General features: G+C 65.0%; 51 protein-coding genes, 4 tRNA genes and 1 pseudogene. 50 read left to right on the top strand and 6 right to left on the bottom strand.

Features of this window, described 5'->3' with window-relative positions; all coding sequences use genetic code 11:
* Positions 1-121 precede the first annotated feature (121 nt).
* The 46 genes from J5F18_RS20405 (at position 122) to rplQ (ending at position 33155) form a co-directional block, all read left to right on the top strand.
* Positions 122-1105, top strand: coding sequence for a biotin--[acetyl-CoA-carboxylase] ligase (locus J5F18_RS20405; protein WP_346300313.1), 984 nt, complete (start codon positions 122-124; stop codon positions 1103-1105).
* Positions 1102-1941, top strand: coding sequence for a type III pantothenate kinase (locus J5F18_RS20400; RefSeq protein ID WP_346300312.1), 840 nt, complete (start codon positions 1102-1104; stop codon positions 1939-1941). The genes J5F18_RS20405 and J5F18_RS20400 overlap by 4 nt, the downstream gene beginning before the upstream one ends.
* Positions 1942-2061: 120 nt before the next feature.
* Positions 2062-2145 (top strand) — tRNA-Tyr (locus J5F18_RS20395).
* A gap of 49 nt (positions 2146-2194) precedes the next feature.
* Positions 2195-2268: transfer RNA gene (locus tag J5F18_RS20390), tRNA-Gly, on the top strand.
* 23 nt (positions 2269-2291) lie between these two features.
* Positions 2292-2366: transfer RNA gene (locus tag J5F18_RS20385), tRNA-Thr, on the top strand.
* Positions 2367-2511: 145 nt separating this feature from the next.
* A tRNA-Trp gene (locus tag J5F18_RS20380) sits at positions 2512-2587 on the top strand.
* A 71-nt stretch (positions 2588-2658) separates the two neighbouring features.
* Positions 2659-3027, top strand: coding sequence for a preprotein translocase subunit SecE (gene secE / locus J5F18_RS20375; protein ID WP_346300311.1), 369 nt, complete (start codon positions 2659-2661; stop codon positions 3025-3027).
* An 8-nt stretch (positions 3028-3035) separates the two neighbouring features.
* Positions 3036-3569, top strand: a complete 534-nt coding sequence (gene nusG, locus J5F18_RS20370; RefSeq protein WP_346300310.1) for a transcription termination/antitermination protein NusG — start codon at positions 3036-3038, stop codon at positions 3567-3569.
* Between the two features lie 90 nt (positions 3570-3659).
* Positions 3660-4091 (top strand): 50S ribosomal protein L11, encoded by a 432-nt coding sequence (gene rplK, locus J5F18_RS20365; protein WP_016419070.1) that lies wholly within the window; start codon positions 3660-3662, stop codon positions 4089-4091.
* Positions 4092-4093: 2 nt separating this feature from the next.
* Positions 4094-4786 (top strand): 50S ribosomal protein L1, encoded by a 693-nt coding sequence (gene rplA / locus J5F18_RS20360; RefSeq protein WP_346300309.1) that lies wholly within the window; start codon positions 4094-4096, stop codon positions 4784-4786.
* Between the two features lie 281 nt (positions 4787-5067).
* Positions 5068-5571, top strand: coding sequence for a 50S ribosomal protein L10 (rplJ, locus tag J5F18_RS20355; RefSeq protein WP_346302277.1), 504 nt, complete (start codon positions 5068-5070; stop codon positions 5569-5571).
* An 89-nt stretch (positions 5572-5660) separates the two neighbouring features.
* On the top strand, positions 5661-6032 hold the full coding sequence (rplL, locus tag J5F18_RS20350) for a 50S ribosomal protein L7/L12 (protein WP_346300308.1): 372 nt from the start codon (positions 5661-5663) through the stop codon (positions 6030-6032).
* Between the two features lie 235 nt (positions 6033-6267).
* Positions 6268-10347, top strand: coding sequence for a DNA-directed RNA polymerase subunit beta (gene rpoB / locus J5F18_RS20345; RefSeq protein ID WP_346300307.1), 4080 nt, complete (start codon positions 6268-6270; stop codon positions 10345-10347).
* 82 nt (positions 10348-10429) lie between these two features.
* Positions 10430-14650: a DNA-directed RNA polymerase subunit beta' gene (rpoC, locus tag J5F18_RS20340; RefSeq protein WP_346300306.1), complete on the top strand. Its 4221-nt coding sequence runs from the start codon at positions 10430-10432 to the stop codon at positions 14648-14650.
* A 189-nt stretch (positions 14651-14839) separates the two neighbouring features.
* Positions 14840-15214, top strand: a complete 375-nt coding sequence (rpsL, locus tag J5F18_RS20335; RefSeq protein ID WP_346300305.1) for a 30S ribosomal protein S12 — start codon at positions 14840-14842, stop codon at positions 15212-15214.
* Positions 15215-15345: 131 nt separating this feature from the next.
* The gene (rpsG, locus tag J5F18_RS20330; protein ID WP_110070665.1) at positions 15346-15816 is read left to right on the top strand and encodes a 30S ribosomal protein S7; all 471 of its coding nucleotides are present in this window, start codon (positions 15346-15348) and stop codon (positions 15814-15816) included.
* A 48-nt stretch (positions 15817-15864) separates the two neighbouring features.
* Positions 15865-17985: an elongation factor G gene (gene fusA / locus J5F18_RS20325; protein WP_346300304.1), complete on the top strand. Its 2121-nt coding sequence runs from the start codon at positions 15865-15867 to the stop codon at positions 17983-17985.
* A gap of 29 nt (positions 17986-18014) precedes the next feature.
* Positions 18015-19208 carry an elongation factor Tu gene (gene tuf / locus J5F18_RS20320; RefSeq protein WP_346300303.1) on the top strand — a complete coding sequence of 398 codons (1194 nt, stop codon included), beginning with the start codon at positions 18015-18017 and terminating at the stop codon, positions 19206-19208.
* Positions 19209-19368: 160 nt separating this feature from the next.
* Positions 19369-19680: a 30S ribosomal protein S10 gene (rpsJ, locus tag J5F18_RS20315; protein ID WP_021819602.1), complete on the top strand. Its 312-nt coding sequence runs from the start codon at positions 19369-19371 to the stop codon at positions 19678-19680.
* Positions 19681-19842: 162 nt separating this feature from the next.
* Positions 19843-20481 (top strand): 50S ribosomal protein L3, encoded by a 639-nt coding sequence (rplC, locus tag J5F18_RS20310; RefSeq protein ID WP_346300302.1) that lies wholly within the window; start codon positions 19843-19845, stop codon positions 20479-20481.
* A gap of 14 nt (positions 20482-20495) precedes the next feature.
* Entirely contained in the window at positions 20496-21101 is a 606-nt protein-coding gene (gene rplD, locus J5F18_RS20305; protein WP_346300301.1) for a 50S ribosomal protein L4, read from the top strand.
* Positions 21098-21394: a 50S ribosomal protein L23 gene (rplW, locus tag J5F18_RS20300; protein WP_346300300.1), complete on the top strand. Its 297-nt coding sequence runs from the start codon at positions 21098-21100 to the stop codon at positions 21392-21394. Before rplD ends, rplW begins: the two co-directional genes overlap by 4 nt.
* Positions 21395-21411: 17 nt before the next feature.
* The gene (gene rplB, locus J5F18_RS20295) at positions 21412-22239 is read left to right on the top strand and encodes a 50S ribosomal protein L2 (protein WP_346300299.1); all 828 of its coding nucleotides are present in this window, start codon (positions 21412-21414) and stop codon (positions 22237-22239) included.
* Between the two features lie 22 nt (positions 22240-22261).
* Positions 22262-22537: a 30S ribosomal protein S19 gene (gene rpsS, locus J5F18_RS20290; RefSeq protein ID WP_346300298.1), complete on the top strand. Its 276-nt coding sequence runs from the start codon at positions 22262-22264 to the stop codon at positions 22535-22537.
* A gap of 18 nt (positions 22538-22555) precedes the next feature.
* Positions 22556-22888: a 50S ribosomal protein L22 gene (gene rplV / locus J5F18_RS20285; protein WP_010626471.1), complete on the top strand. Its 333-nt coding sequence runs from the start codon at positions 22556-22558 to the stop codon at positions 22886-22888.
* Between the two features lie 11 nt (positions 22889-22899).
* Entirely contained in the window at positions 22900-23598 is a 699-nt protein-coding gene (rpsC, locus tag J5F18_RS20280; RefSeq protein WP_346300297.1) for a 30S ribosomal protein S3, read from the top strand.
* Positions 23599-23613: 15 nt separating this feature from the next.
* Positions 23614-24027, top strand: coding sequence for a 50S ribosomal protein L16 (rplP, locus tag J5F18_RS20275; RefSeq protein WP_110070673.1), 414 nt, complete (start codon positions 23614-23616; stop codon positions 24025-24027).
* Positions 24027-24218, top strand: coding sequence for a 50S ribosomal protein L29 (gene rpmC / locus J5F18_RS20270; protein WP_346300296.1), 192 nt, complete (start codon positions 24027-24029; stop codon positions 24216-24218). The genes rplP and rpmC overlap by 1 nt, the downstream gene beginning before the upstream one ends.
* Position 24219: 1 nt before the next feature.
* The gene (rpsQ, locus tag J5F18_RS20265) at positions 24220-24480 is read left to right on the top strand and encodes a 30S ribosomal protein S17 (RefSeq protein ID WP_346300295.1); all 261 of its coding nucleotides are present in this window, start codon (positions 24220-24222) and stop codon (positions 24478-24480) included.
* Positions 24481-24532: 52 nt separating this feature from the next.
* Positions 24533-24904 (top strand): 50S ribosomal protein L14, encoded by a 372-nt coding sequence (gene rplN / locus J5F18_RS20260; protein WP_183332926.1) that lies wholly within the window; start codon positions 24533-24535, stop codon positions 24902-24904.
* 14 nt (positions 24905-24918) lie between these two features.
* Positions 24919-25236, top strand: coding sequence for a 50S ribosomal protein L24 (gene rplX / locus J5F18_RS20255; RefSeq protein ID WP_346300294.1), 318 nt, complete (start codon positions 24919-24921; stop codon positions 25234-25236).
* Positions 25237-25254: 18 nt separating this feature from the next.
* Positions 25255-25794 carry a 50S ribosomal protein L5 gene (gene rplE, locus J5F18_RS20250; RefSeq protein WP_346300293.1) on the top strand — a complete coding sequence of 180 codons (540 nt, stop codon included), beginning with the start codon at positions 25255-25257 and terminating at the stop codon, positions 25792-25794.
* Positions 25795-25804: 10 nt separating this feature from the next.
* Positions 25805-26110 carry a 30S ribosomal protein S14 gene (rpsN, locus tag J5F18_RS20245; protein WP_346300292.1) on the top strand — a complete coding sequence of 102 codons (306 nt, stop codon included), beginning with the start codon at positions 25805-25807 and terminating at the stop codon, positions 26108-26110.
* Between the two features lie 32 nt (positions 26111-26142).
* Positions 26143-26535 carry a 30S ribosomal protein S8 gene (gene rpsH / locus J5F18_RS20240; RefSeq protein ID WP_346300291.1) on the top strand — a complete coding sequence of 131 codons (393 nt, stop codon included), beginning with the start codon at positions 26143-26145 and terminating at the stop codon, positions 26533-26535.
* 9 nt (positions 26536-26544) lie between these two features.
* A complete protein-coding gene (gene rplF / locus J5F18_RS20235) occupies positions 26545-27075 on the top strand; it encodes a 50S ribosomal protein L6 (protein WP_346300290.1) in 531 nt (176 codons plus the stop codon).
* Positions 27076-27084: 9 nt separating this feature from the next.
* A complete protein-coding gene (gene rplR / locus J5F18_RS20230; protein WP_102626746.1) occupies positions 27085-27435 on the top strand; it encodes a 50S ribosomal protein L18 in 351 nt (116 codons plus the stop codon).
* Positions 27436-27446: 11 nt separating this feature from the next.
* Positions 27447-27947: a 30S ribosomal protein S5 gene (rpsE, locus tag J5F18_RS20225; protein ID WP_346300289.1), complete on the top strand. Its 501-nt coding sequence runs from the start codon at positions 27447-27449 to the stop codon at positions 27945-27947.
* A gap of 5 nt (positions 27948-27952) precedes the next feature.
* On the top strand, positions 27953-28135 hold the full coding sequence (gene rpmD, locus J5F18_RS20220; protein ID WP_346300288.1) for a 50S ribosomal protein L30: 183 nt from the start codon (positions 27953-27955) through the stop codon (positions 28133-28135).
* Between the two features lie 3 nt (positions 28136-28138).
* A complete protein-coding gene (rplO, locus tag J5F18_RS20215; protein WP_346300287.1) occupies positions 28139-28573 on the top strand; it encodes a 50S ribosomal protein L15 in 435 nt (144 codons plus the stop codon).
* A complete protein-coding gene (gene secY, locus J5F18_RS20210; protein WP_346300286.1) occupies positions 28574-29905 on the top strand; it encodes a preprotein translocase subunit SecY in 1332 nt (443 codons plus the stop codon).
* 54 nt (positions 29906-29959) lie between these two features.
* Complete coding sequence (gene rpmJ / locus J5F18_RS20205; RefSeq protein ID WP_008959154.1) at positions 29960-30073, top strand: 50S ribosomal protein L36; 114 nt, start codon at positions 29960-29962, stop codon at positions 30071-30073.
* Between the two features lie 154 nt (positions 30074-30227).
* The gene (gene rpsM / locus J5F18_RS20200; protein WP_346300285.1) at positions 30228-30584 is read left to right on the top strand and encodes a 30S ribosomal protein S13; all 357 of its coding nucleotides are present in this window, start codon (positions 30228-30230) and stop codon (positions 30582-30584) included.
* Between the two features lie 39 nt (positions 30585-30623).
* On the top strand, positions 30624-31010 hold the full coding sequence (gene rpsK, locus J5F18_RS20195; protein WP_013331014.1) for a 30S ribosomal protein S11: 387 nt from the start codon (positions 30624-30626) through the stop codon (positions 31008-31010).
* 12 nt (positions 31011-31022) lie between these two features.
* Entirely contained in the window at positions 31023-31643 is a 621-nt protein-coding gene (rpsD, locus tag J5F18_RS20190) for a 30S ribosomal protein S4 (protein WP_346300284.1), read from the top strand.
* 81 nt (positions 31644-31724) lie between these two features.
* Entirely contained in the window at positions 31725-32723 is a 999-nt protein-coding gene (rpoA, locus tag J5F18_RS20185; RefSeq protein WP_346300283.1) for a DNA-directed RNA polymerase subunit alpha, read from the top strand.
* 39 nt (positions 32724-32762) lie between these two features.
* Positions 32763-33155 (top strand): 50S ribosomal protein L17, encoded by a 393-nt coding sequence (gene rplQ / locus J5F18_RS20180; RefSeq protein ID WP_346300282.1) that lies wholly within the window; start codon positions 32763-32765, stop codon positions 33153-33155.
* 139 nt (positions 33156-33294) lie between these two features.
* On the opposite strand, the gene uvrA is transcribed toward rplQ, so the two are convergent.
* A complete protein-coding gene (gene uvrA / locus J5F18_RS20175; RefSeq protein ID WP_346300281.1) occupies positions 33295-36159 on the bottom strand; it encodes an excinuclease ABC subunit UvrA in 2865 nt (954 codons plus the stop codon).
* Between the two features lie 161 nt (positions 36160-36320).
* Here uvrA and J5F18_RS20170 point away from each other — a divergent pair, with 161 nt between their 5' ends.
* From J5F18_RS20170 to J5F18_RS20155, 4 genes are all read left to right on the top strand, one after another.
* Positions 36321-37721: an MFS transporter gene (locus J5F18_RS20170; RefSeq protein WP_346300280.1), complete on the top strand. Its 1401-nt coding sequence runs from the start codon at positions 36321-36323 to the stop codon at positions 37719-37721.
* Between the two features lie 85 nt (positions 37722-37806).
* Positions 37807-38451 (top strand): single-stranded DNA-binding protein, encoded by a 645-nt coding sequence (gene ssb / locus J5F18_RS20165; protein ID WP_346300279.1) that lies wholly within the window; start codon positions 37807-37809, stop codon positions 38449-38451.
* Positions 38452-38491: 40 nt separating this feature from the next.
* Positions 38492-39385 (top strand): sugar nucleotide-binding protein, encoded by an 894-nt coding sequence (locus J5F18_RS20160; RefSeq protein ID WP_346300278.1) that lies wholly within the window; start codon positions 38492-38494, stop codon positions 39383-39385.
* Complete coding sequence (locus tag J5F18_RS20155; RefSeq protein WP_346300277.1) at positions 39382-40131, top strand: lysophospholipid acyltransferase family protein; 750 nt, start codon at positions 39382-39384, stop codon at positions 40129-40131. The genes J5F18_RS20160 and J5F18_RS20155 overlap by 4 nt, the downstream gene beginning before the upstream one ends.
* A gap of 84 nt (positions 40132-40215) precedes the next feature.
* On the opposite strand, the gene fabB is transcribed toward J5F18_RS20155, so the two are convergent.
* From fabB to J5F18_RS20130, 5 genes and pseudogenes are all read right to left on the bottom strand, one after another.
* Positions 40216-41433: a beta-ketoacyl-ACP synthase I gene (gene fabB, locus J5F18_RS20150; protein WP_346300276.1), complete on the bottom strand. Its 1218-nt coding sequence runs from the start codon at positions 41431-41433 to the stop codon at positions 40216-40218.
* Positions 41434-41447: 14 nt separating this feature from the next.
* Positions 41448-41963 carry a 3-hydroxyacyl-[acyl-carrier-protein] dehydratase FabA gene (gene fabA / locus J5F18_RS20145; RefSeq protein WP_346300275.1) on the bottom strand — a complete coding sequence of 172 codons (516 nt, stop codon included), beginning with the start codon at positions 41961-41963 and terminating at the stop codon, positions 41448-41450.
* Between the two features lie 130 nt (positions 41964-42093).
* Complete coding sequence (locus J5F18_RS20140) at positions 42094-43365, bottom strand: cyclopropane-fatty-acyl-phospholipid synthase family protein (protein WP_346300274.1); 1272 nt, start codon at positions 43363-43365, stop codon at positions 42094-42096.
* Positions 43362-44165: a DUF1365 domain-containing protein gene (locus J5F18_RS20135; protein ID WP_346300273.1), complete on the bottom strand. Its 804-nt coding sequence runs from the start codon at positions 44163-44165 to the stop codon at positions 43362-43364. Before J5F18_RS20135 ends, J5F18_RS20140 begins: the two co-directional genes overlap by 4 nt.
* A pseudogene (locus J5F18_RS20130) lies at positions 44162-44506 on the bottom strand (FAD-dependent oxidoreductase); the annotation flags it as partial. The pseudogene J5F18_RS20130 and the gene J5F18_RS20135, both read right to left, overlap by 4 nt.

The following is a 44506-nucleotide window of genomic DNA, read 5'->3' as shown; positions in this document are numbered from 1 at the left end:
CGTCAGGCACTTCTTCAGAAACCCCGGCCAACTGGTCGGGGTTTCGTCGTTTCTGTCCGCAGCGTTTCCGGGGATGCATCCCATCCGCTAGAATGGGCACTTTCCCGTCAGAGAGTGACGCATGACCATCGGAGATCTGATTCGCCTGCTCAGCGATGGCGAGTTTCACTCCGGCGAGCAACTCGGCGAACGTCTCGGCGTGTCGCGGGCGGCCGTCTGGAAGCAGCTTCGTAAGCTCGATGCGCTCGGGATCGCCATGGAGGCCGTGAAGGGGCAGGGTTACCGACTCGCCGAGCCGCTGGAGCTGCTGGACGGCGGGCGCGTCGTGGCGGGCCTCTCCCGGGAGGCGCGGACCTATCTTTCGCGGCTCTTCGTGGAGGAGACGCTTGCATCCTCCAATGCGTTCTTGCGTGAGCGCTTCGAGCAGGGCGCCGGGCATGGCGAAGTGTGTCTGGTGGAACAGCAGAGTGCCGGTCGCGGTCGTCGTGGTCGCGTCTGGACCACGCCCTGGGGGCGCAGCCTGATGCTTTCGCTGGGCTGGCGAGTGGAGTCGGGGGTGGCTGCTCTGGAGGGTCTGAGTCTGGCCGTGGGCGTGGCGCTGGCCCAGGTGCTGGAGCGTCATGGAGTGGCGCCGTGGCTCAAGTGGCCCAACGATGTGTTGCTCGAGATGCCGGGCAGCCAGTTCGGCAAACTGGCCGGTATCCTGGTGGAGGTGGCCGGCGATACCGCAGGTCCCTGTGAAGTGGTCATCGGCATGGGAATCAACGTCAGCCTGCCGCCGTCCTTCCGGGAGGGGCTCGATCAGCCGGCTGCGGCCGTCCATGATCAGGCCCCCGATGTCTCCCGCAATGCGCTTGCCCTGGAGCTGATCGAGGCGCTCCTGCCTCTGGTGGCGCACTTCGAGGAAGGTGGCTTTTCGGCCTGGCAGGAGGCGTGGAATACCCGTCACGCCTTCGCTGGCAGTGAAGTGGAGATCCTGCGGGGGACGCGCCGTGAGCTCGCCGTCGCGGAGTCCGTTGATGCGTCAGGTAACCTGCTGGTGCGCCAGGAGGGCCGTCTGGTTCGCCTGGCGGGCGGCGAAATTAGCGTGCGGGCCCGGCCATGATCCTCGACCTGGATATCGGCAACACCCTCTCCAAGTGGCGGTTGAAGGACGCCGACAGCAGCGAGATCCGCTCCCGTGGCGCTGTCTGGACCCGTGAGGAGTGGCGTCCCGGCGCCGATATCCCCGATCTGGATGTGGTCGAGGCGGTGCGAATCTCCAGCGTCGCTCGCCGGGCGGTGCTGGAGGAGACCGTGGCGTTGCTGAGGCGACGGGTGGGGCATGTCCAGGTGGCGCGCTCGACTGCGGAGGCGCTCGGGGTCACCAACGGCTATGAGGAGCCCGAGCGGCTCGGCGTGGATCGCTGGATGGGCGCGCTGGCCGGCTACCAGCTAGCCGGAGGCTGCTGCGCCGTGGACTGCGGCAGTGCCATCACCATCGACTTCGTGCTGCCGGGTGGTCGCCATCTGGGGGGGTATATCCTGCCGGGCCTGAGGCTGATGAAGGAGAGCCTCAAGCTCGGCACGCGCAACGTCGCCATCGATCCGGACAGCGAGGCCGAGGAGCTCCTGATCCCCGGGCGGCGGACGGTCGAGGCGGTCAACCACGGCATCTACATGGCGGCGGTCAGCGCCATCAATCGCGTCTATGCCGAGGTGTGCGACATGGAGGGCGTGGCGCTGCCCTTGCTGCTGACCGGAGGGGATGCCCGGGTGGTCTCGCGAGGTCTCCAGGTGCCCCATGCGGTCTGGCCGGACATGGTCTACGGCGGCCTTGAGGTCTGCTTTCCGATGACCGCGGCCGAGCGGGCCGGGCGCATGTCCGGCGCGCCTCGGGTGCCGGGGCCGGTGTCGCTGGAAAAGATTCGTGCGGGGCTTGCATTCTCCATGCTGCTTTGACACAATGCGCCGCGTTCCAAGGCAAGCCGGTGGTCTCGCGTCACGGGTTTTGCTGTCGAGAAGACTGATAAAACAGTATCTTGACAACGGGATGGAAGGTGGTAGGATGTGCCACCAGTTGGAGGGGTTCCCGAGTGGCCAAAGGGAGCAGACTGTAAATCTGCCGCGAAAGCTTCGAAGGTTCGAATCCTTCCCCCTCCACCAGAATTACGCCGGCACCCAGACGCTGGGTGAGGGCAGCAAGAATGGGTAGGCGGGCATAGTTCAATGGTAGAACCTCAGCCTTCCAAGCTGATGGTGCGGGTTCGATTCCCGCTGCCCGCTCCAGCATCTCAGGATGCAAGGGTTTTGCTCATGTAGCTCAGGGGTAGAGCACACCCTTGGTAAGGGTGAGGTCGACGGTTCAAATCCGTCCATGAGCTCCACATTGAAAAGGCGGGCGCAGGCTCGCCTTTTCTCTTTCCGTCCTCGGCAGGGCGGTGGAAGGGGGTTGTCAGGCGGAGTTGTATCCGCTAAAATGGCGCCCGCTGTTGTCGGGCCGCTTGCAAAGGGTGGTCAAGAGGCAGAAACAGGCCAGTAGCTCAATTGGCAGAGCAGCGGTCTCCAAAACCGCAGGTTGGGGGTTCGATTCCCTCCTGGCCTGCCAGTCTTCCCCAGGCTGGCGAGTTCCCTGAAGATTTCACGTTTCGATTGCCGCGCCTGAGGAGTCCCGTTTTCATGAAGCATAACGCCGAGGTGCAGGAGTCGCGCCACGACGGACTCAAGTGGGCGGTTGTCATCACTCTGCTGGTTCTGGCCGTGGTGGGTAATACCTACTTTGCCGACCAGGCCCTGCTCTATCGTGTGCTGGGTGTCGTCGCGCTGAGCGTGCTGGCCGCAGTGGTAGCGCTGACCACCACCAGGGGGCGCGAGCTTGCCGAGCTGGCCCGTGCCGCCAAGAAAGAGATCCAGCGTGTGGTATGGCCAACGCGCCCCGAAACCGTGCAGACCACGGCGATCGTGCTGGTCGCCGTGCTGGTGGTCGGTCTGATGCTGTGGCTGATCGACACCCTTCTTGGCTGGGCGATGTCCGGCGTCATTGGTTAGGAGCCCCCATGTCCAAGCGTTGGTACGTCGTACACGCCTACTCCGGCTTCGAGAAGCATGTCATGCGCTCCCTGAAGGAGCGCGTGAAGATGTACGGCATGGAGGAACGCTTCGGCGAGATCCTGGTGCCGACCGAAGAGGTCGTCGAGATGCGTGACGGCAAGCGCCGCAAGAGTGAGCGCAAGTTCTATCCCGGCTACGTGCTGGTCGAGATGGAGATGGATGACGAGACCTGGCACCTGGTCAACGAGACGCCGCGGGTGATGGGGTTCATCGGCGGGACCAAGGAGAAGCCGGCGCCGATCACCCAGCGTGAAGCCGACGCTATCCTGCGTCGCGTCCAGGACGGCACCGACAAGCCGCGTCCCAAGACACTATTCGAGCCGGGTCAGTCCGTGCGTGTTGTTGACGGCCCCTTCGCCGACTTCAACGGCGTGGTCGAAGAGGTCAACTACGACAAGAGTCGCCTGCAGGTCAGCGTGCTGATCTTCGGTCGCGCGACACCTGTCGAACTGGAATTCGCTCAGGTCGAGAAGGAGTGATCCACTCGGCCTGACACCTGCAAGGCGGTCGCCGAGGCGGCCGCATCACCGGGGAGCCGCAAGGCGCTACTACCCAACTGGAGTCTTACCATGGCCAAGAAAGTACAGGCTTACATCAAGCTGCAGGTCGCAGCTGGCAAAGCCAACCCGAGTCCCCCCGTGGGCCCCGCGCTGGGTCAGCACGGTGTGAACATCATGGAGTTCTGCAAGGCGTTCAACGCCGCGACCCAGGAGATCGAGCCGGGTCTGCCCACTCCCGTGGTGATCACCGTCTATTCCGATCGCAGCTTCACCTTCGTCACCAAGACCCCGCCCGCTGCCGTCCTGCTGAAGAAGGCCGCTGGGATCAAGTCCGGCTCCGGTGAGCCGAACAAGAAGAAGGTCGGTACCGTGACCCGCGAGCAGCTCGAGGAGATCGCCAAGACCAAGGAGCCGGATCTGACGGCTGCCGATCTCGACGCCGCGGTGCGTACCATTGCCGGTAGCGCCCGCAGCATGGGCCTGAACGTGGAGGGTCTCTGATCATGGCTAAACTGTCCAAGCGCGCGCAGCTGATTCGCGAAAAGGTCGACGCTACCAAGGCCTACTCCCTGGAAGAGGCCGTGGCCCTGCTCGCCGAGCTCTCCACCGTCAAGTTCAAGGAGTCCCTGGACGTCGCCATCAACCTGGGCGTTGATCCGCGTAAATCCGACCAGGTGGTGCGCGGTGCGACCGTGATGCCCAACGGTACCGGCAAGGACGTGCGCGTTGCCGTCTTCACCCAGGGTGCCAACGCCGACGCCGCCAAGGAGGCCGGTGCCGACATCGTCGGCATGGACGACCTGGCTGAGCAGGTCAAGAAGGGTCAGCTCGACTTCGATGTCGTGATCGCCTCGCCGGATGCCATGCGCGTCGTCGGCCAGCTGGGCCAGATCCTCGGCCCGCGCGGCCTGATGCCGAACCCCAAGGTCGGCACCGTGACCCCGGACGTGGCCACGGCGGTCAAGAACGCCAAGGCCGGCCAGGTGCGCTTCCGTACCGACAAGAACGGCATCATTCATACCACCCTTGGCAAGGTCGACTTCGACGCGGCCGCCATCCAGGGCAACCTGGAGGCGCTGATCGCCGACCTGAAGAAGCTCAAGCCGAGCACCTCCAAGGGCATCTACTTCAAGAAGGTCACCCTGTCCACCACCATGGGCCCGGGCCTGACCCTCGATCACTCCGCGCTGGTCTGAGGCCAGTCAACGGAGTGATGCTCCAGCAAGAACTTTGCGGTCCCCGTGAGGCGTCATGACTCGCCGGCGGGGCACCGTCAAAGACCGCAGGTGCCGCCCCTCTTCGTGAAGGGCGGCTTAATCATCCCTTCGGGGTGGCCTGCGCAGATGGTGTGGCCGCCAGGCTTCTGGTGAGCACCATCACCCAGGACCTCCGCGCAACGGCTCTCGAGTCGAAGGCGGGGGAGATGGTAACCACCGGAGTCCTCAATGCGAGGTTCCGGCACGAAGGAGTGATCACTGTGCCACTAGCACTCGAAGGCAAGAAGGCGATTGTTGCCGAGGTCAGTGAAGCGGCCAAGGATGCGCTCTCCGTCGTAGTTGCCGATTCTCGTGGTGTCACGGTCGAGAAGATGACCGACCTGCGCAAGCAGGCCCGCGAGAATGGCGTCCAGCTGCGTGTTGTTCGCAACACCCTGGCGCGCCGCGCCCTGTCAGGCACCCAGTGGGAGTGCCTGACCGAGAGCTTCGTGGGCCCGACCCTGCTGGCCTTCTCCACCGAGCATCCGGGCGCTGCCGCCCGCCTGTTCAAGGAGTTCGCCAAGCAGGAGAAGGAGTTCGAAGTCAAGGCGCTGGCCTACGAAGGCGAGTTGATTCCGGCTGCCGACATCGACCGTCTGGCGACCCTGCCGACCTACGACGAGGCCATCGCCAAGCTGATGTCCGTGATGAAGGAAGCGTCCGCCGGCAAGCTGGTCCGTACCCTGGCTGCACTGCGCGACCAGAAGCAGGAAGAGGCCGCCTGAGCGGCGAACTCCTGCTGGCTGCCTGAATCTCATATTGAATCCCGAGTCGACGGGTAACCGCGACTCCCGCAAAGTTAGGAAACGTGACAATGGCACTGACCAAAGAAGACATCATCAACGCCGTCGCCGACATGTCCGTCATGGAAGTGGTCGAGCTGATCGAGGCCATGGAAGAGAAGTTCGGCGTCTCTGCCGCTGCCGCCGTGATGGCCGGCCCGGCTGCCGGCGGTGAAGCCGCTGCCGAAGAGCAGACCGAGTTCGACCTGGTCCTGACCAGCGCCGGCGAGAAGAAGGTCAACGTGATCAAGGTGGTTCGTGAGATCACCGGCCTGGGCCTGAAGGAAGCCAAGGGTGCCGTCGACGGCGCGCCGGCGACCATCAAGGAGGCCATGTCCAAGGAAGACGCAGAAGCGGCCAAGGCCAAGCTGGAAGAGGCCGGCGCGGGCGTGGAACTCAAGTAAGACTTGGGCTCCATGGCTTCACGCGCTGCGTAAGCTTCCACGGCTGGTGGCGGGACACCCGCTGCCGGCCTTTTTCTGTTGTCACTGGCCTCTGCGCACGGCGCAGAACCGCCAGCCGAATTCCGAAGGCGAGCGACCCCACGGCGCTTGCCTTCATCGCCTGACGGAGCCGCGCCCCGTCGGGTGGCGCCGACCACGCATCGGTCACCCATGGTGAACAAGCTGGGGAATACAGATGGCTTACTCATACACTGAGAAAAAACGCATCCGCAAGGATTTCGGCAAACTGCCCCAAGTGATGGATGTGCCCTACCTGCTGGCGATCCAGCTTGATTCCTACTACGACTTCCTCCAGCAGGACCGTTCGCCCGAAGAGCGCATGGAGGTCGGCCTGCACGCCGCCTTCAAGTCTGTCTTCCCGATCGAGAGCTTTTCCGGTAACGCCGCCCTGGAGTACGTGAGCTACCGTTTCGGCACCCCGGCCTTCGACGTCAAGGAGTGCCAGCTGCGTGGCGTCACCTACTCGGCACCGCTGCGCGTCAAGGTTCGCCTGATCATCTACGACAAGGAGTCGTCGAACAAGGCGATCAAGGACATCAAGGAGCAGGAAGTCTACATGGGGGAGATCCCCCTGATGACCGAGAACGGGACCTTCGTGGTCAACGGCACCGAGCGCGTCATCGTTTCCCAGCTGCACCGCTCCCCCGGCGTGTTCTTCGATCATGACAAGGGCAAGAGCCACTCCTCCGGCAAGCTGCTCTACTCGGCCCGCGTGATTCCCTACCGCGGCTCCTGGCTCGACTTCGAGTTCGATCCCAAGGACAGCGTCTTCGTGCGCATCGACCGTCGTCGCAAGCTGCCGGCGTCCGTGCTGCTGCGCGCGCTGGGCATGAGCGCCGAGGAGATCCTCGAGGAGTTCTTCGATACCAGCACCTTCCATATCGAGAAGTCCGGTTTCTCGGTGGAACTGGTGCCGTCGCGCCTGCGCGGCGAGACCGCCACCTTCGACATCAAGGATGCCGACGGCAGCGTGATCGTCGAGGAAGGGCGCCGCATCACCCAGAAGCATATCCGCCAGCTGGAGAAGGCCGGCCTCGAGCGCCTCGAGGTGCCGATGGAGTACCTGTACGGCAAGACCCTGGCCCGCGACCAGGTGGACCCGAGCACCGGTGAGCTGATCTGCCCCTGCAACAGCGAGATCACCCCGGAGCTGCTGGAAAAGATCGGTCAGGCCGGCATCACTCGCCTCGAGACGCTCTACACCAACGACCTCGACTGCGGTCCCTTCATCTCCGATACCCTGCGGCTGGATACCACCGGTTCCCAGCTCGAAGCGCTGGTCGAGATCTATCGCATGATGCGCCCCGGTGAGCCGCCCACCAAGGAGGCCGCCGAGACGCTGTTCCACAACCTGTTCTTCACCGCTGACCGCTATGACCTGTCCGGCGTCGGCCGCATGAAGTTCAACCGTCGACTGCGCCGCGACGCCGATACCGGCTCCGGTGTGCTCGACAAGCGCGATATCCTGGATGTGCTCAAGGAGTTGATCCACATCCGTAACGGCTTCGGCGAGGTGGACGATATCGACCACCTGGGCAACCGCCGTATCCGCTGCGTGGGCGAGATGGCCGAGAACCAATTCCGCGTGGGCCTGGTGCGCGTCGAGCGCGCGGTCAAGGAGCGCCTCTCCATGGCCGAGAGCGAGGGGCTGATGCCCCAGGACCTGATCAACGCCAAGCCCGTCGCCGCGGCGGTCAAGGAGTTCTTCGGTTCCAGCCAGCTCTCCCAGTTCATGGACCAGAACAACCCGCTCTCCGAGGTGACCCACAAGCGTCGCGTCTCCGCCCTCGGCCCGGGCGGCCTGACCCGCGAGCGCGCCGGCTTCGAGGTGCGCGACGTTCACGCCACCCACTACGGTCGCCTGTGCCCGATCGAGACCCCGGAAGGCCCCAACATCGGCCTGATCAACTCCCTGGCGACCTATAGCCACACCAACAGCTACGGCTTCCTGGAGACCCCGTACCGCAAGGTGGTGGACAGCCAGGTCACCGACGATCTCGTGCACCTCTCCGCCATCGAGGAGGGCGACTTCGTCATCGCCCAGGCCTCGGCCACCGTGGACGAGTCCGGCAAGCTGGTGGACGACCTGGTGCAGGTGCGCCACAAGGGCGAGACCACCTTCATGCGTCCCGAGCAGGTGACCCTGATGGACGTCTCTCCGCGCCAGGTGGTCTCCGTGGCGGCGGCCCTGATCCCCTTCCTCGAGCATGATGACGCCAACCGCGCCCTGATGGGGGCCAACATGCAGCGTCAGGCGGTGCCCACCCTGCGCGCCGACAAGCCGCTGGTTGGTACCGGCATGGAACGCTTCGTGGCCCGCGACTCCGGCGTCTGTGCCGTGGCGCGCCGAGGTGGGGTGATCGACTCCGTCGACGCCAAGCGCATCGTGGTCCGGGTCAGCGAGGATGAGATCATCGGCGGCGAGGCCGGCGTCGATATCTATAACCTCACCAAGTACGTGCGCTCGAACCAGAACACCTGCCAGAACCAGCGGCCTATCGTGCGGCCCGGCGACAGCGTGGCGCGCGGTGACATCCTCGCCGATGGTCCCTCCGTGGACATGGGTGACCTGGCCCTGGGCCAGAACATGCGCATCGCCTTCATGCCCTGGAACGGCTACAACTTCGAGGACTCCATCCTGCTCTCCGAGCGGGTGGTCCAGGAAGACCGCTTCACCACCATCCACATCCAGGAGCTGACCTGCGTTTCTCGCGACACGAAGCTGGGGCCGGAGGAGATCACCTCCGATATCCCCAACGTGGGCGAGTCGGCGCTCTCCAAACTGGACGAGGCGGGCGTGGTCTACATCGGCGCCGAGGTGGGTCCGGGCGATATCCTTGTCGGCAAGGTCACTCCCAAGGGCGAGACCCAGCTGACCCCGGAAGAGAAGCTGCTGCGCGCGATCTTCGGCGAGAAGGCCTCCGACGTGAAGGACACCTCCCTGCGCGCCCCCACCGGCATGAAGGGGACCGTCATCGACGTCCAGGTGTTCACCCGCGACGGGGTGGAGAAGGACTCCCGGGCGCTGGCCATCGAACAAATGCAGCTCGACGAGGTGCGCAAGGACCTTCAGGAGACCTACCGCATCGCCGAGGACGCCACCTTCGAGCGCCTCAAGCGCACCCTGACCGGCCAGGCCGTCAACGGTGGCCCCCGGCTGAAGAAGGACGACGTGCTGACCGAGAGCTATCTCGAGGAGCTGCCGCGCCAGCAGTGGTTCAAGCTGCGTCTTCAGGACGAGGCGCTCAATGAACTCTTGGCCCAGGCCGACGAGCAGCTGGAGAACCGTCGCAAGGAGATGGATGAGCGCTTCGAAGACAAGAAGCGCAAGCTCACCCAGGGCGACGACCTGGCTCCGGGCGTGCTCAAGATCGTCAAGGTCTACATGGCGGTGAAGCGCCGCCTGCAGCCTGGCGACAAGATGGCCGGCCGTCACGGTAACAAGGGCGTCATCTCGGCGATCATGCCCATCGAGGACATGCCCTTCGATGACAACGGCGAGCCGGTGGACGTGGTGCTCAACCCGCTGGGCGTTCCCTCGCGCATGAATGTGGGGCAGATCCTCGAGACGCACCTGGGCCTAGCCGCCTGGGGGTTGGGTCGCAAGATCGATGCGCTGCTGCGCGACGCTCGCCAACAGCAGGTGGCCGAGCTGCGCGAGTTCCTGGGACAGGTCTACAACTCGACCCCGGGCACCCGGGTCGAGGATCTCGACAGCCTCACCGACGATGAGGTGATCGCCCTGGCGAGGAACCTCAAGGGCGGCGTGCCGATGTCCACGCCGGTGTTCGACGGTGCCGAGGAGGGCGAAATCAAGCACCTGCTACGCCTGGCCGACCTGCCGGACTCCGGCCAGATGACGCTCTATGACGGCCGTACCGGCGACGCCTTCGACCGTCCGGTGACCGTCGGCTACATGTACATGCTCAAGCTCAACCACCTGGTGGACGACAAGATGCACGCCCGCTCCACCGGCTCCTACTCCCTGGTCACCCAGCAGCCGCTGGGCGGCAAGGCGCAGTTCGGTGGTCAGCGCTTCGGTGAGATGGAGGTATGGGCGCTGGAGGCCTACGGCGCGGCCTACACCCTCCAGGAGATGCTCACCGTCAAGTCCGATGACGTGGAGGGTCGTACCAAGATGTACAAGAACATCGTGGACGGCGACCACACCATGCAGGCGGGCATGCCGGAGTCCTTCAACGTGCTGGTGAAGGAGATCCGCTCGCTGGGCATCGACATCGAGCTTGAGAGCTGAGGCGGCCGACGCTTCACAGAATGACGGTCCGCGGGGGCGTACGCGCCCCCGCCCATGACAACTCCGCAGCGGAGCCGACCCCATGAAAGATTTGGTGAAAGTCCTCAAATCGCAGTCTCAGTCCGAAGAGTTCGACGCGATCAAGATCACGCTGGCGTCGCCGGACATGATCCGCTCCTGGTCCTACGGCGAGGTCAAGAAGCCCGAGACCATCAACTACCGCACCTTCAAGCCGGAGCGCGACGGCCTGTTCTGCGCCAAGATCTTCGGCCCGGTCAAGGACTACGAGTGCCTGTGCGGCAAGTACAAGCGCATGAAGCATCGCGGTATCATCTGCGAGAAGTGCGGCGTGGAGGTCACCAAGGCCGCCGTGCGCCGCGAGCGCATGGGCCACATCGAGCTGGCCAGCCCGGTCGCCCATATCTGGTTCCTGAAGTCGCTGCCCTCCCGCATCGGCATGTTCCTGGACATGACCCTGCGCGATATCGAGCGCGTGCTCTACTTCGAGAGCTTCGTGGTCATCGACCCGGGCATGACCACCCTGGAGCGCGGCCAACTGCTCAACGACGAGCAGTACTTCGAGGCCCTCGAGGAGTTCGGCGACGACTTCGATGCCCGCATGGGTGCCGAGGCGATCCAGGCGCTGCTCAAGGACATCGAGCTGGGCGAGGAGATCGATCGCCTGCGCGAGGAGATCCCCCAGACCAACTCCGAGACCAAGATCAAGAAGCTTTCCAAGCGGCTCAAGCTGCTGGAGGCCTTCTACAACTCCGGCAATGCGCCGGCGTGGATGGTCATGGAGGTGCTGCCGGTGCTGCCGCCGGACCTGCGTCCGCTGGTCCCGCTGGACGGCGGCCGCTTCGCCACCTCCGATCTCAACGACCTCTACCGCCGCGTGATCAACCGCAACAACCGTCTCAAGCGGCTGCTCGACCTCAATGCGCCGGACATCATCGTGCGCAACGAGAAGCGCATGCTGCAGGAAGCGGTAGACGCCCTGCTGGACAACGGCCGTCGCGGCCGTGCCATCACCGGCTCCAACAAGCGCCCGCTCAAGTCCCTGGCCGACATGATCAAGGGCAAGCAGGGTCGCTTCCGCCAGAACCTGCTCGGCAAGCGCGTCGACTACTCCGGCCGCTCGGTCATCACCGTGGGCCCGACCCTGCGCCTGCACCAGTGCGGCCTGCCCAAGAAGATGGCGCTGGAGCTGTTCAAGCCGTTCATCTATTCCAAGCTGCAGTCCCTGGGCTACGCCTCCACCATCAAGGCCGCCAAGAAGATGGTCGAGCGCGAGCTGCCCGAGGTGTGGGACATCCTCGCCGATGTCATCCGCGAGCACCCGGTGCTGCTCAACCGCGCGCCGACCCTGCACCGCCTCGGCATCCAGGCCTTCGAGCCGCTGCTGATCGAGGGCAAGGCGATCCAGCTGCACCCGCTGGTGTGTGCCGCCTACAACGCCGACTTCGACGGTGACCAGATGGCGGTCCACGTGCCGTTGACCCTGGAAGCCCAGCTCGAGGCTCGGGCGCTGATGATGGCCACCAACAACGTGTTGTCGCCGGCCAACGGCGAGCCGATCATCGTGCCCTCCCAGGACGTGGTGCTGGGTCTCTACTACATGACCCGCGAAAAGATCAACGCCAAGGGCGAGGGCATGGTGTTCGCCAACCTCGATGAGGTGGAGCGCGCCTTCGGCACCCAGAGCGTCGAGCTGCATGCCCGTGTCAAGGTGCGCCTGACCGAGGTGGAGATCGACGAGGAGACCGGCGACAAGCGCGAGCTGCGGGGCCTGCACGATACCACCGTGGGCCGTGCGCTGCTGTTTCGCATCCTGCCGGAAGGGGTGCCCTTCGCGCTGGTGGATCAGCCGATGAAGAAGAAGGCGATCTCCAAGCTGCTCAACGAGGTGTACCGTCGCGCCGGCCTCAAGCCGACCGTGATCTTCGCCGACCAGCTGATGTACACCGGCTTCCGTCTGGCCACCTGGTCCGGCGCCTCCATCGGCGTCAACGACTTCGTCATCCCGGATGCCAAGGCCGAGATCATCGAGGCCGCCGAGGAGGAGGTGAAGGAGATCGAGGACCAGTTCTCCTCGGGCCTCGTCACCGCCGGCGAGAAGTACAACAAGGTGATCGACATCTGGTCCAAGGCCAACGACAAGGTGGCCAAGGCGATGATGGTCGGCATCTCCAAGGAGACCGTGGTCGACCGTGACGGCAACGAGGTCGAGCAGGACTCCTTCAACAGCGTCTTCATCATGGCCGACTCCGGGGCCCGGGGTAGCGCCGCCCAGATCCGTCAGCTGGCGGGCATGCGCGGCCTGATGGCCAAGCCGGATGGTTCGATCATCGAGACGCCGATCGTCGCCAACTTCCGTGAAGGCCTGAACGTCCTGCAGTACTTCATCTCGACCCACGGCGCCCGTAAGGGCCTGGCGGATACGGCACTGAAGACCGCCAACTCCGGCTACCTGACGCGTCGCCTGGTGGACGTGGCCCAGGACATGGTGATCACCGAGACCGACTGCGGCACCGAGAACGGCCTGACCCTGCATCCGGTCATCGAGGGCGGCGACATCATCGTCTCCCTGGCCCAGCGCGTGCTGGGGCGCGTCGTCGCCCAGGACGTCATCGACCCGGCCACCGAGGAGGTGCTGATCCCGCGCAACACCCTGCTCGACGAGAAGTGGTGCGCCGAGCTCGACACCATGGGCGTCGACGAGATCGTGGTGCGCAGCGCCATCGCCTGCGAGACCCACCACGGCGTCTGCTCGGCCTGTTACGGTCGCGACCTGGCGCGCGGTCACCAGGTCAACATCGGCGAGGCGGTGGGCGTCATCGCGGCGCAGTCCATCGGCGAGCCGGGCACCCAGCTGACCATGCGGACCTTCCACATCGGCGGCGCGGCCTCCCGGGCCTCGGCCGTGGACAGCGTCCAGGTCAAGCACGGCGGCCGCGTGCGCCTGCACAACATCAAGTTCGTGGAGCGCACCGACGGCAAGCTGGTGGTGGTCTCCCGCTCCAGCGCCCTGGCGGTGGCCGACGAGCATGGCCGCGAGCGCGAGTACTACAAGCTGCCCTACGGCGCCGAGCTCTCCGTCAAGGACGGCGACCGCGTCGATGCCGGCCAGGCCGTGGCCAAGTGGGATCCCCATACCCACCCTATCGTCGCCGAGGCCGAGGGCACCGTGCAGTACGCCGACATGGACGAGGGCCTGACCATCCATCGCAGCGTGGACGAGATGACCGGTCTCTCCTCCATCGAGGTGATCGAGTCGGCGGCCCGACCCATGGCCGGCCGCGACAAGCGCCCGATGATCCTGCTCTCCGGTGACGACGGCAAGCCGGTGACCGTCTCCGGCTCCGACACCCCGGTGCAGTACCTGCTGCCCGGCAAGGCCATCGTTACCGCCGAGAATGGCTCGCGGATCGGCGTCGGCGAGATCGTCGCACGGATCCCGGTGGAGGCCTCTGCCAACAAGGACATCACCGGGGGGCTGCCCCGCGTGGCCGATCTGTTCGAGGCGCGCAAGCCGAAGGAGCCGTCGATCCTCGCCGAGATCAGCGGCGTGATCAGCTTCGGCAAGGAGACCAAGGGCAAGCGTCGTCTGGCCATCACCCCCGAGGGTGGCGGCGATCCCTTCGAGATGCTGATTCCGAAGTGGCGTCAGATCGCAGTGTTCGAAGGCGAGAGCGTCGAGAAGGGCGAGGTGATCTCCGACGGTCCGAGCAACCCCCACGACATCCTGCGTCTGCTGGGCGTGGCGGAGCTGGCCAAGTACATCACCGCCGAGATCCAGGAGGTCTACCGTCTCCAGGGCGTGGGCATCAACGACAAGCACATCGAGGTGATCGTGCGTCAGATGCTGCGCAAGGTGGAGATCACCGACGCCGGGGATTCCGACTTCATTCCCGGCGACCAGGTCGAGCTGGTGCGGGTGCTGGAGCAGAATGCTCGCCTCGAGAAGGAGGAGAAGTTCCCGGCCAAGTACCAGCGGGTGCTGCTGGGCATCACCAAGGCCAGCCTGGCCACCGAGTCGTTCATCTCCGCGGCCTCCTTCCAGGAGACCACCCGGGTGCTGACCGAGGCGGCGGTGACCGGCAAGCGCGACTACCTGCGCGGCCTGAAGGAGAACGTGGTGGTGGGACGCCTGATTCCGGCAGGGACCGGCCTGACCCACCATGCCGAGCGTCGCCGCAAGCGCGAGGACACCGAGCGCCTGCTGGCCCCGTCGGCCTATGACGTGGAGCAGGAGCTTGGGGCCCAGCTCACCGCGCTGGATTCGGACGACGACGAACTCTGACCCCGGTCGGCCCCAAGCCCGGCGCGGCCTGAGGATGCGTGCCGGGCTTGACGGCGACTGGAGTCAGCCAGTAGAATGCGCAGCCTTTAACAGTGGGGCGGGTGCGCCCGCACCCGCTGGAAAGGCAGTGCAATACAGGATAGCGAGCGGCTACCTCGCTACCGCCAAGGCAACCCATTGGAGCAATAGATGGCAACAATCAATCAGCTGGTGCGCAAGCCGCGCAAGCGCCCCGTCAGCAAGAGCGACGTGCCGGCGCTGCAGGCTTGCCCGCAGAAGCGCGGCGTCTGCACCCGCGTCTACACCACCACCCCGAAGAAGCCGAACTCGGCCCTGCGTAAGGTCTGCCGTGTGCGCCTGACCAACGGCTACGAGGTCTCTTCCTACATCGGTGGTGAGGGGCATAACCTTCAGGAGCACTCCGTGGTCCTGATCCGCGGCGGCCGTGTCAAGGACCTGCCCGGTGTGCGCTATCACACCGTGCGCGGCGCCCTGGATACTTCCGGCGTGCAGAACCGCAAGCAGGGCCGTTCCAAGTACGGCGCCAAGCGTCCCAAGGCCTGATCGGCCGCGGTACACGTATTCATCCAGAATTGATATCGGTCTGATAAGAGTAAGGTCGGGCGTCGCGGGTTCGATAAGGGCGTGCGGGAGTCCCGGGTTTACCTGAAGGACCCTTCAACAGAGGGCTTATCATGCCTAGAAGAAGAGTTGCGGCCAAGCGCGAGATCCTCCCGGATCCCAAGTTCGGAAGCGAGCGTCTGGCGAAGTTCATGAACCACCTGATGTTCAGCGGCAAGAAGTCCGTAGCTGAGCGCATCGTCTATGGTGCGCTGGACAGGGTTGCCGAGCGCAGTAACGAAGACCCGCTGGAGATCTTCGACAAGGCGCTGGAAACCATCCAGCCGATGGTCGAGGTGAAGTCACGCCGCGTGGGCGGTGCGACCTATCAGGTGCCCGTTGAGGTTCGTCCGTCCCGCCGTCAGGCGCTGGCCATGCGCTGGCTGGTGGATGCGGCGCGTCGCCGTGGCGAGAAGACCATGGTGCAGCGCCTCGCCGGCGAGATGCTGGATGCCGCCGAAGGCAAAGGCTCCGCGGTCAAGAAGCGTGAAGACGTGCACCGCATGGCAGAAGCCAACAAGGCCTTCTCGCACTACCGCTTCTGATAAGCGTAGCGTCAATCAACGCACCGCCAACCAACGGGGAGTTCCACCGTGGCTCGCAAGACACCTCTCAATCGCTACCGCAACATCGGGATCTGCGCCCACGTCGATGCGGGCAAGACCACCACGACCGAGCGTGTACTGTTCTACACCGGCCTCTCCCACAAGCTGGGTGAGGTACACGACGGCGCGGCGACCACCGACTGGATGGAGCAGGAGCAGGAGCGGGGTATCACCATCACCTCCGCGGCTGTGACCACCTTCTGGAAGGGGATGAACCAGCAGTTCGACGAGCACCGCATCAACATCATCGACACCCCCGGACACGTGGACTTCACCATCGAGGTGGAGCGTTCCCTGCGCGTGCTCGACGGTGCCGTGGTGGTGCTGTGCGGCTCCTCCGGCGTGCAGCCCCAGACCGAGACCGTCTGGCGCCAGGCCAACAAGTACGAAGTCCCGCGCATGGTGTTCGTCAACAAGATGGACCGCACCGGCGCCGACTACTTCATGGTCGTCGAGCAGCTCAAGGACCGCCTGGGCGCCAACGCGGTGCCGATCCAGATCAACTGGGGCGCCGAGGATGAATTCAAGGGCGTCATCGACCTGATCGAGATGAAGGCCATCAAGTGGAACGAGGCCGATCAGGGCATGAGCTACGAGCTGGTGGACATCCCCGCCGAGCTCCAGGCCAAGGCCGAAGAGTTCCGTGAGCAGATGGTCGAGGCGGCCGCCGAGGCCTCCGAAGAGCTGATGGAGAAGTACCTCGAGGAGGGCGAGCTCAGCGCCGAGGAGATCAAGGCCGGCCTGCGCCGCCGTACCCTGGACAACGAGCTCGTCCTGGTGACCTGTGGCTCCGCGTTCAAGAACAAGGGCGTGCAGGCGGTGCTCGACGCCGTCATCGAATACATGCCCTCTCCGGTCGAGGTCAAGGCCATCGAGGGTGAGCTGGACGACAAGGACGGCACCATCGCCACCCGCGAGGCGGACGACAGCGCCCCCTTCGCCGCCCTGGCCTTCAAGATCGCCACCGACCCCTTCGTCGGCACCCTGACCTTCATCCGCGTCTACTCCGGCGTGCTGAACTCCGGCGACAGCGTCTACAACTCCGTGAAGCAGAAGAAGGAGCGCGTCGGCCGTATCGTGCAGATGCACTCCAACTCCCGCGAGGAGATCAAGGAAGTCTACGCCGGCGACATCGCCGCCTGTATCGGCCTCAAGGACGTCACCACCGGTGACACCCTGTGCGACATCGAGAACAAGATCGTGCTCGAGCGCATGGAGTTCCCGGATCCGGTGATCTCCGTGGCCGTGGAGCCCAAGTCCAAGGCCGACCAGGAGAAGATGGGCGTGGCGCTGGGCAAGCTGGCCCAGGAGGACCCCTCCTTCCGCGTCAAGACCGACGAGGAGACCGGCCAGACCATCATTTCCGGCATGGGCGAGCTGCACCTCGACATCATCGTCGATCGCATGCGTCGTGAGTTCAAGGTCGAGGCCAACATCGGCAAGCCGCAGGTGGCCTACCGCGAGACCATTCGCGGCACGGTGGAGCAGGAAGGCAAGTTTGTGCGCCAGTCCGGCGGTCGCGGCCAGTATGGCCACGTCTGGCTGCGCATCGAGCCGCTCACCGCGGCAGACAAGGGCGAAGATGAAGAGCTGCACTTCAAATTCGCGTCCGAGATCGTCGGCGGCGTGGTTCCCAAGGAATACGTGCCGGCCGTCGAGAAAGGGGCCTACGAGCAGCTGCAGAACGGTGTCATCGCGGGCTACCCGATGATCGACGTCAAGGTTACGCTGTACGATGGTTCCTACCACGACGTGGACTCCAACGAGACCGCGTTCAAGGTCGCCTCTTCCATGGCGATCAAAGAGGGTGCCAAGAAGGCCAAGGCCGTGCTGCTGGAGCCGGTGATGAAGGTCGAGGTCGTGACCCCCGAGGATTACATGGGTGACGTCATGGGCGACCTGAACCGCCGTCGCGGCCTTGTGTCGGGCATGGATGACTCCTCCATGGGCAAGATCATCCGCGCTCGGGTTCCGTTGGCTGAGATGTTCGGTTACGCGACCGATCTGCGTTCTCAGACCCAGGGCCGCGCAAGCTACGTCATGGAGTTTGCGGATTACGAAGAGGCGCCGTCCAGCGTCGTTGAAGCCGTCATCAACCAAAACGGTTAACCGTTAGCTAACGTAAAGAGGTTATAGCAGTGGCTAAGGAAAAATTTGAGCGTTCCAAACCGCACGTCAACGTCGGCACAATCGGTCACGTCGACCACGGCAAGACCACTCTGACTGCGGCCCTGACCCGCGTCTCTGCCGAGGTGTTCGGCGGCGACTGGCGCGAGTTCGACACCATCGACAACGCCCCGGAAGAGCGTGAGCGCGGCATCACCATCGCCACCTCTCACGTTGAGTACCAGTCCGAGCAGCGTCACTACGCCCACGTCGACTGCCCCGGCCACGCCGACTACGTCAAGAACATGATCACCGGTGCCGCCCAGATGGACGGCGCTATCCTGGTCTGTTCGGCTGCCGACGGCCCCATGCCGCAGACCCGTGAGCACATCCTGCTGTCCCGTCAGGTCGGCGTGCCCTACATCGTCGTGTTCCTGAACAAGGCCGACATGGTCGATGACGAGGAGCTGCTCGAGCTGGTCGAGATGGAAGTTCGCGAGCTGCTCAACGAGTACGACTTCCCGGGCGACGACACCCCGATCATCACCGGCTCTGCCCTGATGGCGCTGGAAGGCAAGGATGACAACGGCATGGGCACCACCGCCGTTGCCAACCTGATCAAGGCCCTGGACGACTACATCCCGGAGCCGGAGCGCGCCATCGACCAGCCGTTCCTGATGCCGATCGAGGACGTCTTCTCCATCTCCGGCCGCGGCACCGTGGTCACCGGCCGTATCGAGCGCGGCATCGTCAAGGCTGGCGAAGAGATCGAGATCGTCGGCATCCGCGACACCACCAAGACCACCGTCACCGGTGTCGAGATGTTCCGCAAGCTGCTCGACGAAGGTCGTGCCGGTGAGAACGTCGGCGCCCTGCTGCGCGGCACCAAGCGTGACGAGGTCGAGCGTGGCCAGGTGCTGGCCAAGCCGGGCAGCATCACCCCGCACACCGTCTTCGAGGCCGAAGTCTACGTGCTGTCAAAGGAAGAGGGTGGTCGTCACACTCCCTTCTTCAAGGGCTACCGTCCGCAGTTCTACTTCCGCACCACCGACGTGACCGGTACCTGTGAGCTGCCGGAAGGCGTCGAGATGGTCATGCCGGGCGACAACGTCAAGATGGTCGTGACCCTGATTGCCCCGATCGCCATGGATGACGGCCTGCGCTTCGCCATCCGTGAAGGCGGCCGCACCGTCGGCGCCGGCGTCGTGGCCAAGATCCTCAAGTAAGCTTCGGCGACTCGATGATCGAAGGGGGCTCCTGGCGGGCCCCCTTTCTGCGCACCGCGGGGAGTGTTTGACACTGGCCTGCGGCGTGCCTATAATGCGCATCCTTTGAATGCGTGGGTAGACGGCTCGCGCCGTCGAGATCCATTGGAGTTAAGGGCAAATGCAGAACCAGAAGATTCGCATTCGGTTGAAGGCCTTCGACCATCGCCTGATCGACCAGTCCGCCGCGGAGATCGTAGAGACCGCCAAGCGTACCGGCGCCCAGGTTCGTGGTCCGATTCCTCTGCCGACCAATCGCGAGCGGTACACCGTGCTGATCTCGCCGCACGTCAACAAGGACGCGCGTGACCAGTACGAGATCCGTACCCACAAGCGTGTGCTCGACATCGTCGAACCCACGGAAAAGACCGTTGACGCCCTGATGAAGCTCGACCTCGCCGCCGGCGTGGACGTGCAGATCAAGCTCGACTGATTCCACACTAGACACCCGCGGCCCAGCGCTCATCGCCTCTTCTGAAGGGGCAGCATGAGCAGCAGCCGCCGCGCCGTGAGGCGCCATACAACGTGCTAGTGGAATGCTCTGGAAAGGGCAGCCATAGCGGGTGATAGCCCCGTACACTATAGGAGACTGAGAATGACTATCGGTTTGGTCGGTAGGAAGGCCGGGATGACCCGCGTCTTCGCCGAGGATGGCGCTTCCGTGCCCGTGACCGTGATCGAGGTTGAGCCTAACCGCATCACCCGCGTCAAGACCGTCGAGTCCGACGGCTACGCCGCGGTTCAGGTGACAACCGGCTCCCGCAAGGCCAAGCACCTCACCAAAGCCCAGGCGGGTCAGTACGCCAAGGCGGGTGTCGAGGCCGGTCGTTCGCTGATGGAGTTCCGCCTGGAAGCAGGCGATGAGGCTCCGGAAGTGGGCGGCGAATTCACCGTATCCCTCTTCGAAGCTGGTCAGAAGATCGACGTGACCGGCACTTCCAAGGGCAAGGGCTTCCAGGGCGCCGTCAAACGCTGGAACTTCCGCACCCAGGACAACAGCCACGGCAACTCCCTGTCGCATCGCGCGCCGGGTTCCATCGGCATGTGCCAGACTCCGGGCCGCGTGTTCAAGGGCAAGAAGATGGCAGGCCAGATGGGCAATGTGCGTTGTACCGTCCAGAGCCTCGAAGTCGTGCGCGTCGACGCCGAACGCAACCTGCTGCTGGTCAAGGGCGCCGTGCCCGGTGCCACCGGTAGTGACGTCGTCGTGCGCAGCGCCGTCAAAGCTGGCTGAAGGGGATAACACCGATGAATCTGAATCTTGCTGCCGGCGCCGGCACCGTCGAAGTGTCCGACGCCACCTTTGGCAAAGAATTCAATGAAGCGCTTGTGCACCAGGTCGTCACCGCTTATCTGGCCGGTGGTCGTCAGGGAACTCGCGCTCAGAAAAACCGTTCCGACGTGCGTGGCGGCGGCAAGAAGCCGTGGCGCCAGAAGGGCACCGGTCGTGCCCGTGCCGGTACCATTCGCTCCCCGCTGTGGCGCAGTGGCGGCGTGACCTTCGCGGCGCGTCCCCAGGACCACAGCCAGAAGGTCAACCGCAAGATGTACCGTGCGGCGATGCGCGCCATCCTCTCCGAGCTGGTTCGCCAGGACCGCCTGGTGGCCGTCGAGGAGATCACCGTCGAGGCGCCCAAGACCAAGCAGCTGGTCGCCAAGCTCGGTGAGCTGGGCCTGGAGAAGGTGCTGATCGTCACCGAGGAAGTCGACGAGAAGCTCTACCTGGCCGCCCGCAACATCCCCAACGTGGATGTGGTGGACGTGGCTGCCGCTGACCCGGTGAGTCTGATCGCCTTCGACAAGGTGCTGGTCACCGTCTCCGCCCTGCGTAAATTCGAGGAGAAGCTGGCATGAACCAGGAGCGTGTATTCAAGGTCCTGCTGGGTCCGCACGTGACCGAGAAGGCCGCCATGGCTGCCGAACGCAACCAGTACGTGTTCAAGGTGGCCAGCGACGCGACCAAGCCTGAGATCAAGAAGGCCGTCGAGGCTCTGTTCGGCAAGAAGGTCGACCGCGTTCAGACGCTGAACGTAAAGGGCAAGACCAAGCGCACCGCGCACGGTCTGGGTCATCGCAAGGGTTACCGCAAGGCCTACGTCACGCTGGCCGGCGGCGAGACCCTCGAAGACTTCTCTGGCGCCGAATAAGGGCAGGAGTACGGACAATGGCAATCGTCAAGACCAAACCCACATCCGCCGGTCGTCGCCACGTCGTCAAGATCGTCGGCGAAGACCTGCACAAGGGCAAGCCCTACGCGCCGCTGCTCGAGAAGCAGTCGCGCAGCGGTGGGCGCAACAACAACGGTCGTATCACCACCCGTCACGTGGGCGGTGGTCACCGTCAGCACTACCGGGTCATCGACTTCAAGCGCACCAAGGATGGCGTTCCGGCCATCGTCGAGCGTCTCGAATACGATCCGAACCGCAGCGCCCATATTGCGCTGCTCAAGTATCTGGACGGTGAGCGTCGCTACATCATCGCGCCCAAGGGCGTGAGTGCCGGCGATCGTCTCGAGTCCGGCGTGAACGCAGCCATCAAGAAGGGCAATGCCCTGCCGCTGCGCAACATCCCGCTGGGTTCCACCGTGCACTGCATCGAGCTCAAGCCCGGCAAGGGCGCCCAGATCGCACGCAGTGCCGGCACCAGCGCCCAGCTGGTCGCCCGTGAAGGCAACTACGCCACCCTGCGTCTGCGCTCCGGCGAGATGCGCAAGGTGCTGAGCGAGTGCCGTGCGACCCTGGGGGAGGTGAGCAACTCCGAGCACAGCCTGCGTCAGCTTGGCAAGGCCGGTGCGAAGCGCTGGAGAGGTGTGCGTCCGACCGTTCGCGGCGTGGCCATGAACCCGGTGGATCACCCGCACGGCGGCGGTGAAGGCCGCACCAGCGGTGGTCGTCATCCGGTGACCCCGTGGGGCATCCCCACCAAGGGCCACAAGACCCGCAAGAACAAGCGCACCGACAAGCTGATCGTCCGTCGCCGCAAGGCCAAGTAACACACTTTAAGAGGTAACGGCTGTGCCACGTTCACTGAAGAAAGGTCCCTTTATTGACCTTCATCTGCTGAAGAAGGTTGAGGCTGCAGTGGAGAAGAGCGACCGCAAACCGATCAAGACCTGGTCGCGTCGTTCCATGATCCTGCCCAACATGGTCGGGCTCACCATTGCAGTCCATAACGGTCGCCAACATGTCCCGGTGCACGTCTCCGAGGAAATGGTTGGCCACAAGCTGGGCGAATTCGCTGCTACCCGCACCTATCGCGGTCATGTGGCGGACAAGAAAGCCAAACGGTAAGCCAGAGAGGATTGAGAGATGGAAGTCACAGCTAAGCTGCGTGGCGCTCGTTTATCCGCCCAGAAGGCCCGTTTGGTGGCTGACCAGGTGCGCGGTAAGCCGGTCGCCGAGGCGCTGGACCTGCTGACCTTCTCACCGAAGAAGGCTGCCAAGCTGGTCAAGAAGGTGCTGCAGTCCGCCATTGCGAATGCGGAAGAAAACAACGGCATGGATATCGACGAGCTGCGTGTCTCGACCATCTGCGTCGATGAGGGCATGACGCTCAAGCGTATCAAGCCGCGTGCCAAGGGCCGCGCGGATCGTATCTTGAAGCGCACCTGCCACATCACCGTCAAGGTAGCCGAGAAGTAGGAGTCGACCAGATGGGTCAGAAAGTCAATCCAACAGGCATCCGACTGGGTATCGTCAAGGACCATACCTCTGTTTGGTACGCCGAGCGCGGCGCCTATGCCGACAAGCTGAACAATGACCTCGAAGTGCGTCGCTTCCTGGAAGAGCGTCTGAAGAACGCCTCCGTGAGCCGCATCACCATCGAGCGTCCGGCCAACAACGCACGCATCACCATTCACACCGCCCGCCCGGGCATCGTGATCGGCAAGAAGGGCGAGGACGTCGATCGCCTGCGTCGTGAGGTCACCCAGATGATGGGCGTGCCCGTGCACGTCAACATCGAGGAAGTTCGCAAGCCCGAGCTGGACGCCATGCTCGTGGCGCAGAACATCGCCGGCCAGCTCGAGCGCCGCGTCATGTTCCGTCGCGCCATGAAGCGCGCGGTGCAGAACGCCATGCGCCTGGGTGCCGGCGGCATCAAGGTGCAGCTCTCCGGTCGCCTCGGCGGCGCGGAAATTGCCCGCACCGAGTGGTACCGCGAAGGTCGCGTTCCGCTGCACACCCTGCGTGCGGACATCGACTACGCCACCTACGAAGCCAAGACCACCTACGGCATCATCGGTGTCAAGGTCTGGGTCTTCAAGGGTGAAATCCTCGGGGGCATCGAGGAGGTCCGCGCCAAGGCGAAGCAGCCTCAGGCCGCGCCCTCCAAGAAGAAAGGTTCCAGGTAAGGGGAGAGCGAGTCGATGTTACAACCCAAGCGTATGAAATTCCGCAAGATGCAGAAGGGCCGTAACCGTGGCCTGGCGCATCGCGGAAGCAAGATCAGCTTCGGGGAATATGGCCTGAAGGCAACTGGTCGCGGCCGCATCACGGCGCGCCAGATCGAAGCCGGCCGTCGTGCGATCACCCGTCACGTCAAGCGTGGCGGCAAGATCTGGATCCGCGTATTCCCCGACAAGCCGATTTCCAAGAAGCCGCTCGAAGTCCGTATGGGTAAGGGCAAGGGCTCCGTCGAGTACTGGGTGGCACAGATTCAGCCGGGCCGGGTGCTCTACGAGATCGAGGGCGTGTCCGAAGAGCTGGCCCGTGAGGCCTTCACGCTCGCCGCCCAGAAGATGCCCGTGTCCACCACCTTTGTGAAACGGACGGTGATGTGATGAAAGCCCAGGAAATTCGTGAAAAGTCAGTCGAGCAGCTCCAGGAGCAGCTCCTCGAACTCCTCCGCGAGCAGTTCAACCTGCGCATGCAGAAGGCCACCGGCCAGCTCAGCCAGACTCATCTGGTCAAGCAGGTTCGTCGGGATATCGCCCGGGTGAAGACTGTGCTCAACGAGAAGGCAGGTGACTGAGATGGCCGAAGAGAAGAAAGCCCGTACGCTCACCGGCAAGGTGGTGAGCGACAAGATGGACAAGTCCATCGTCGTGATGATCGAGCGCCGCGAGCGTCATCCGATCTACGGCAAGTACGTCAAGCGCTCCACCAAGCTGCACGCCCATGACGAGGCGAACCAGGCGAAGGCCGGTGACACGGTCTCCATTCAGGAGTGCCGTCCGCTGTCCAAGAAGAAGTCCTGGACACTGGTCGAAGTGGTCGAGCAGGCCAAGGGCTGATCGGCTTACGCCTGTCAAACCAGTGCAGTCAGATTAGGTTTGGAGAAAACCGATGATTCAGACTCAGACAATGCTGGATGTCGCCGACAACAGCGGGGCGCGCCGGGTGCAGTGCATCAAGGTGCTGGGCGGTTCACACCGTCGCTATGCCCACGTTGGCGACATCATCAAGGTCACGGTGAAGGAAGCCATCCCGCGTGGCAAGGTCAAGAAGGGCCAGGTCCTCAAGGCGGTGGTGGTTCGCACCCGTAGCGGCGTCCGTCGTCCCGACGGTTCGCTGATCCGCTTCGACGGAAATGCGGCGGTTCTGTTGAACAACACCAACGAGCAGCCGATCGGCACCCGTATCTTCGGGCCGGTGACCCGTGAGCTTCGCAATGAGAAGTTCATGAAGATCATTTCCTTGGCGCCTGAAGTGCTGTAAGGAGCGAGGCGGATATGCAAAAGATCAAACGTGACGATGAAGTAGTCGTCATCGCCGGCAAGGACAAGGGCAAGAGAGGCACCGTCAAGCGCGTCCTCAAGGACGACCGCTTTGTCGTGTCCGGTGTGAACATGATCAAGCGTCACACCAAGCCCAACCCCATGGCGGGCAATCAGGGCGGTATCGTCGAGCGCGAGGCTCCGATTCACGCGTCCAACGTAGCCATCTTCAATCAGGAGACCGGTAAGGCGGATCGCGTCGGCTTCCAGGTTAAGGAAGACGGTACCAAGGTACGTATCTACAAGTCGACGCAGACGCAGATCGACGCCTAACGCGAGTCGGGTAGCAAAATGGCGAACTTGAAAGAACGTTATCAGAACGAGGTGGTGGCTCAACTCAAAGAGCAGTTCAGCTACGCCAACGTGATGCAGGTGCCCCGGATCACCAAGGTGACGCTGAACATGGGCATCGGCGAGGCGACCAGCGACAAGAAGCTGATCGACAACGCCATCGGCGACCTGGAGAAGCTCTCCGGTCAGAAGCCGGTGGTGACCAAGGCACGCAAGTCCATCGCGGGCTTCAAGGTGCGTGAAGGCTGGCCGATCGGGATCAAGGTGACCCTGCGCTCCGCGCGCATGTGGGACTTCCTCGATCGCCTGGTGAACATCGCGATCCCCCGCGTTCGTGACTTCCGTGGTCTCAACCCGAAGTCCTTCGACGGTCGTGGCAACTACTCCATGGGGGTGCGTGAGCAGATCATCTTCCCGGAGATCGAGTATGATAAGATCGATCGGATCCGGGGTCTGGATGTCACCATCACCACCACCGCCAAAACCGATGACGAAGGTCGTGCGCTGCTCAGCGCACTGAACTTCCCGTTCAAGAAATAAGGGTGGGATCATGGCAAAGAAGAGCATGATGGAGCGTGAGCTCAAGCGCACCAAGCTGGTGGCGAAGTATGCCGCCAAGCGTGCGGCGCTGAAGGCAATCATCCAGGATGTCAACACTTCCGACGAAGAGCGCTTCGAGGCAACGCTGAAGCTGCAGCAGCTGCCGCGCGACTCCAGCCCGGTACGCCAGCGCAACCGCTGCCGTATCACTGGCCGTCCGCACGGCTTCTACAACAAGTTCGGCCTCGGCCGCAACAAGCTGCGTGAAGCCGCCATGCGTGGCGACGTGCCCGGGCTCAAGAAGTCCAGCTGGTAACGCCACGTAGAGATATCAGGAGCGCAACGTTAATGAGCATGCAAGACACTCTGGCGGATATGTTCACCCGTATCCGCAATGCGCAGATGGCCACCAAGGAGACGGTCACCATGCCGTCCTCCAAGCTGAAGGTCGAGGTGGCCCGCGTGCTGAAGGATGAGGGCTACATCACCGACTTCGCGGTGACCGAGAGCGCCAAGCCCGAGCTGACCGTAACCCTCAAGTACTTCGAGGGCAAGCCGGTCATCGAGCACCTGCAGCGCGTGTCCAAGCCGTCCCTGCGCCAGTACAAGGGCAAGGACGCGCTGCCGAAGGTCGCCGATGGCCTGGGGATCGCGATCGTCACTACCTCCAACGGGGTGATGACCGATCGCGCGGCTCGCAAGGCCGGTGTCGGTGGCGAAGTCATCTGCACCGTATTCTAGGAGTTTGGAATGTCCCGCGTAGCCAAATATCCGGTTAAAGTGCCTGCTGGCGTCGAGATCAAGCTCGACGATACCCAGCTGACCGCCAAGGGCGGACAGGGCACACTGTCCCTGACCATCCACCCCGATGTGGCAATCAGTCAGGAAGAGGGTCAGCTGACCTTCGCGCCGAGCGAGTCCGCCAAGAGCTGGGCGATGGTCGGCACCACCCGTGCCCTGGTCCAGAACCTGGTCACCGGCGTGAGCGAAGGCTTCACCCGCTCCCTCGAAATCGTAGGCGTCGGTTATCGTGCCCAGGCCAAGGGCCAGACGCTCAATCTGTCACTGGGCTTCTCGCACCCGGTCGATTACACGCTGCCTGAGGGTGTCACGGCGGAAACGCCCAAGAACACCCAGATCGTGCTGAAGAGCGCGGACAAGCAGAAGCTCGGCCAGGTCGCCGCGGAAATCCGCGCCTTCCGTCCGCCCGAGCCCTACAAGGGCAAGGGTGTGCGGTACGCCGACGAGCAGGTGCGTCGCAAAGAAGCCAAGAAGAAGTAAGGCAGGGTTATGAACGCGAAGAAAGAATCTCGTCTCCGTCGTGCCCGCCGCGCTCGCGCCAAGATCCGCGAGCTGGGCGTGTATCGCCTGTGTGTCAACCGTACCCCCCGTCACATCTACGCGCAGATCATCTCGCCCGATGGTGGCAAGGTCCTCGCCAGCGCCTCCACGCTGGACAAGGCCCTGCGTGAGGGTGCAACCGGCAACGCCGACGCCGCCGCTAAGGTGGGCGCCCTGATTGCCGAGCGCGCCAAGCAGGCGGGCATCACCCAGGTAGCCTTCGATCGCGCCGGTTTCAAGTACCACGGCCGCGTGAAGGCCCTGGCCGACGCCGCTCGTGAAGGCGGCCTGGAATTCTAAAGGGTTTTACGATGGCGAAGAATGAACAGCAGAGCGGCGACCTCCAGGAGAAGCTGGTCCAGGTCAACCGTGTCGCCAAGGTGGTCAAGGGTGGCCGTATCTTCGGCTTCACCGCCCTGACCGTCGTGGGCGATGGCAAGGGCCGTGTCGGCTTCGGTCGCGGCAAGGCGCGTGAAGTGCCGGTCGCGATCCAGAAGGCGATGGACCAGGCTCGCCGCAATATGGTCAAGGTCAACCTCGCGGGTGGCACCCTGCAGTACCCGGTCAAGGCCCGTCACGGCGCCTCCAAGGTGTACATGCAGCCGGCGTCCGAGGGTACCGGTATCATCGCCGGCGGCGCCATGCGCTCCGTGCTCGAGCTGGCGGGCGTCCATGACGTCCTGGCCAAGTGCTACGGCTCCACCAATCCGGTGAACGTGGTACGGGCTACCGTCAAGGGCCTGTCGGGCATGCAAGCGCCGGAAGACATCGCCGCCAAGCGCGGTCTGTCTGTCGAAGCGATCACGGGGTAAATACCATGGCAGCAACACTCAAGGTTACCCAGACCCGCAGCACCATCGGCATCCTGCCCAAGCACAAGGCCACCATGAAGGGCCTCGGGCTGCGCCGCATCGGTCACACGGTTGAACTGGAAGACACCCCTGCCGTGCGCGGCATGGTCCACAAGGTCAACTACCTTGTGCGCATTGAGGGAGAGTAATCCATGAAACTCAATAGCCTGAGCCCGGCACCGGGCTCCAAGCACGCCGAGAAGCGCGTCGGTCGTGGTATCGGCTCCGGTCTGGGCAAGACCGGTGGCCGTGGCCACAAGGGCCAGAAGTCGCGCAGCGGCGGCAGCGTCAAGCCCGGCTTCGAGGGCGGTCAGATGCCGCTGCAGCGGCGTCTGCCGAAGTTCGGCTTCACCTCCATGAAGTCGCTGGTCTCCGAGGAAGTGCGCCTGGCCGAACTGGCCAAGGTCGAAGGTGACGAGGTCACCCTCGAGACTCTGAAGCAGGCCAACGTGCTGAAGGACGCCACGCTGCATGCGAAGGTGATCCTGTCCGGCGAACTGAACAAGGCGGTCACCGTCCGCGGCATCAAGGTCACCAAGGGTGCCCGTGCCGCGATCGAGGCCGCCGGCGGCAAGGTAGAGGACTAAATGGCCAAGTCAGGAAAGATGCCGGCGATGGGCAGCGGTCTGAGTGAACTGTGGGCGCGTCTGCGCTTCGTGCTCCTCGCCATCGTGGTGTACCGAATCGGTGCCCACATCCCCGTGCCCGGTATGAATCCTGACCAGCTTGCTGCCTTGTTCAGGGAGCAGCAGGGCACCATCCTCGGCATGTTCAACATGTTTTCGGGTGGCGCCCTGGAGCGCATGAGCATCTTCGCCCTGGGCATCATGCCCTACATCTCGGCGTCGATCATCATGCAGCTGCTGACCGCGGTCTCGCCCCATCTTGAGCAGCTCAAGAAGGAGGGCGAGGCCGGCCGCCGCAAGATCAGCCAGTACACCCGCTACGGCACCGTGTTCCTGGCGCTGGTTCAGGGCACCGGCATGTCCGTGGGCCTGGCCAACCAGGGCATCGCCTACACGGCCGACTTCAGCTTCTTTTTCACCGCCATCGTGACCTTCGTCTGCGGTGCGGTGTTCCTGATGTGGCTGGGCGAGCAGATCACCGAGAAGGGGATCGGCAACGGCATCTCGCTGCTGATCTTTGCCGGTATCGTCGCCGGACTGCCGAGTGCCGTGGGGCAAGCCTTCGAGCTGGCGCGCAATGAAGGCGCCTGGAACGTGCTGCCGCTGCTGGCCCTCTCCGTGCTGGGTGTCGCTACCGTGGCCTTCGTGGTGTTCATCGAGCGCGGCCAGCGCCGCATCACGGTGAACTATCCGCGGCGCCAGGTCGGCAACAAGATGTACGCCGGCCAGAGCAGCTACCTGCCGCTGAAGGTGAACATGGCGGGCGTCATCCCGGCGATCTTCGCCTCGAGCATCCTGCTGTTCCCCGCCTCGCTGGGTCAGTGGGTGGGCACTGGCGACGGTCTCGAGTGGCTGCAGCGGGCGTCTCAGGCCCTGGGCCCGGGTCAGCCGCTGCACATCTTGCTTTTTGGTGCGGCGGTGATATTCTTCTGCTTCTTTTACACAGCGCTGGTCTTCAATCCCAAGGACGTCGCCGACAACCTCAAGAAGTCGGGTGCCTTCCTGCCTGGGATTCGCCCGGGCGAGCAGACCGCTCGCTATGTCGACAAGGTCATGACCCGTCTGACCCTGTTCGGTGCCTTGTACATCACTGCGGTTTCCCTGATGCCCCAGTTCCTGATCGTGGCCTGGAACGTGCCCTTCTTCTTCGGAGGCACGGCGCTGCTGATCGTGGTGGTGGTCATCATGGACTTCATGGCCCAGGTGCAGTCGCATCTCATGTCGCACCAGTACGAGTCGGTAATGAAGAAGTCCAACCTGAAAGGCTACGGCAGCGGCGGCATCATGCGCTGACGCGCCACAGGCCGACCTGGCGCGCCGCAAGCCGCTGACTTTGGAGACAGATCGATGAAAGTTCGAGCTTCCGTAAAGAAAATGTGCCGCAACTGCAAGATCATTCGTCGCAATGGCGCCGTGCGTGTCATCTGCAGCGAACCGCGGCACAAGCAGCGCCAGGGCTGATTCCCTGGCACTGTGATGGACCGGCGTCGGCATGCCCCTTGCCCTCGAGAGGGTAAAGGGGTATGCTGTTGCGCCTTTTGTTGTTGACCCAACGAGCAAGCCGCTCAACGAAAACCGGAGGGCTCCGGTTTTTCGCAAATTTCGGAGTAAGCTGATGGCCCGTATAGCAGGCGTCAATATCCCGGACAACAAGCATGCGGCGATCTCGCTGACCTATATCTTCGGGATTGGCCGCACTCGTGCACAGGAAGTCTGTGCCGCGTCCGGCATCGCGCCGACCACCAAGATCCAGGACCTGTCCTCTGAAGAGCTGGACACCCTGCGTGCCGAGGTCGGCAAGTACACCGTAGAAGGTGACCTTCGTCGTGATGTGACGCTGAACATCAAGCGTCTCATGGACCTGGGTTGCTACCGTGGTCTGCGTCATCGTCGTGGTCTTCCGCTGCGTGGTCAGCGTACCAAGACCAATGCGCGTACCCGCAAGGGCCCGCGCAAGCCGATCCGCAAATAACACGCACGTTCTGGCGTAAAGACAGGAAGAAACATCAACATGGCTAACCCGCGTAGCAACCGTAAAAAGGTTAAAAAGCAGGTGGTGGATGCCGTTGCGCATATCCACGCCTCTTTTAACAACACGATCATTACGATCACAGACCGCCAGGGCAACGCGCTCTCCTGGGCGACTGCCGGTGGTTCGGGTTTTCGTGGTTCTCGCAAGAGCACCCCGTTCGCTGCTCAAGTGGCAAGCGAGCGTGCAGCGACTGCTGCAGCCGAGTATGGTGTGAAAAACGTCGACGTGCTGGTCAAGGGCCCCGGTCCGGGCCGTGAATCCGCCGTGCGCGCGCTCAACGCCGCCGGCTTCCGCGTGCAGAGCATCACCGACGCGACGCCCATTCCCCACAATGGCTGCCGTCCGCCGAAGAAACGCCGCGTTTAAGGAGACAGATTCATGGCTCGTTATATTGGACCGAAGTGCAAACTGTCTCGTCGTGAGGGGACCGACCTCTTTCTGAAGAGCGGTGTCACTCCCTTCGAGAAGAAGTGCAAATCCGAGCAGATTCCGGGTGTGCACGGCCAGCGCCGTCAGCGTCTTTCCGAATACGGCTTGCAGCTTCGCGAGAAGCAGAAAGTACGTCGCATGTACGGCGTGCTCGAGAAGCAGTTCCGCAACTACTACAAGGAAGCGGCCCGTCTCAAGGGCGCGACCGGTGAAGTGCTGCTGCAGCTTCTCGAATCCCGACTGGACAACGTCGTCTACCGCATGGGCTACGGCTCGACTCGCTCCGAGGCGCGCCAGCTGGTCAGCCACAAGGCGATCGCCGTGAACGGCAAGACCGTCAACGTGGCCTCCTACCAGGTCAAGCCCGGTGATGTCGTCTCCGTTCGCGAGAAGGCGAAGAACCAGGCACGCATCCAGAGTGCCCTGTCCCTGGCCGCCAACCGCGGCGATGTGGGCTGGATCGAGGTCGATGCCAAGAAGATGGAAGGTACCTTCAAGGCGCTGCCCGAGCGCGGCGACCTGACGGCTGACATCAACGAGGCACTGATCGTCGAGCTGTACTCCAAGTAAGCGCTGTCGAGCGCTCGACCCCCTCGCCGGGGGTCGGCACCGAGTACCGAGTATCCGTTTGGCAGCCTGAAAGGTGTTCATATGCAGCGTTCAGTGACCGAGTTTCTTCGTCCGCGCGACATCAAGGTCGAAGAGATCAGCGCACATCACGCGAAGATCGTGCTCGAGCCCTTCGAGCGTGGCTTCGGCCACACTCTGGGCAACGCACTGCGTCGTATCCTGCTCTCGTCCATGCCCGGCTGTGCCGTGGTGGAGGCCGAGATCAGCGGCGTCGATCACGAGTACAGCGCGATCGAAGGCGTCCAGGAAGATGTCATCGAAATCCTCCTGAACCTCAAGGACGTGGCGATCAAGATGCACAGCCGCGACGAGGCGATGCTCTCGCTGAACAAGCAGGGCCCGGCCGTCGTGACCGCCAGTGACATCGCCCTCGACCACGACGTCGAGCTCGTCAATCCCGATCACGTCATCGCCCACGTCAACGAGGGTGCCGAGCTCAAGATGCAGCTCAAGGTGGCGCGCGGCCGCGGCTATGAGCCGGCGGATGCCCGTCTCGGCGCCGACGACGAGTCTCGTGCCATCGGCCGTCTGCAGCTGGATGCGACCTTCAGCCCCGTGCGTCGGGTTTCCTACAGCGTCGAGGCCGCGCGTGTTGAACAGCGCACCGACCTCGACAAGCTGATCATCAACCTGGAAACCGACGGCACCCTGGATCCGGAAGAGGCGATCCGTCGCAGCGCGACCATCCTGCAGGAGCAGCTGGGCGCGTTCGTCGACCTGGAAGCCGACAAGGAACAGGAAGTGGAGGAGGAAGAGGATCATATCGATCCGATCCTGCTGCGCCCCGTAGACGATCTCGAGTTGACCGTTCGCAGCGCCAACTGCCTGAAGGCCGAGAACATCTACTACATCGGGGATCTGATCCAGCGCACCGAGGTGGAGCTGCTGAAGACCCCGAACCTCGGCAAGAAGTCCCTGAACGAGATCAAGGACGTTCTGGCAGCACGCGGTCTTTCCCTGGGCATGCGGCTGGAAAACTGGCCGCCGGCTAGCCTGAAGGACGACAAGGCCTCCGCGTGAGCGCCGACTCGAGTCCCAGTTTGGTAAGGAATCACAACCATGCGTCATCGTAAGAGTGGTCGTCATCTGAATCGGACCAGCTCGCATCGCCAGGCCATGTTCAAGAACATGAGCGTGTCGCTGATCGAGCACGAGGTCATCAAAACAACCCTGCCCAAGGCCAAGGAGCTGCGTCGCGTCATCGAGCCGCTGATCACCCTGGCCAAGCAGGACAGCGTCGCCAATCGTCGTCTGGCTTTCGCCCGCACCCGCTCGAAGGAAGCGGTCGGCAAGCTGTTCAACGAGCTGGGCCCGCGTTACGTCGAGCGTCCGGGCGGCTACGTCCGGATCCTCAAGTGCGGCTTCCGCACCGGCGACAACGCCCCCATGGCCTATGTCGAGCTCGTCGATCGTCCGGTCGTCGAGGCCGAGGAAGCCGACGCCGAGGAGTGATCCTCGACCGGCCTTCCGGCAACGGCACGCCAAACCGGCCCCTCTCGAGGGGCCGGTTTTTTTCGGCGCCGGAACCAGCCTGTAGGAGCCGAATTTATTCGGCGATGGCGGATGCCGTATCGCGCGATAAATCGCGCTCCTACGAGGTCGCGGCTTCCGCTTGGGCTGTGGTGGAGCGGGCCCGCTCCAGCAGCGGCTTGAGGAAGCGTCCGGTGTGGGAGGCTTCCAGCTTGGCCACCTGCTCGGGCGTGCCCTCGGCGATGATGCGCCCGCCGCCGGAGCCGCCCTCGGGACCGAGGTCGATGAGCCAGTCGGCGGTCTTGATCACGTCCAGGTTGTGCTCGATCACCACGATGGTGTTGCCGTGGTCGCGCAGGCGGTGGAGCACGGTGAGCAGCTGGCGGATGTCCTCGAAGTGCAGGCCGGTGGTGGGTTCGTCGAGGATGTAGAGGGTCTTGCCGGTGTCGCGCTTGGCCAGCTCCCGGGCCAGCTTGACCCGCTGCGCCTCGCCGCCTGAGAGGGTGGTGGCGCTCTGGCCCAGGCGGATGTAGGAGAGCCCCACGTCGAGCAGGGTCTGCAGGCGGCGGGCTATGGCCGGCACCGGCGAGAAGAACTCGAGGGCCTCCTCCACGGTCATCCCCAGCACCTCGTCGATGGTCTTGCCCTTGTACTGGACCTCCAGGGTCTCGCGGTTGTAGCGCTTGCCCTTGCAGACGTCACAGGGCACGTAGATGTCCGGCAGGAAGTGCATCTCCACCTTGATCATGCCCTCGCCCTGGCACGCCTCGCAGCGCCCGCCCTTGACGTTGAAGGAGAAGCGCCCGGGCTTGTAGCCCCGCGAGCGCGCCTCCTGGGTGCCGGCGAAGAGCTCGCGGATCGGCGTGAAGATGCCGGTGTAGGTGGCCGGGTTGGAGCGCGGGGTGCGGCCGATGGGGCTCTGGTCGATGTCGATCACCTTGTCGAGCTGCTCGAGCCCCTCGATGCGCTCATGGGGCCCCGGGGTCAGCGAGGTGGCATGGTTAAGCTCCCGGGCGGCGATGGGCATCAGGGTGGCGTTGATCAGCGTCGACTTGCCGGAACCGGAGACGCCGGTGACGCAGATGAAGAGCCCCAGCGGCAGTTCGAGGGTCACGTCCTGGAGGTTGTTCCCGCTCGCCCCCACCAGCCGCAGCACCTTCTCCGGGTTGCCGGGGATGCGCCAGGGCGGCACCTCGATGCGCCGGGTGCCGGCCAGGTACTGGCCGGTGAGCGACTCCGGGGTCGCCATCACCGCCTCGGGCGTGCCCTGGGCCACGATGCGCCCGCCATGCACGCCGGCGCCGGGGCCGATATCGAGCACGTGGTCGGCGGCGCGGATGGCGTCCTCGTCGTGCTCCACCACGATCACGGTGTTGCCCAGGTCGCGCAGGTGCTCCAGGGTCTTGAGCAGGCGGTCGTTGTCGCGCTGGTGCAGGCCGATCGAGGGCTCGTCGAGGATATACATGACGCCCACCAGGCCGGCGCCGATCTGGCTGGCCAGGCGGATGCGCTGGGCCTCGCCCCCGGAGAGGGTCTCGGCGCTACGCTCCAGGGTCAGGTAGTCGAGCCCCACGTTGACCAGGAACTCCAGGCGGGCGTGGATCTCGTTGATGATCTTGACGGCGATCTGGCCGCGGCGGCCCGGCAGTTCCAGCGCCTTGAAGTAGGCCCGGGCCTCGCCGATGGGCAGGTGCACCATCTGCGGCAGGGTCCGCTCGTCGATATAGACATGCCGCGACGCCTTGCGCAGCCGCGAGCCGTCGCAGCCGGGGCAGGGCTGCACGGCGATATAGCGGGCCAGCTCCTCGCGCACCAGGCTCGATTCGGTCTCGCGGTAGCGTCGCTGCAGGTTGGGTAGCACTCCCTCGAAGGGGTGATGGCGGGTCACCTTACGGCCCCGGTCGTTGACGTACTCGAAGGCGATCTCGTCGTGGCCGCTGCCGTGGAGGATCACCTCCCGCTCGTGGCGGGCGAGCGCCTGCCAGGGGGTCTCCAGGGTGAAGCGATAGTGGTCGGCCACCGCCTGCAGCTGATTGAAGTAGAAGACGCTGCGCCGGTCCCAGCCCTTGATCACCCCCTCTGCCAGGGAGAGCTCCGGGTGGCTGATCAGCTTCTCCGGATCGAACACCTGCTGCACGCCGAGGCCATCGCAGGTGGCGCAGGCGCCGGCCGGGTTGTTGAAGGAGAACATCCGCGGCTCGAGCTCGGCGATGGAGTAGCCGCACTGGGGGCAGGCGAAGCGCGCCGAGAAGGCGAGGTCGTCGCGCTCGCCCTCCATGAAGTGCACCATGGCGACCCCGTCGGCGAGGCCGAGTGCCGTCTCGAAGGACTCCGCCAGGCGCTGCTGGAGGCCGTCGCGCACCTTGATGCGGTCTACCACCACGCTGATGTCGTGCTTGCGGTTCTTGTCCAGGGGCGGCACCTCGTCGAGCTCCACCACCTGGCCGTCGACCAGGGCGCGCACGAAGCCCTGGGCGCGCAGCTCGGCGAGCAGCTGCAGGTGCTCGCCCTTGCGCCCCTTGACCACCGGGGCCAGCAGCATCAGCTTGCTGCCCTCGGGCAGGGCCAGCACCTGGTCGACCATCTGGGAGACGGTCTGGGCCTCCAGGTCCTCGCCGTGCTCCGGGCAGCGGGGGGTGCCGGCCCGGGCGAAGAGCAGGCGCAGGTAGTCGTAGATCTCGGTGATGGTGCCGACCGTGGAGCGGGGGTTGTGGGAGGTGGATTTCTGCTCGATGGAGATCGCCGGGGAGAGCCCCTCGATATGGTCGACGTCGGGCTTCTCCATCATCGACAGGAACTGCCGGGCGTAGGTGGAGAGTGACTCCACGTAGCGGCGCTGCCCCTCGGCGTAGAGGGTGTCGAAGGCCAGCGACGACTTGCCGGAGCCGGAGAGCCCGGTGACCACGATCAGCCGGTCGCGGGGCAGTTCGACGTCGATATCCTTCAGGTTGTGGGTGCGGGCACCCCTGACCAGAATCCTGTCCATTCCCACCTCGGGCGCGCGACAAAAGGTCGATTATACGGGTCCGCTCCCGGCGGCGGCAAAGCGACGCCGGGAGGCGGCTTTCCCTGGGTGGTGGCGAGCCGCTAGAATATGCGATCCACCCAAGGGTGCGTCGCGCCCGACCATGGAATGCCATCATCCCTATGCGAAAGGTCCAAGGACTGCTTCTCGCCAGCGAGCGACGCGCTATCACCGGCCTGGCCGGGCTCTATGCCACGCGCATGCTGGGCCTGTTCATGGTACTGCCGGTGCTCGCGCTCTATGCCGATGAGCTGGTCGGCTCGACACCGCTGCTGGTGGGCCTGGCACTGGGCGTCTATGGCCTCACCCAGGCGGTGCTGCAGATCCCCTTCGGGGTGCTCTCCGACCGCCTCGGTCGCAAGCCAGTGATCGCCGGCGGCCTCCTGCTGTTCCTGCTCGGCAGCGTGGTCGCCGCCCAGGCCGAGTCCATCGGCGGGGTGATCCTCGGCCGCTGTCTGCAGGGCAGCGGGGCGGTGGCCGCCGCCATCATGGCGCTGCTGGCCGACCAGACCCGCGAGCAGGTGCGCACCGCGGCCATGGCCACCATCGGGCTCTCAATCGGCGTGGCCTTCGCCCTGGCCATGGTGCTGGGCCCCTGGCTGGCCGCCGCCTTCGGGCTCTCCGCGGTGTTCTGGTTCACCGCCCTGCTCGCCGCCGCCGGCCTCGTGGTGCTGTGGAAGCTGGTGCCGCCGGCGCCGCGCCGCCTGCAGCACCGTGACGTGGGCATCCACCGCGCCCAGCTCGGCACGGCCCTGGGGCGCCGCGACCTGCTGCGCCTGGATCTCTCCATCTTCGCCCTGCACCTGATCCTGATGGCGATCTTCGTCGCCGTGCCCTTCCGGCTGGTGGAGGCGGGCATCGCACCCGAGCGTCACGGGGTCACCTACCTGGGGGTCATGCTGCTGGCCTTCGCCGGCATGGTGCCGCTGGTGATCCTGGCCGAGAAGCGCCGCCAGATGAAGGCGATGTGCCTGCTGGCCATCGGCGCCATCACCCTGAGCCTGGGCGGGCTCGCCGGCAGCCTCGGCCTGTGGGCCCTGTTCGGCTGGCTGCTGCTGTTCTTCATCGCCTTCAATCTGCTCGAGGCGACCCTGCCCTCGATGCTCAGCAAGCTGGCGCCGGCCGGCGCCAAGGGCACCGCCATGGGGGTCTACTCCACCAGCCAGTTCCTCGGCGCCTTCCTGGGCGGCGTGCTGGGTGGTTTCCTGGCTCAGCAGTGGGGGCTGGCCGCGGTCTTCGTCGGCTGCGCCCTGCTGGGGCTTGCGTGGTTGGCGCTGATGGTCGGCATGGCCCCGCCGCGGCACCTGGTCAGCGAGGTGGTGGCGCTGGATGACGGGCACCACGAGGATGCCCTGGAGACCCTGATGGAGAAGTTCGCCGAGGTGGCCGGGGTCGAGGAGGTCCTGGTGGTGCCCGAGGAGCGGCTGGCCTACCTCAAGGTGGATCGGCAGCGTCTCGATCAGGACGCCCTGACGCGGGTGATCGAGGCGCGCCGGTCTAAAACCGACAAGGACCGCGCCTGAGGTGCGGTTAGCAACGCGGCGCGCGATGCGCCATCCTGCAGGTTCCCCTGCAGCCCTATGCATACACGACAGCAAGGAGTCCCTCATGGCCCGTGGCGTCAACAAGGTCATCCTCATCGGCAATCTCGGCCAGGATCCCGAGGTGCGCTTCATGCCCTCCGGCGCCCCGGTGGCCAACCTGCGGCTGGCCACCACCGACACCTGGATGGACCGCCAGAGCGGCCAGCGCCAGGAGCGCACCGAGTGGCACACGCTGGTGATGTTCAACAAGCTGGCTGAGATCGCCCAGCAGTACCTCAAGAAGGGGTCGCGCATCTACGTCGAAGGCCGCCTTCAGACCCGCAAGTGGCAGGGCCAGGACGGCCAGGATCGATACAGCACCGAGATCGTGGTCAACGACATGCAGATGCTCGACTCTCGCGGCGGCGGCGGCGATTTCCAGGGCGGCGGCGCCCCCCAGGGCGGCAACCTGCCTTCCCAGGGTGGCGGCTACGGCGGTCAGCCCCAGGGCGGCTACGGAAACGCCCCCCAGCAGGGTGGTGGCTATGGTGGGGGGGCGCCTCAGCAGGGCGGCAGCTTCGGCGGGGGGCAACCCCAGCGGCCCGCCCAGCCCGCGCAGCGTCCCGCTCCGCCCCAGCAGGGTGGCCAACAGCAGGGCAACCAGCAAGGGAACTACGGGGCTCCGGATCCGGGCAGCTTCGATGACTTCGACGACGAGATCCCGTTCTAAGGGGCATGGCCGCACTGGCCGGGCAAGAGGGAGAGTGCGAGTGAAGCTGCTGATACTGGATGCGGGCCACTGCCTGAGCCTGGCGCTGGCGCGGGAAGCCAACCGGCGCACCGACACCGAGCTGGTGATCGACGAAAACCTCTCCATCAGTGCCGAGCGGCTCGCCGAGGTGGCGCCCGATGCGCTGGTGATCCCGCCGCTGTCGCGGCCGATCCGCGCCGCCCCGGCGGCGGTCACTGCCTACGCCGAGGCGGTGGAGCGCTGCATGGAGGCGTGCCGAGAGGCCGATGTGCCCCTGGTATGGTGCGTCTCCGACCAGCTCTATGAGGACGGGTTCGCCGAGCCCATCGACGAGCATGTGATCCCGCGGCCCCGAGACGAGAGCCTGCGTCGGCTGGTGATTACCGGCGATCGCATCCGCGCCGAGTACCCGCGGCACCTGATCGTTCGCCTGGGGCCGCTGTTCGCCCTGGAGGGCAGCCACGCCTGGCTGGGCGAGCTGGTCGATGCCCTGGTCGCGGGGCAGGAGGTGCGCGGCGAGGCCGATGTGACCTGCTGCCCTACCTCGGCCGACGCCGTGGCCATGGCGCTGATCGGCATGCTGCAGCAGCAGCACTGCGGCGCCGAGGCCTGGGGCAGCTACCATCTGGCCGGCGCCGAGCCGATCAGCGTCTACACCTTCGTCTCCATGGTGCGCACCCAGCTGGCCACCCGCCTCGAGGGTCGTGGCGAGAGGGTGGCGCTCGGCGAGGTGAAGGCGCTGCATCACCACCATGATCATCCGCTGCGCCGGGTCCTCAACTGCCGGCGCGTGCTGGAGGCGTTCGGCGTGCACCAGAAGCCCTGGCGGCTGGAGGTCGGGCGGATGCTCGACGCCTGGTGCCAGGCCAACCGCCGCTGCCAGGAGGCGCCCGGAGAGTCGCCGTCGCCATGAACATGCTGCGCAGCCTGCTCTTCTACGTCGGCTATTTCCTGGCCATGCTGGTCTGTGGCGTGCTCTTCCTGCCGGTGGCACCGCTGCTGCCGCTGCGCGGCCGCTACCGCCTGCTCAACCTCTACAATCATCTGATCACCGCCTGGTTCCGCTGGGCCTGCGGGGTGCGCTATGAGGTCGGGGGGCGCGAGCACCTGCCCGATGGGCCCTGCGTGATCCTGGCCAATCATCAGTGCGAGTGGGAAACTCTCTACCTGCAGATCCTTAAGCCGCCGGTCTGTACCGTCCTCAAGCAGGAGCTGCTCAGGCTGCCGCTGTTCGGCTGGGGGCTGCGCCTGTTGCACCCCATCGCCCTGGATCGCTCGCGGCCGGCAAGGGCCATGAAACAGGTGCTGACCCAGGGCAAGCAGCGCCTGGAGGAGGGGCTCTCGGTGCTGATTTTTCCGGAAGGGACTCGGGTCGCGCCGGGTCATCGCAAGCGCTACAACAAGAGCGGGACGGTGATCGCCTGCCGTGCCGGGGTGCCGGTGGTGCCGGTGGCCCACAACGCCGGCGAGCGCTGGCCGGGGCGCCACTGGGTCAAGAACCCGGGGCGGTTGTCGCTGGTGGTGGGCGAGCCCATCGCCACCGAAGGGCGCTCGCCGGAGGAGGTGCTGGCCGAGGCGGAGGCCTGGATCGAGGCGCGCCTGGGCGAGATCTCCGAGGTGCCGCGGCCGGCCCCGGCCAGGGCCGAGGAGACCGCCTGAGGCTCAGTCCCCGGCGGCGCCCGGCCGCCGCAACGAGAACGGCGCCCCGCGGGGCGCCGTTCTCGTTGCGATAAGCCGTTGGGCTCAATCCCGATACTTCTCCAGCACCAGGCAGGCGTTGGTGCCGCCGAAGCCGAAGCTGTTGGAGAGCACCCGCTCCACCGTCACGCCGTCGCGGCGCTGGGTGACGATGTCGAAGCCGTCGGCCTGCTCGTCTAGGCTCTCGACGTTGGCGGAGGCGGCGATGAAGTCGTTCTCCATCATCAGCAGCGAGTAGATCGCCTCCTGCACGCCGGTGGCCCCCAGGGAGTGGCCCGTGAGCGACTTGGTGGAGCTCATGGCCGGGGTGCTGTCGCCGAACACCTCGCGGATCGCCTTGAGCTCGGCGACGTCGCCCACCGGCGTGGAGGTGCCGTGGGTGTTGATGTAGTCGATGGGGCCATCGACGGTGGCCAGTGCCTGGCGCATGCAGCGCACTGCGCCCTCGCCGGAGGGGGCGACCATATCGTGGCCGTCCGACGTGGCCCCGTAGCCGACCACTTCCGCGTAGATCCTCGCGCCGCGGGCCTTGGCATGCTCCAGCTCCTCGAGCACCAGCATGCCGCCGCCGCCGGCGATGACGAAGCCGTCGCGGGCCTGGTCATAGGGCCGCGAGGCCTTGTCGGGGGTGGCGTTGTACTGGGTGGAGAGGGCGCCCATGGCGTCGAACAGGCAGGAGAGAGTCCAGTGCTCCTCCTCGCCGCCGCCGGCGAACACCACGTCCTGCTTGCCCATCTGGATCTGTTCCATGGCATTGCCGATGCAGTGGGCGGAGGTGGCGCAGGCCGAGGAGATCGAGTAGTTGACCCCCTTGATCTTGAACGGCGTCGCCAGGCAGGCGGAAACGGTACTGCCCATGGTGCGGGTGACCCGGTAGGGCCCCACGCGGCGCAGCCCCTTCTCGCGCATCACATCGGCGGCCTCGACCTGGTTGGCGCTGGAGGCGCCGCCGGAGCCGGCGATCAGGCCGGTGCGCTCGCTGGAGACCATCTCCGCGGTCAGCCCCGCGTCCTCGATGGCCTGGGCCATGGAGACATAGGCGTAGGCCGCGGCGTCGCCCATGAAGCGGCGCAGCTTGCGGTCTACCAGCGCATCCAGGTCGATATCGACCACGCCTGCCACCTGGCTGCGGAAGCCGCGTTCGGCGTACTCCTCCTTGAAGCGAATGCCGGAGCGCCCAGCCTGGAGCGCCTCGAGAACCTGCTGTTGGTCGTTGCCCAGGCAGGACACGATGCCCAGGCCGGTGACTACCACTCGTCGCATGGAAGCCTCCTGTTTCAGAAGTTCGCGGTGGAGGTGAACAGGCCGACGCGCAGGTCGGTGGCCTGGTAGATGTCGCGGCCATCGACCGACACGGTGCCGTCGGCGATGCCGAGAATCAGGCGCCGGGTGATGATGCGCTTGATGTCGATCTTGTAGGTGACCTTGCTGGCGTCGGGCAGGATCTGACCGGTGAACTTCACCTCGCCACAGCCCAGGGCGCGGCCACGGCCCGGATGGCCGAGCCAGCCCAGGTAAAAGCCGACCAGCTGCCACATGGCATCCAGCCCCAGGCAGCCGGGCATCACCGGGTCGCCGGGGAAGTGGCAGTCGAAGAACCACAGCTCGGGGTGGATATCGAGCTCGGCGACCAGCTCGCCCTTGCCGTTATCCCCGCCATCCTCATAGATGCGGGTGATGCGGTCGAGCATCAGCATGTTGGGAGCCGGCAGCTGGGCGTTGCCGGGGCCGAACAGCTCGCCGCGGGAGCAGGCCAGCAGTTCTTCGCGATCAAAGGAGTGTTGCTTGGTCACTGAGTCATTCCGAAGGTCGAAGTTGTTGTGCGCGGCAGGCGATGCGCTGCCGCCACGCGACTGCGCCTTAGTCTACTGTCCGCGCAGTGGGAATGCACGCCAGGGAGGATCGCCGGTTGCCGGCGGAGCCTCAGAGCGCGCCGATCTGGGGGGCAGGGCGGGCGCCGGGCTTGGCCAGCAGCAGGTGGCAGGTACCGATGGTGCGCTCCAGGAAGCCCCCCTCGCAGTAGCAGAGATAGTAGCGCCACATGCGGACGAAGCGCTCGTCATAGCCAAGCTTGCGCACCCGCTCCAGGTTGGCCTCGAAGCGGTGGCGCCACTCGCGCAGGGTGCGCGCGTAGTGCAGTCCGATCTCGTCCAGGGCCAGCACGTTCAGGGAGGTGCGCCGGGCCAGGCCGTCGAGGATGGCGCGGTGGGAGGGCAGGAAACCACCCGGGAAGATGTAGCGCTTGATGAAGTCCATCTCGCCCTTGGCCGCCTCGAATCGTTGGTCGCGAATGGTGATCGCCTGCAGCATGGCCAGGCCGTCGTCGGCGAGCAGGCGGTCCAGGGTGGCCAGGTAGGTATCCAGGTACTGGTGGCCCACCGCCTCCACCATCTCCACCGAGATCAGCCGCTCGTAGCGACCCTCGAGCTCCCGGTAGTCCTGCTTGAGCAGGGTGATGCGATCGGAGAGTCCCTCCTCTTCGATGCGCCTGGCGGTGTAGGCGTGTTGCTCCGCGGAGAGGGTGGTGGTCGTGACCCGGCAGCCGCGGGTCCTGGCCGCGTGGATGGCCAGCCCGCCCCACCCGGTGCCGATCTCCAGCAGGTGGTGCTCGGGGCGCACATCGAGGCGGTCCAGCATCAGGTCCAGCTTGAAGGTGGAGGCCTCCTCGAGGCTCGCCTCCGGATAGGGAAAGACGGCGCTGGAGTACATCCGGTGCTGTTCGTCGAGGAAAGTGGTGAACAGCGCGTTGCCGATATCGTAGTGGGCGGCGATGTTGCGCCGCGAGCCCTTGAGGCTGTTGCGCTGCAGGCGATAGAGGGCGGCCAGTAGCCAGCGCCCCGCGCGGGCGGTGCCGTTCTCCATCTCGCCGTTGACCCGCTCCAGGTTGGCGGCGAGTAGTCGTACCAGGGCCACCAGGTCGTCGGCGTCCCAGTCGCCGTCCATGTAGGCCTCGGCGGCGCCCACGGTGCCGCCCAGCGCCAGGCGCTTCCAGGCGCGGCTGTCGCGCACCACCAGGGTGACGTGGAGCGCTCCCCCCTGGCCCAGGCGGTGGCGACGATGCCCCTCGATCAGCGTTACCTGGCCGCCCTCCAGGCGATCGAGCTGATCGAGTAGCCGGGGGCGCAGCCAGCGCGTCAGGCGGTCGGTCTCCTCCAGCTGGAGGCGGGAGGGACTGGCAGAGCGAAGGGTGTTCACGACGAACTCTCCTCACGGGGGGATGGGTCGGGTCCGGGGTGGTCATGGATCGGCACGCGCTTGAGCCACAGGCGCAGCGCCTCGACGTGGATGCCGGCGAGGGTCTTGAGGCTCATCCAGGGCTGGCGTGCCAGGGTGCCGAGCAGCACGCCGCGGGTCGCCGGCCGGGCCGCCAGCGTCAGGGTGGCGTCGAAGTGGCGTGTGTCGCCCTGCCAGGCCTCCATGTGCATCAGCAGCCGCTCTTCCGGGGTGTTGAAGCGCCAGCGGTAGGTCATGTCCATGGGGTTGAAGGGCGAGACGTGCATCGCCTTGGCAAACTCGGCGGCATGGCTCTGGCGCCGCGGGTCCACGGCACAGGCGTAGCGGGCGCGTTCGCCCCAGGGCACGTTGCTCACCTCGCCGAGCACGGCACACAGCCGATCCTCTGCATCGAAGGCGTAGTAGAGCGAGATCGGGTTGAAGCCGACGCCCAGCAGGCGCAGCTGGGTCAGCAGGCAGATACGCCCCTCCGGGGCCCAGCCGAGCTGGCGCTCGAGCTCCTCGCGCACTGCCTGCTTCAGCGGCCGGTCGTGGGGGGGCAGATCGTCATGGAGGTCGTCCTTGAGATAGTCCTCGCGCCGGAAGCGCGCCAGGGCGCGGCGCCGGGCGCTGAAGCCGGGCACGCCGTCGAATAGCGCAGGCAGCTCGTCCAGGTCGAGCCAGGCCATCCACACCCGGTAGGTAAAGGCGTGGGCACGCGGCAGGAAGCGCCGGTGGCGCAGGGTGCCGCGATAGACGCGGGAGCGGGGCGAGGGGCTCATGCCGCGGTGCCCGCCAGGGCCTCGGGCGCCCAGCCGGTCTCGCCCGGGCGGGGCCCTTCCTCGTCACAGCCCAGGCCACGCGCCACCCGCAGCGCGCTCCAGGCGCCGTCCTCGTGGAAGCCATTGCGCCAGTAGGCGCCACAGTAGTGGGTGCGGTGATCGGAGCCGGAGATCTCGGCGTGGCGGGCCTTGGCCGCCTCGCCGGCCAGGGTGAACTGGGGGTGGGCGTAGGTGAAGCGCCCCAGCACCTTGTCCGGGGCGATAGCCGCGCCGTCGTTGAGGGTCACGCAGAAGGTATGGGGCGCCTCCAGGCGCTGGAGGATATTCATGGCGTAGGTTAC

Source organism: Halomonas sp. BM-2019 (genome assembly GCF_017584085.1).
Note: the sequence above shows the minus strand (reverse complement) of the source record. Positions and strands in the feature narration are given on the sequence as shown.

Excerpts from the sequence above, each read along its gene's own strand:
- rpsN (WP_346300292.1), top strand. The coding sequence starts at position 25,805 with ATGGCAAAGAAGAGCATGATGGAGCGTGAGCTCAAGCGCACCAAGCTG.
- J5F18_RS20400 (WP_346300312.1), top strand. The coding sequence starts at position 1,102 with ATGATCCTCGACCTGGATATCGGCAACACCCTCTCCAAGTGGCGGTTG.
- rplC (WP_346300302.1), top strand. The coding sequence starts at position 19,843 with ATGACTATCGGTTTGGTCGGTAGGAAGGCCGGGATGACCCGCGTCTTC.
- J5F18_RS20135 (WP_346300273.1), bottom strand. The coding sequence starts at position 44,165 with ATGAGCCCCTCGCCCCGCTCCCGCGTCTATCGCGGCACCCTGCGCCAC.
- rpsL (WP_346300305.1), top strand. The coding sequence starts at position 14,840 with ATGGCAACAATCAATCAGCTGGTGCGCAAGCCGCGCAAGCGCCCCGTC.
- rplD (WP_346300301.1), top strand. The coding sequence starts at position 20,496 with ATGAATCTGAATCTTGCTGCCGGCGCCGGCACCGTCGAAGTGTCCGAC.
- rplN (WP_183332926.1), top strand. The coding sequence starts at position 24,533 with ATGATTCAGACTCAGACAATGCTGGATGTCGCCGACAACAGCGGGGCG.
- rpoB (WP_346300307.1), top strand. The coding sequence starts at position 6,268 with ATGGCTTACTCATACACTGAGAAAAAACGCATCCGCAAGGATTTCGGC.
- rplA (WP_346300309.1), top strand. The coding sequence starts at position 4,094 with ATGGCTAAACTGTCCAAGCGCGCGCAGCTGATTCGCGAAAAGGTCGAC.
- ssb (WP_346300279.1), top strand. The coding sequence starts at position 37,807 with ATGGCCCGTGGCGTCAACAAGGTCATCCTCATCGGCAATCTCGGCCAG.
- rplP (WP_110070673.1), top strand. The coding sequence starts at position 23,614 with ATGTTACAACCCAAGCGTATGAAATTCCGCAAGATGCAGAAGGGCCGT.
- rpsK (WP_013331014.1), top strand. The coding sequence starts at position 30,624 with ATGGCTAACCCGCGTAGCAACCGTAAAAAGGTTAAAAAGCAGGTGGTG.
- rpsG (WP_110070665.1), top strand. The coding sequence starts at position 15,346 with ATGCCTAGAAGAAGAGTTGCGGCCAAGCGCGAGATCCTCCCGGATCCC.
- rplO (WP_346300287.1), top strand. The coding sequence starts at position 28,139 with ATGAAACTCAATAGCCTGAGCCCGGCACCGGGCTCCAAGCACGCCGAG.
- rplE (WP_346300293.1), top strand. The coding sequence starts at position 25,255 with ATGGCGAACTTGAAAGAACGTTATCAGAACGAGGTGGTGGCTCAACTC.
- rpmC (WP_346300296.1), top strand. The coding sequence starts at position 24,027 with ATGAAAGCCCAGGAAATTCGTGAAAAGTCAGTCGAGCAGCTCCAGGAG.
- rplK (WP_016419070.1), top strand. The coding sequence starts at position 3,660 with ATGGCCAAGAAAGTACAGGCTTACATCAAGCTGCAGGTCGCAGCTGGC.
- rpmJ (WP_008959154.1), top strand. The coding sequence starts at position 29,960 with ATGAAAGTTCGAGCTTCCGTAAAGAAAATGTGCCGCAACTGCAAGATC.
- J5F18_RS20155 (WP_346300277.1), top strand. The coding sequence starts at position 39,382 with ATGAACATGCTGCGCAGCCTGCTCTTCTACGTCGGCTATTTCCTGGCC.
- rpsM (WP_346300285.1), top strand. The coding sequence starts at position 30,228 with ATGGCCCGTATAGCAGGCGTCAATATCCCGGACAACAAGCATGCGGCG.
- rplW (WP_346300300.1), top strand. The coding sequence starts at position 21,098 with ATGAACCAGGAGCGTGTATTCAAGGTCCTGCTGGGTCCGCACGTGACC.
- rpmD (WP_346300288.1), top strand. The coding sequence starts at position 27,953 with ATGGCAGCAACACTCAAGGTTACCCAGACCCGCAGCACCATCGGCATC.
- rplF (WP_346300290.1), top strand. The coding sequence starts at position 26,545 with ATGTCCCGCGTAGCCAAATATCCGGTTAAAGTGCCTGCTGGCGTCGAG.
- rplR (WP_102626746.1), top strand. The coding sequence starts at position 27,085 with ATGAACGCGAAGAAAGAATCTCGTCTCCGTCGTGCCCGCCGCGCTCGC.
- rpsD (WP_346300284.1), top strand. The coding sequence starts at position 31,023 with ATGGCTCGTTATATTGGACCGAAGTGCAAACTGTCTCGTCGTGAGGGG.
- uvrA (WP_346300281.1), bottom strand. The coding sequence starts at position 36,159 with ATGGACAGGATTCTGGTCAGGGGTGCCCGCACCCACAACCTGAAGGAT.
- rpsJ (WP_021819602.1), top strand. The coding sequence starts at position 19,369 with ATGCAGAACCAGAAGATTCGCATTCGGTTGAAGGCCTTCGACCATCGC.
- secE (WP_346300311.1), top strand. The coding sequence starts at position 2,659 with ATGAAGCATAACGCCGAGGTGCAGGAGTCGCGCCACGACGGACTCAAG.
- rplB (WP_346300299.1), top strand. The coding sequence starts at position 21,412 with ATGGCAATCGTCAAGACCAAACCCACATCCGCCGGTCGTCGCCACGTC.
- nusG (WP_346300310.1), top strand. The coding sequence starts at position 3,036 with ATGTCCAAGCGTTGGTACGTCGTACACGCCTACTCCGGCTTCGAGAAG.
- J5F18_RS20170 (WP_346300280.1), top strand. The coding sequence starts at position 36,321 with ATGCGAAAGGTCCAAGGACTGCTTCTCGCCAGCGAGCGACGCGCTATC.
- rplQ (WP_346300282.1), top strand. The coding sequence starts at position 32,763 with ATGCGTCATCGTAAGAGTGGTCGTCATCTGAATCGGACCAGCTCGCAT.
- rpsH (WP_346300291.1), top strand. The coding sequence starts at position 26,143 with ATGAGCATGCAAGACACTCTGGCGGATATGTTCACCCGTATCCGCAAT.
- rplX (WP_346300294.1), top strand. The coding sequence starts at position 24,919 with ATGCAAAAGATCAAACGTGACGATGAAGTAGTCGTCATCGCCGGCAAG.
- J5F18_RS20405 (WP_346300313.1), top strand. The coding sequence starts at position 122 with ATGACCATCGGAGATCTGATTCGCCTGCTCAGCGATGGCGAGTTTCAC.
- secY (WP_346300286.1), top strand. The coding sequence starts at position 28,574 with ATGGCCAAGTCAGGAAAGATGCCGGCGATGGGCAGCGGTCTGAGTGAA.
- rpsE (WP_346300289.1), top strand. The coding sequence starts at position 27,447 with ATGGCGAAGAATGAACAGCAGAGCGGCGACCTCCAGGAGAAGCTGGTC.
- rpoC (WP_346300306.1), top strand. The coding sequence starts at position 10,430 with ATGAAAGATTTGGTGAAAGTCCTCAAATCGCAGTCTCAGTCCGAAGAG.
- fabB (WP_346300276.1), bottom strand. The coding sequence starts at position 41,433 with ATGCGACGAGTGGTAGTCACCGGCCTGGGCATCGTGTCCTGCCTGGGC.
- rplL (WP_346300308.1), top strand. The coding sequence starts at position 5,661 with ATGGCACTGACCAAAGAAGACATCATCAACGCCGTCGCCGACATGTCC.
- rplV (WP_010626471.1), top strand. The coding sequence starts at position 22,556 with ATGGAAGTCACAGCTAAGCTGCGTGGCGCTCGTTTATCCGCCCAGAAG.
- rpoA (WP_346300283.1), top strand. The coding sequence starts at position 31,725 with ATGCAGCGTTCAGTGACCGAGTTTCTTCGTCCGCGCGACATCAAGGTC.
- rpsQ (WP_346300295.1), top strand. The coding sequence starts at position 24,220 with ATGGCCGAAGAGAAGAAAGCCCGTACGCTCACCGGCAAGGTGGTGAGC.
- rpsC (WP_346300297.1), top strand. The coding sequence starts at position 22,900 with ATGGGTCAGAAAGTCAATCCAACAGGCATCCGACTGGGTATCGTCAAG.